The 48,359-nt window shown below is 58.0% G+C and carries 43 protein-coding genes, 1 tRNA gene and 1 pseudogene; 30 read left to right on the top strand and 15 right to left on the bottom strand.

The window, feature by feature from the left end; all coding sequences use genetic code 11:
- The first annotated feature begins 84 nt into the window (after positions 1 to 84).
- Positions 85 to 690: a hypothetical protein gene (locus tag B5E67_RS11045; RefSeq protein ID WP_087385337.1), complete on the top strand. Its 606-nt coding sequence runs from the start codon at positions 85 to 87 to the stop codon at positions 688 to 690.
- A 607-nt stretch (positions 691 to 1,297) separates the two neighbouring features.
- Complete coding sequence (locus B5E67_RS11040) at positions 1,298 to 1,945, top strand: HAD family phosphatase (RefSeq protein ID WP_087248490.1); 648 nt, start codon at positions 1,298 to 1,300, stop codon at positions 1,943 to 1,945.
- 4 nt (positions 1,946 to 1,949) lie between these two features.
- On the opposite strand, the gene B5E67_RS11035 is transcribed toward B5E67_RS11040, so the two are convergent.
- Positions 1,950 to 2,693, bottom strand: a complete 744-nt coding sequence (locus tag B5E67_RS11035; protein WP_087385336.1) for a LytTR family transcriptional regulator DNA-binding domain-containing protein — start codon at positions 2,691 to 2,693, stop codon at positions 1,950 to 1,952.
- Positions 2,694 to 2,760: 67 nt separating this feature from the next.
- Here B5E67_RS11035 and B5E67_RS11030 point away from each other — a divergent pair, with 67 nt between their 5' ends.
- Positions 2,761 to 3,783, top strand: a complete 1,023-nt coding sequence (locus tag B5E67_RS11030; protein WP_087385335.1) for a glycosyltransferase — start codon at positions 2,761 to 2,763, stop codon at positions 3,781 to 3,783.
- A 100-nt stretch (positions 3,784 to 3,883) separates the two neighbouring features.
- On the opposite strand, the gene B5E67_RS11025 is transcribed toward B5E67_RS11030, so the two are convergent.
- Positions 3,884 to 5,677, bottom strand: coding sequence for an aminopeptidase P family N-terminal domain-containing protein (locus tag B5E67_RS11025; protein ID WP_087385334.1), 1,794 nt, complete (start codon positions 5,675 to 5,677; stop codon positions 3,884 to 3,886).
- Between the two features lie 389 nt (positions 5,678 to 6,066).
- On the opposite strand from B5E67_RS11025, the gene B5E67_RS11020 reads away from it, so the two are divergent.
- The 16 genes from B5E67_RS11020 (at position 6,067) to B5E67_RS10945 (ending at position 21,245) form a co-directional block, all read left to right on the top strand.
- Positions 6,067 to 7,368 (top strand): GTP-binding protein, encoded by a 1,302-nt coding sequence (locus B5E67_RS11020; protein ID WP_087385333.1) that lies wholly within the window; start codon positions 6,067 to 6,069, stop codon positions 7,366 to 7,368.
- Positions 7,369 to 7,432: 64 nt separating this feature from the next.
- On the top strand, positions 7,433 to 8,395 hold the full coding sequence (locus B5E67_RS11015) for an outer membrane insertion C- signal (protein ID WP_087385332.1): 963 nt from the start codon (positions 7,433 to 7,435) through the stop codon (positions 8,393 to 8,395).
- A gap of 165 nt (positions 8,396 to 8,560) precedes the next feature.
- Positions 8,561 to 8,890, top strand: coding sequence for a hypothetical protein (locus tag B5E67_RS11010; RefSeq protein WP_087385331.1), 330 nt, complete (start codon positions 8,561 to 8,563; stop codon positions 8,888 to 8,890).
- A gap of 183 nt (positions 8,891 to 9,073) precedes the next feature.
- Complete coding sequence (hisG, locus tag B5E67_RS11005; protein ID WP_087385330.1) at positions 9,074 to 10,684, top strand: ATP phosphoribosyltransferase; 1,611 nt, start codon at positions 9,074 to 9,076, stop codon at positions 10,682 to 10,684.
- Positions 10,681 to 11,976, top strand: a complete 1,296-nt coding sequence (gene hisD, locus B5E67_RS11000; RefSeq protein ID WP_087385329.1) for a histidinol dehydrogenase — start codon at positions 10,681 to 10,683, stop codon at positions 11,974 to 11,976. The genes hisG and hisD overlap by 4 nt, the downstream gene beginning before the upstream one ends.
- Positions 11,973 to 13,034, top strand: a complete 1,062-nt coding sequence (hisC, locus tag B5E67_RS10995; protein WP_087385328.1) for a histidinol-phosphate transaminase — start codon at positions 11,973 to 11,975, stop codon at positions 13,032 to 13,034. Before hisD ends, hisC begins: the two co-directional genes overlap by 4 nt.
- A gap of 43 nt (positions 13,035 to 13,077) precedes the next feature.
- Positions 13,078 to 13,668 (top strand): imidazoleglycerol-phosphate dehydratase HisB, encoded by a 591-nt coding sequence (gene hisB / locus B5E67_RS10990; protein ID WP_087248469.1) that lies wholly within the window; start codon positions 13,078 to 13,080, stop codon positions 13,666 to 13,668.
- The gene (gene hisH / locus B5E67_RS10985) at positions 13,665 to 14,273 is read left to right on the top strand and encodes an imidazole glycerol phosphate synthase subunit HisH (RefSeq protein WP_087248467.1); all 609 of its coding nucleotides are present in this window, start codon (positions 13,665 to 13,667) and stop codon (positions 14,271 to 14,273) included. The genes hisB and hisH overlap by 4 nt, the downstream gene beginning before the upstream one ends.
- A 27-nt stretch (positions 14,274 to 14,300) precedes the next feature.
- Positions 14,301 to 15,026, top strand: a complete 726-nt coding sequence (gene hisA / locus B5E67_RS10980) for a 1-(5-phosphoribosyl)-5-[(5-phosphoribosylamino)methylideneamino]imidazole-4-carboxamide isomerase (protein ID WP_087385327.1) — start codon at positions 14,301 to 14,303, stop codon at positions 15,024 to 15,026.
- Positions 15,027 to 15,032: 6 nt separating this feature from the next.
- Positions 15,033 to 15,788, top strand: coding sequence for an imidazole glycerol phosphate synthase subunit HisF (gene hisF, locus B5E67_RS10975; protein WP_087385326.1), 756 nt, complete (start codon positions 15,033 to 15,035; stop codon positions 15,786 to 15,788).
- A gap of 64 nt (positions 15,789 to 15,852) precedes the next feature.
- Positions 15,853 to 16,488: a bifunctional phosphoribosyl-AMP cyclohydrolase/phosphoribosyl-ATP diphosphatase HisIE gene (gene hisIE / locus B5E67_RS10970; RefSeq protein ID WP_087248461.1), complete on the top strand. Its 636-nt coding sequence runs from the start codon at positions 15,853 to 15,855 to the stop codon at positions 16,486 to 16,488.
- An 8-nt stretch (positions 16,489 to 16,496) separates the two neighbouring features.
- A complete protein-coding gene (locus tag B5E67_RS10965; protein WP_087385340.1) occupies positions 16,497 to 17,321 on the top strand; it encodes a histidinol-phosphatase in 825 nt (274 codons plus the stop codon).
- Positions 17,322 to 17,582: 261 nt separating this feature from the next.
- Positions 17,583 to 18,962, top strand: coding sequence for an MATE family efflux transporter (locus B5E67_RS10960; protein WP_087385325.1), 1,380 nt, complete (start codon positions 17,583 to 17,585; stop codon positions 18,960 to 18,962).
- 391 nt (positions 18,963 to 19,353) lie between these two features.
- The gene (locus B5E67_RS10955; RefSeq protein WP_143405418.1) at positions 19,354 to 19,836 is read left to right on the top strand and encodes a hypothetical protein; all 483 of its coding nucleotides are present in this window, start codon (positions 19,354 to 19,356) and stop codon (positions 19,834 to 19,836) included.
- 69 nt (positions 19,837 to 19,905) lie between these two features.
- A complete protein-coding gene (locus tag B5E67_RS10950) occupies positions 19,906 to 20,535 on the top strand; it encodes a hypothetical protein (protein ID WP_087385323.1) in 630 nt (209 codons plus the stop codon).
- Between the two features lie 107 nt (positions 20,536 to 20,642).
- Positions 20,643 to 21,245, top strand: coding sequence for a hypothetical protein (locus B5E67_RS10945; RefSeq protein ID WP_087385322.1), 603 nt, complete (start codon positions 20,643 to 20,645; stop codon positions 21,243 to 21,245).
- 113 nt (positions 21,246 to 21,358) lie between these two features.
- Here the strand turns inward: B5E67_RS10945 and B5E67_RS10940 are convergent, their stop codons facing one another.
- A complete protein-coding gene (locus tag B5E67_RS10940; protein WP_087248451.1) occupies positions 21,359 to 21,994 on the bottom strand; it encodes a phosphoribosyltransferase in 636 nt (211 codons plus the stop codon).
- A gap of 575 nt (positions 21,995 to 22,569) precedes the next feature.
- Here B5E67_RS10940 and trpS point away from each other — a divergent pair.
- From trpS to B5E67_RS10925, 3 genes are all read left to right on the top strand, one after another.
- On the top strand, positions 22,570 to 23,580 hold the full coding sequence (gene trpS, locus B5E67_RS10935) for a tryptophan--tRNA ligase (protein ID WP_087366281.1): 1,011 nt from the start codon (positions 22,570 to 22,572) through the stop codon (positions 23,578 to 23,580).
- Between the two features lie 321 nt (positions 23,581 to 23,901).
- Entirely contained in the window at positions 23,902 to 24,201 is a 300-nt protein-coding gene (locus B5E67_RS10930) for an AbrB/MazE/SpoVT family DNA-binding domain-containing protein (protein WP_087248447.1), read from the top strand.
- Positions 24,198 to 25,139 carry an alpha/beta hydrolase gene (locus B5E67_RS10925; protein ID WP_087385321.1) on the top strand — a complete coding sequence of 314 codons (942 nt, stop codon included), beginning with the start codon at positions 24,198 to 24,200 and terminating at the stop codon, positions 25,137 to 25,139. Before B5E67_RS10930 ends, B5E67_RS10925 begins: the two co-directional genes overlap by 4 nt.
- A gap of 54 nt (positions 25,140 to 25,193) precedes the next feature.
- Here the strand turns inward: B5E67_RS10925 and B5E67_RS10920 are convergent, their stop codons facing one another.
- Entirely contained in the window at positions 25,194 to 25,898 is a 705-nt protein-coding gene (locus B5E67_RS10920; RefSeq protein ID WP_087385320.1) for a helix-turn-helix transcriptional regulator, read from the bottom strand.
- Positions 25,899 to 26,186: 288 nt separating this feature from the next.
- Between B5E67_RS10920 and B5E67_RS10915 the strand changes: the two genes are divergently transcribed.
- Positions 26,187 to 26,861: a histidine phosphatase family protein gene (locus B5E67_RS10915; protein WP_087248444.1), complete on the top strand. Its 675-nt coding sequence runs from the start codon at positions 26,187 to 26,189 to the stop codon at positions 26,859 to 26,861.
- A 111-nt stretch (positions 26,862 to 26,972) separates the two neighbouring features.
- Here the strand turns inward: B5E67_RS10915 and B5E67_RS10910 are convergent, their stop codons facing one another.
- Together B5E67_RS10910 and B5E67_RS10905 are read right to left on the bottom strand one after the other, a co-directional pair.
- Positions 26,973 to 28,067, bottom strand: a complete 1,095-nt coding sequence (locus tag B5E67_RS10910) for a DUF3048 domain-containing protein (RefSeq protein ID WP_158098882.1) — start codon at positions 28,065 to 28,067, stop codon at positions 26,973 to 26,975.
- A gap of 19 nt (positions 28,068 to 28,086) precedes the next feature.
- Complete coding sequence (locus tag B5E67_RS10905) at positions 28,087 to 29,268, bottom strand: DUF3048 domain-containing protein (protein ID WP_087385318.1); 1,182 nt, start codon at positions 29,266 to 29,268, stop codon at positions 28,087 to 28,089.
- Between the two features lie 242 nt (positions 29,269 to 29,510).
- Here B5E67_RS10905 and B5E67_RS10900 point away from each other — a divergent pair.
- A tRNA-Lys gene (locus tag B5E67_RS10900) sits at positions 29,511 to 29,586 on the top strand.
- Between the two features lie 161 nt (positions 29,587 to 29,747).
- On the opposite strand, the gene B5E67_RS10895 is transcribed toward B5E67_RS10900, so the two are convergent.
- The 5 genes from B5E67_RS10895 to B5E67_RS10875 all read right to left on the bottom strand — a co-directional run bounded on the left by B5E67_RS10895 (position 29,748) and on the right by B5E67_RS10875 (position 35,347).
- A complete protein-coding gene (locus B5E67_RS10895) occupies positions 29,748 to 31,133 on the bottom strand; it encodes a site-specific integrase (RefSeq protein ID WP_087385317.1) in 1,386 nt (461 codons plus the stop codon).
- 13 nt (positions 31,134 to 31,146) lie between these two features.
- Positions 31,147 to 31,458: a helix-turn-helix domain-containing protein gene (locus B5E67_RS10890; RefSeq protein WP_087231769.1), complete on the bottom strand. Its 312-nt coding sequence runs from the start codon at positions 31,456 to 31,458 to the stop codon at positions 31,147 to 31,149.
- 15 nt (positions 31,459 to 31,473) lie between these two features.
- Positions 31,474 to 32,424, bottom strand: coding sequence for a MobV family relaxase (gene mobV / locus B5E67_RS10885; protein ID WP_164474873.1), 951 nt, complete (start codon positions 32,422 to 32,424; stop codon positions 31,474 to 31,476).
- 983 nt (positions 32,425 to 33,407) lie between these two features.
- Positions 33,408 to 34,748 carry a phage/plasmid primase, P4 family gene (locus tag B5E67_RS10880; protein WP_087385316.1) on the bottom strand — a complete coding sequence of 447 codons (1,341 nt, stop codon included), beginning with the start codon at positions 34,746 to 34,748 and terminating at the stop codon, positions 33,408 to 33,410.
- Positions 34,745 to 35,347 (bottom strand): CHC2 zinc finger domain-containing protein, encoded by a 603-nt coding sequence (locus B5E67_RS10875; RefSeq protein WP_242956948.1) that lies wholly within the window; start codon positions 35,345 to 35,347, stop codon positions 34,745 to 34,747. Before B5E67_RS10875 ends, B5E67_RS10880 begins: the two co-directional genes overlap by 4 nt.
- Positions 35,348 to 35,708: 361 nt before the next feature.
- Between B5E67_RS10875 and B5E67_RS10870 the strand changes: the two genes are divergently transcribed.
- The 6 genes from B5E67_RS10870 (at position 35,709) to B5E67_RS10845 (ending at position 43,718) form a co-directional block, all read left to right on the top strand.
- Entirely contained in the window at positions 35,709 to 36,521 is an 813-nt protein-coding gene (locus tag B5E67_RS10870; RefSeq protein ID WP_087231760.1) for a helix-turn-helix domain-containing protein, read from the top strand.
- A 483-nt stretch (positions 36,522 to 37,004) separates the two neighbouring features.
- Complete coding sequence (locus B5E67_RS10865; protein ID WP_087385314.1) at positions 37,005 to 39,353, top strand: DEAD/DEAH box helicase family protein; 2,349 nt, start codon at positions 37,005 to 37,007, stop codon at positions 39,351 to 39,353.
- A gap of 3 nt (positions 39,354 to 39,356) precedes the next feature.
- Positions 39,357 to 39,869 carry a hypothetical protein gene (locus B5E67_RS10860; RefSeq protein ID WP_204246549.1) on the top strand — a complete coding sequence of 171 codons (513 nt, stop codon included), beginning with the start codon at positions 39,357 to 39,359 and terminating at the stop codon, positions 39,867 to 39,869.
- Positions 39,870 to 39,885: 16 nt separating this feature from the next.
- Positions 39,886 to 41,361: a class I SAM-dependent DNA methyltransferase gene (locus tag B5E67_RS10855; protein WP_087385312.1), complete on the top strand. Its 1,476-nt coding sequence runs from the start codon at positions 39,886 to 39,888 to the stop codon at positions 41,359 to 41,361.
- The gene (locus B5E67_RS10850) at positions 41,358 to 42,830 is read left to right on the top strand and encodes a restriction endonuclease subunit S (RefSeq protein WP_087385310.1); all 1,473 of its coding nucleotides are present in this window, start codon (positions 41,358 to 41,360) and stop codon (positions 42,828 to 42,830) included. The genes B5E67_RS10855 and B5E67_RS10850 overlap by 4 nt, the downstream gene beginning before the upstream one ends.
- Positions 42,831 to 42,842: 12 nt before the next feature.
- A complete protein-coding gene (locus tag B5E67_RS10845; RefSeq protein ID WP_087385308.1) occupies positions 42,843 to 43,718 on the top strand; it encodes an FRG domain-containing protein in 876 nt (291 codons plus the stop codon).
- A gap of 448 nt (positions 43,719 to 44,166) precedes the next feature.
- On the opposite strand, the gene B5E67_RS10840 is transcribed toward B5E67_RS10845, so the two are convergent.
- From B5E67_RS10840 to B5E67_RS10825, 4 genes and pseudogenes are all read right to left on the bottom strand, one after another.
- Positions 44,167 to 45,552, bottom strand: coding sequence for a site-specific integrase (locus B5E67_RS10840; protein ID WP_087385306.1), 1,386 nt, complete (start codon positions 45,550 to 45,552; stop codon positions 44,167 to 44,169).
- A gap of 14 nt (positions 45,553 to 45,566) precedes the next feature.
- Positions 45,567 to 45,860: a helix-turn-helix domain-containing protein gene (locus B5E67_RS10835; RefSeq protein ID WP_242956946.1), complete on the bottom strand. Its 294-nt coding sequence runs from the start codon at positions 45,858 to 45,860 to the stop codon at positions 45,567 to 45,569.
- Positions 45,861 to 46,183: 323 nt separating this feature from the next.
- Positions 46,184 to 47,521: a phage/plasmid primase, P4 family gene (locus tag B5E67_RS10830; protein ID WP_087385304.1), complete on the bottom strand. Its 1,338-nt coding sequence runs from the start codon at positions 47,519 to 47,521 to the stop codon at positions 46,184 to 46,186.
- Positions 47,502 to 48,359, bottom strand: a pseudogene (locus tag B5E67_RS10825) (relaxase/mobilization nuclease domain-containing protein); the annotation flags it as partial. The pseudogene B5E67_RS10825 and the gene B5E67_RS10830, both read right to left, overlap by 20 nt.

Raw genomic sequence — 48,359 nt, 5'->3', positions numbered from 1 at the left:
TATAGGCACACAAAGGAAAGGACCTTCCTTTGAACCTGTTTTGGGTCTCTATCTTTTTACACCATTAAGGAGGAAAAATTCATTATGAAACTCAAGAAGATTGTTTCTCTGGCACTGGCTGGCATCCTGGCAGTCAGCATGCTGACTGCTTGCGATAGCAAGGGTAGCTCTTCTTCCGAACCCACCGAGCCTGTCGATACCTCGATTGCATCTGTTCTGAACGAGGAGCAGGACAAAGATAACAAGGTAAAAGTTAATTTTGTCTATGACGCTGCTCTGGAGAAGAATGTTCAGACTGCTTTGCTGGCAAGTGGCAAGGGTGCCGACAAGACTGTTGTAGCCGATACTCTGGAAAACATTTTGGATCCGGATGCTGCTGTTAGCACTGTTCCTGAGCTGTATGGCGACAAAAATAATAACACCAATCCCAAGCAGGGCACTCAGACTCTGGTGTTCGTCGAGAAAAATGAAGACAATAAGACTGACACCCAGCTTATGAAGAACATTGCAGCCCAGCTCGGCAAGTGCGCTACCCTGATCGCTGAAGAAACTGTAAACAACATTGATTACAGCTACAGCTATACTGGTAAGGTTGCTATGGTTAAGGCTGAGAATGATAATGGCACGGTTGATCGTTATGTTGCTGTTATTATGACTTGCGAGACCACTGGTGTTCTGCACAAGGACTAATCTATTTACTTATAACAAATACAGAGCACCATACTGTATTTGATGTAAGGAATCTCGGGCAAGAGACCGCCTGAGATTCGGGTAATAACCCATCCGATGTGGCGACAAAGGGGAATAATTAACCACTATTCCTTCTGTTGTTGATCGCACCAAAACAAAAGAACTTTTGCGTCACGAAAGATAGGGTCCCTCTGCGAGGGCCGGCTCTCACGAGCTGGCCCTCGCATTGTTTGTTATACGGGAAATACCCGGTATAGAGAATGTACTCTATGTTTCAGCCCTTGGGGGGCGGCGGCGCAGCCGCGGGGGAAGAGAAAATCCCCGTTCCTGTGAAAAGGAGCGGGGAGTTATGATTTTATAGAGCTTTTCTGTGGGTCAGAAAACCAGGTTTTGAGATAGTTTGCATCGTATCGTGCCGCAGGCACAAACGTAGAGAGCGAGCCGGAGCGGAACGGCCCCGCGGAAGTGTCGGAGACCCGGAAACTGTATGGTACCCAGTAAAGTTTTTTGCTAAGCTTTTTTTCAAAAAAGCGAAGAAAGCCGGGCTGTACAAGGGGGGGATAATCGTGTATAATCGGGGCAATGTGAACATTGTGGAGGAGAAACGATGAAGTATCCTTATTGGATTTTTGATATGGACGGCACATTGACCGACAGTATGCCGATTTGGTCCGAGGTGCCCTATGAACTGGTGCGTGGATTCGGCAAGACGCCGGCTCCCGACCTGGGCCGGATTCTGCTGCCCATGAGCGCCTTTGAAACGGCACAGTATCTCATCGCCACCTATGACCTGCCGCTGACCATCGACAGCTATACCCGGGCGGCGGTGGATGCGGTGGACCGGCTGTACCGGACCGTCAGCCTCAAGCCGGGCGTGGAGGAAATGCTGGCCCGGCTGGATGAATCCGGCGCGAAACTGTGCGTCTGCTCGGCCACCTGGCAGTTTATGGTGGAACGGGTGCTGGGCCGGCTGGGTGTGCTGGACCGGTTTCAGTTTGTTCTGTCGGCCCAGGAAGGAAACACCAAGCATGAACCCCGGGTGTTCTATCAGGCGCTGGAACGGCTGGGCGGGCAGGACCCCGCCCAGTGCGTGGTCTGCGAGGATGCGCTGTACGCCGCCCGCACCGCCCACGATGCAGGGTTCCATGTGATTGGGGTGGCCGATGCGGCCAGCCAGCCCGACGAGGCCGCCATCCGGGCCCTGAGCGAGCAGTTCCTGACCGGATGGGACCAGCTGGACTGGTCCCGGCTGTAAGGGCTCAGCGGTCCGGCATTTTGCTGCGCCAGGCCAGCAGGGCCTGACGGACCCGTTCCGCCCGTCCCTGGGGCACCGGCAGCCGGGCCCCCGAGGCCACCTGTACCTCGCCGGGGGTCAGCAGCCGGACTTCGGCCAGGTTCACCAGATAAGACCGGTGGGTCTGGACAAAACGCCCGTCCGCCAGCAGCGGGGTGGCCAGCTGAAGAAAGGGCACCCGCTGGGACAGCGATGCCACCGACTCGCCGCTGGTTAGGTGAAAATGAACGACGTGCTGGGTACACTCAATGTATTCGATCTGGGCAAAGGGCAGCACCCGCAGCCCGGCCGCGGTGGGAAGGGTCAGGGCGGGGCCGTATTCCGGCTCCACCGCCCGGTTCAGCAGGGCCGAGATGGCCTCATACCGCACCGGGCACAGGAGATACTGCATGGCGTCGGCGCGATAGGCATAATAGGCCCAGGCCGGCGTCCGGGCGGCAAAGGCCAGCGGCGTGTGCCGTCCCCGGCGCCGCAGCTCCATGGCGGCGCTGAGCCCGGCGGGCAGGGTCCCGCCCGGCTGGCCGCTCAGCTCGATCAGGTACAGCTGATACCGGGCCTTCTCGGCGTCCCGGGCCAGCAGGGCCTCGGGACTGTCCAGAGGCTCCACCAGGCAGGCGTCGGCCCGCCGCGCAAAATAATCCTCACAGTGCCTTTGAAGGGCGGTCCGCAGGGACGGGTCCTCTGCGCAGACTGCGATATGAAAAATCATGAAATGACCTCCTGACACCGAAAGGTGCAGACGCAACAGATGAAAACAGAAAGGTTGGTTAACTGGGATGTCACAACAGGACAAGCCGCTGGTCAGTATCATTCTGCCGGTGTACAATGCGAAAAATCATATTGCCCGCTGCATTGAGAGCATTCGGGCCCAGACCTACCAGAATATCCAGATCATCGTCCTGAACGACGGGTCCAAGGATATCAGCCTGCCGGTCTGTGAGATGTACCGGAAGGTGGACCCCCGGATTCTGCTGGTGGACAAGGACAATTCCGGCGTGTCCGACACCCGGAATCTGGGCCTGCGGCTGGCGCAGGGCAAGTATATCCAGTTTGTGGACAGCGACGACTATATGGACCCCGACTACACCGAACATCTGGTCTGTGCCGCCGAGGAACAGGACGCCGACCTGGTCATTGCACCCTACAAAATGGTGATCCCCCGGGAAATGGCCTCAGGCCGCCTGCAGGAAAAACTGGCGGCCCTGCTGCCGGGAGAGGACCCCGCCCCGGACCAGGACGAGGAACCGGAAATCCGGGTCTACAACTTCCTGCCCAAGGGACTGCTGGACACCGAGGGCTTTGCCCTTCACCTGATGGACAAGCCCGCCTCCTACTATTACAGCGTCCTGTGGAACAAGCTGTACCGCAGCGATATCCTGGCGAACCACGAGATTTTCTTTGCCAGCCAGGTGCACTGGGCCGAAGATCTGCTGTTCAACCTGCAGTATATCCAGTATGCCCGCCGGTTTTATGCCATCGACCAGCCCGGCTACTACTACGTCCAGAACCCCCAGAGCATCATTCACACCCAGATCAGCCCGGCGGCCATCGTCAAGATGAAAACCACCGTCTTTCCCTATTACAAAGCCCTGTATGAAAAGCTGGGCCTGTACGAGGAGAACAAGGCCGCCATCCGGCGGTATCTGGTGGACATCTCGGAGAGCAGCCTGCCCAGCGGGCCGCTGGAAAATGTGGTGTCGGAGGCCATGGAAAAGTGGGATACCCTGACCACCGAGGCCGCCAACGCACTGGGCGCTGCTTCGGCCCAAAAGCGGCAGTCCGGTTCGTCGGAATCCTGACCGCAGCCCTTTGCCTTTGGACGAAAAGTGCCTCCCATCCAGCTCAGCCAGGATGGGAGGCTTTTTTGTTTGGGATGAATTCAGGAAACCGCAGGGCGGCTCAGGCGCCGATGGCGGCGCACTTGCGGGCCAGCCAATCCCGCTCCTCGTCGTTCAGGCGGGGAGCCAGCTGCTCAAAGACGCGGCGGTGATAAGCGTTCAGCCAGTCCAGCTGATCCTTGGTCAGGACGCCGGGAACAATGGGGGAGGTGGCGATGGGTACCCAGGTCAGGGGCTCAAAGCAGAGGAACCGGCCGTACTGGTTGGTCTCCTTGTGGAGGCATTCCAGCTCGTTCTCGATGCGGATGCCCAGACGGCCGCCCTCGTAGACGCCCGGCTCGTCGGTGATGACCATGCCCGGCTCAAAGACCACCTGGTTGCGGCCGTTGAGGCTGTGGGGGCCTTCGTGGACGTTGCCCACAAAGCTGACGCTGTGGCCGGTGCCGCAGCGGTAGTTGATCAGGTGCTGCCACAGGGGTTCCCGGGCGATGGTGTCCAGCATCTGGCCGGTGCAGTAGTCCAGCCAGACCGCCTTGGCGATGTCGATGTGGCTCTGGACCGTCCAGGTGTAGCACAGACGCTCCTCCTCGGTCAGGGGGCCCAGGGGATAGGTGCGGGTGATGTCGGTGGTGCCGTCCATGTAGGTGCCGCCGCAGTCCACCAGCAGGAAGCCCTTCCGCTCCAGAACGGCGTGGTCGGCCTCGGTGGCATGGTAGTGCATCATGGCGGCGTTGGCGCCGTAGGCGGCGATGGTATGGAAGCTCTCCACCAGGAACTTGTCCTGGGCGCTGCGGTACTTGTGGAGGATTTCGTCCACCGTCAGCTCGGTGAGGGTCTCACCGGCCTCCAGCCGCTCCTCCAGCTCCTTCTGGAACCGCACCATGGCCACGGCGTCCCGGATGTGGCACTCCCGGGTGTGGGCCAGCTCGGTCTCGTTCTTGATGCCCTTCATGGGCAGCAGGGGATCGGCCAGGGCCTTGACGGTCAGGGCGGGGTTGGCCTCCAGGGCGCTGTACACCGCAAAGTTCACCGAATCCGGGTCGGCCAGAACGGTCTGGGCCTCGCCGTACCCGTTCAGGAAGGGCAGAATCTCGTCGTAGCCTGCCAGCCGGACGCCGTCGGCGGCCAGGGCCTCTTTGGCCTCGGAGGCCAGACGGTCGGTGTTGATGAACAGGACGGCGTCGTTCTGGGTCACAAAGCAATAGGCCATGGCATAGGGGGTGCACTCAATGTCCATGGCGCGCAGGTTCAGCAGCCAGGCCAGATTGTCCAGCTTGCCCACCATCTGGGCGGTGCAGCCCAGCTCGGTCAGCTTGGCCCGCAGACGGGCCAGCTTTTCGGCGGGGGTGGCGCCGGCGTACTCGGCGGGCAGCAGCCAGGCCGGGGTGGCGGGCAGGGCGGGACGGCCCTCGGTCCACAGCTGGTCCTCCAGATTGTAGGTGCGGACCTCCACACCCTTGGGGTCCAGCACCTTCTGCAGGCTGCGCACCAGCCGGCAGGAGGCGGTGAGGCCGCACAGGCCCAGCACCTGGCCCTCGGTCAGGGCGTCGGCGCAGTAGGCTTCCACGGTGGGAACACCCGGCTCGCCCATCCGCATCAGCTGGATTTCGGTGCCGGCCAGCTCCTTTTCGGCCTGGACGAAGAACCGGCCGTCCGCCCACAGGGCGCTGGCGGTCAGGGTCACCACCAGGGTGGAGTTCTCCCCGGTGAAGCCGGAGAAATACTCCCGGCTGTTGTAGTGGGTGGGCAGATACTCGCTGGAATGGGGGTCGCCGGTGGGAATCAGATAAGCCTGGCAGCCCACTTCGCGCATGGCGCTGCGCAGGGCGGCCAGCCGTTCGCTGACAGTAGACATAAAGTAAGCCCTTCTTTCTAAATATGAGAATCCGGCCGGGACCATGGCCCGGCCCTGTTGGTTTGCGCTTGCCTCCCTATTGTAGCATCCTGGCGGACAGAATGCAAACCCTTTGGACGGTCTCAAAAAATTTACAAAAAATTCCTCAAATCGCCGTTTCGGCCATTGACAGGTTTGTTATAATAAAGGTGTATGAAGTTCACGGAGGCACACAGGGAGTGACAGGCCGCGGCCGCCGCCCGGCTCGGGCAAAAAGTCCGCCTGCCGCCTTTGGCTTTGGCAGAGGGACGGGCGGTCTGCGCCCGCCCTTTCCGCCCGGAAAAGGCCCTGAACCCCCTCCGATGTCCCAAACGATTTTTGTGTGAGAAGAAAACGAGGCAATAAACATCATGGCAACCAAGATTGATATTTTTTCCGGCTTCCTGGGCGCAGGCAAGACGACCCTGATCAAGAAGCTGATTCGTGAGTCCTTCCAGGGCCAGCAGGTGGTGCTGATCGAGAATGAGTTCGGCGAGATCGGCATCGACGGCGGTTTCCTGCAGGAGTCGGGCATCAAGATCAACGAGCTGAACGCCGGTTGCATCTGCTGCTCCCTGGTGGGCGACTTCCGCGAGGCCCTGTGCAAGGTGGTGGAGCAGTACCACCCCGACCGCATCGTCATCGAGCCCTCGGGCGTGGGCAAGCTGTCCGACGTGACCCGTGCCGTGGAGGCTGTGGCCGAGCATCTGGACGTGGAGCTGTCCAGCTTTGTGACGGTGGCCGACGTCAACAAGGTCAAGCTGTATATGAAGAACTTCGGTGAGTTCTACAACGACCAGGTGTCCAACGCCAGCTGCATCCTGCTGAGCCGCACCGGCACCGCCGACCCCGACAAGGTGGCCGCCGCCGTGGCCATGCTGCGGGAGAAGAACCCCACCGCCACCATCGTCACCACCCCCTGGGACGACCTGACCGGCGACCAGATCCTCAAGGCCATGTCCGAGAAGGACGACTTTGTGGCCCAGCTGCTGGCCATGGCTGCCGAGGCCAACGCCGCCCATGCCGATGAGGACGAGGACGAGCACCACCATCACCACCACTACGATGAGAACGGCGTCTGCAGCTGCGGCCATCATCACCACGACGGCGAGGACGATGACGACGAGGACGAGCACGAGCATCATCACCATCACCACGACGGCGAGGACGATGACGACGAGCACGAGCATCATCACCATCATCACGACCACGAGGATGAGGACCACGACCACTGCTGCTGCCATGACCACGATCATGAGCACGAGCATGAGGAAGATGAGGAGCACGATCACTGCTGCCATCACGACCATGACCATGACCACGAGGAGCATGAGCATCACCACCACGAGGACGGCACCTGCAGCTGCGGCCACCACCATCACCACCACGGCCATGACGCCGACGAGGTCTTTACCAGCTGGGGCGTCGAGACGGCCCGCACCTATTCCCGTGCGGCCATCGAGCAGGCTCTGGACGAGCTGGAGAGCGGCAAGTACGGCATGATCCTCCGCTCCAAGGGCATCGTCAACGGCGGCGCCGACGGCTGGCTGGAGTTCGATTACGTCCCCGGCGAGCGGGAGATCCGCAGCCGCAGCGCCGACGTGGGCGGCAAGCTGGTGGTCATCGGTTCCAAGCTGGACGAGAAGGGGATTGCAGCCCTGTTCGGCTGCTGAGCGCCTGCCGCCCGGCGGCATGACCCCTGTTTGACCCATCACCAAAAGGAGTATTGTTTCGTTTATGGCAAAGGAAATTCCCGTCTACCTGTTTGTGGGCTTCCTGGAGAGCGGCAAGACCAAATTCATTCAGGAGACGTTTGAGGACCCCAACTTTGATTCGGGGGACAAGACCCTGCTGCTGGTCTGCGAGGAAGGCGAAGAGGAGTACAAGCCCGAAAAATTCGCTTTCCCCGGCACCAGCATCCGCGTTCTGGAGGACAAGTCCGAGCTGAACGCCCAGAACCTGGCCAACCTGGCCAAAGAGACCGACGCAGGCCGGGTGGTCATCGAGTACAACGGCATGTGGCTGCTGCAGGACCTGGCCGACGCCCTGCCCAATGACTGGCTGATCTATCAGGTCATCGCCACCGCCGACGGCACCACCGCCCTGACCTACGCCCGGGACAATGCCATGCGGAGCCTGATGCTGGACAAGATCGCCCGCAGCGAGCTGATTGTCTTTAACCGGGCCGAAAAGGTCAACACCGACGAGGCCCGCCAGGAGCTGCACCGTCTGGTGCGCCAGGCTTCCCGCCGGTGCGACATCGCCTATGAGTTCGCCGACGGCAGCGTGGCCTACGACGACATCCCCGACCCGCTGCCCTTCGACATCGAGGCGCCGATCATCGAGATCGGGGACGACGACTTCGGCATCTGGTATATGGACTGCCAGGAGGACCCCCAGAAGTACGTGGGCAAGACCGTCCGCTTCCTGGCCCAGGTCTGCCAGACCAACCGGGCCGGCAAAAACAGCTTTGTGCCCGGCCGTTTCGCCATGACCTGCTGCGTGCAGGACATCCAGTTTGTGGGCTTCCCCTGCAGCTACGACGGCTACAAGGCCCTGGAACAGCGCAGCTGGGTCACCGTCACCGCCCGGGTGAGCTATAAGTTCCACAACATCTACCGGGGCAAGGGCCCCGTTCTCAGTGCCACCTCGGTGGAGCCGGCCCACAAGCCCCTCAACGACGTGGTCGCCTTCTCCTGACGGCATCTGCCCCGCAGCCGCGCTGCCGGCGTTTTGCAGATCCGCTGCGGCTTGATGCCGCAGGCTGGGGACAAGTCCTGTTTGCCGGCCGGACGGCCGGTCAACGATAAAGGTCGGGGGGCCGGGCCCCCAAGACCGCATGCCAATGCATAGGAGGGTTTGCAAATGAGAGCTTTGTTTCAACTGTTGGGCGCGGTGACCGCTGTGGCCGCTGCGGGCCTGGGCGCCGCCGTCCTGGCCAAGAAAATGGGCAAAAAGTTCCCCGTCCAGGTGACGGTGGACCTGGCGGAGGACGCCGAGACCGACAAGGAAACCGCTGACAAGACCGCCGCAGCCTATGAGGCAGGGGTGGCCGCCGGCAAGGCCCACGCCGAGGCCATCCGCAAGGCCGCCGAGGCAGAGATCGAAACCGCCGCCCAAGAACCGGCCGCGGAGGCCGAAGCGGAGCCGGCTGAGCCCGCTGCAGACGAGGCCGAGGAGAAAGACGCACAATGAGCCATGGGGCGCACCGGGAAACCGGTGCGCCCCTTTTTGGTTTGACAGCTGTGCAAATCGCCCGGAAACCGCCCCGGAAACCCGGCGGAAAGCTGGTACATTGCTACTTTACAATGATAGTGTAGTAAAGTATAATAGACCCATATCCACCCAAGGTTATCCGGAAGAAAGGGAACTGCTGCCATGGAATTTGAACTTTCCCTCCTGCAGCCCAAGGAGCGGGCCTCCTTTGGACTGCGCGCCCTGTACGAAGCGGCGGGCTGCCGCAAGTACCATATGGGCCAGTTTGAAGAATACGCCCTGTACCAGGAGAACCAGACCTTTCTGGCCTCGCGGCAGGTCATCACCTTTACCGATTTGGACGGCCGCCTGCTGGCTCTGAAGCCGGACGTCACCCTCTCGATTGCCAAGAGCGCCCAGCCGGCGCCGGGGGAGACCAAACGGTTCTATTACAGTGAGAACGTCTACCGCCCCTCGGCGGAGAGCCATACCTTCAAGGAAATTGCCCAGATGGGCCTGGAATATATTGGTCAGGTGGGGCAGGCCGAGACCGGCGAGGCCGTGAGCCTGGCGGTCCGGTCCCTGGCCCTGCTGTCCGACGCCATGGGTTCGGCCTGGCAGCTGGAAGTGGGCCACATGGGCTATCTGTCGGGGCTGCTGGACGCCTTCAAGGTGCCCGAGAGCGCCCGGCAGGGGATTCTGGCCCGGCTGCGGGCCCGAAACAGCCATGAGCTGGCTGCCACCGCCCGGGCCGCCGGCCTGGAGGAAGAAGGGGCCAGGGCCCTGCAGGAATTGCTGACCCTCTGCGGCCCGGCCTCCCAGGTGCTGGAACGGGCCGCGGCCGCCTGCCGGAACCCGGCCATGGAGGAGGCGGTGGCCCAGCTGCGGGCCCTGGAAAGCCAGCTGGCCGCCGAGGGCCAGAGCCTCCAGATTGACCTGAGCCTCTCGGGGGAGATGGAGTATTACAACGGCCTGATTGTGCAGGGCTACCTGCGGGGAGCGCCCCGCCCGGTGCTGAAGGGCGGCCGGTACGACCTGCTGGCCCGGAAGTTCACCCCCGGGGTGGGGGCCATCGGCTTTGCGGTGTATCTGGATGAGCTGGATCGCCTCGCCGCCCCGCCGCCCCCGGTGCAGGAAACCGGCGAGGGCCTGCTGAATGTGGCCCTGCCCAAGGGCCGCCTGGGCGACAAGGTCTATAACCTGCTGGCCGCCGGCGGCTGCATCACCCCCGAGGACTACAACGCCTCCCGCAAGCTGGTGGTGGAGGACCGGGCCGCCGGGGTGCGGTGCTTCCTGGTGAAACCCAGCGACGTGGCCATCTATGTGGAACACGGCACCGCCGACATCGGCATTGTGGGCAAGGATATCCTGTCGGAGGCCGAGGCCGACGTCTATGAGCTGCTGGACACCGGGCTGGGAAAGTGCCGGATGTGCGTGGCCGCCCCGGCGGGCTATCGGGACGACCCCGGCCGTCCCATTCGGGTGGCCACCAAGTTCCCCCGGATCGCCAAGGAGTATTACGCCTCCCTGGGCCGGGATATCGAGATCATTAAGCTCAACGGCTCCATCGAGCTGGCCCCCATTCTGGGGCTGTCCGACGTGATTGTGGACATCGTGGAGACCGGCACCACCCTGCGGGAGAACGGGCTGGCGGTGGTGACCGAGTTCATGCCCATTTCGGCCCGGGTGATTGCCAATAAATCCAGCTATCAGTTCAAGCGCCGGTCGGCCGACCGGATGCTGGAACAGCTGCGCGGGGCCCTGGCCCGCCGCCAGAAGGAGGAAACAAGATGATTCAGCTGTACCGTCTGGAAGATTTGACCCCCGATCAGATCCTCAACCGGGACCTGCGGGCGGAAAAAGACGTGGAGGCGGTGGTGGAGGCCATCATCGCCGATGTGCGGGCCCGGGGGGACGATGCCCTGCGGGATTACGCCAAGAAGTTCGACGGGGCCGACCTGGACGCCCTGGAAGTGACCCCTGCCGAGATGGAGGAGGCCCTGGCCGCCGCCGACCCGGATTTTCTCCAGACGCTGCGGATGGCGGCGGCCAACATCGAGGCCTTTCACCGCCGCCAGCTCCACGATAACTTTGTGATGACCGAGCAGGATGGGGTCATTCTGGGCCAGAAGTACACCCCGGTGGAGCGGGCCGGCGTCTATGTGCCGGGGGGCACCGCCGCCTATCCCTCCACCGTCCTGATGGATGTGATTCCCGCCAAGGTGGCGGGAGTGCCCGAAATCGTCATGACCACCCCCGCCGGGAAGGACGGCAAGGTGAATCCGGCCATTCTGGCCGCCGCCAGCGTGGCGGGGGTCACCCGGATTTTCAAGACCGGCGGCGCCCAGGCGGTGGCGGCCCTGGCTTACGGTACCCAGAGCGTGCCGGCGGTGGATAAGATTGTGGGCCCCGGCAACGTCTATGTGGCCACCGCCAAGCGGATGGTCTACGGCAAGGTGGGCATCGACATGATCGCCGGCCCCAGTGAAATCCTGGTGCTGGCCGACGGCGGCTGCAATCCCGCCTGGGTGGCGGCCGACCTGCTGAGCCAGGCCGAACACGACAAGCTGGCCAGCCCGGTGCTGGTCACCGACAGCGAGGCCCTGGCCAAAGCGGTTCAGGCCGAGCTGGAAGTCCAGATCCCCCAGCTGCCCCGGGCGGCCATTGCCCGGGCCAGCGTGGACGACAACGGCAAGATCATCGTCTGCCAGGACCTGGGCAAGGCCATTGAGGTCTGCAACATCATCGCCCCCGAGCACCTGGAAGTCTGCGTGGAGGACCCCTTTGCGGTGCTGGGCAAGATCAAGAACGCCGGCAGCATCTTCCTGGGCCGGAACGTCCCCGAGGCGCTGGGCGACTACTTCGCCGGGCCCAACCACACCCTGCCCACCAGCGGCACCGCACGGTTTTCCAGCCCGCTGGGGGTGGACGACTTCGTCAAGCGGTCCAGCTTCATCTATTACACCCGGGAGGCCCTGGGGGCCGTCAAGGACCGGATCGCCGCCTTTGCGGAAAAAGAGGGCCTCCACGCCCACGCCCGCAGCGTGACCATCCGCTATGACCAAGAAGGGGGCGCGTCCCAGTGAGCCGTTATCTCAGCCCGACCCTGACCAGCCTGAAGCCGTACACCCCCGGGGAACAGCCGCAGGACCGGTCCTACATCAAACTGAACACCAACGAGAGCCCTTATCCCCCCGCCACGGCGGTGGTGGAGGCCATTCAGGCCGAGACCGGCCGGCTGCAGCTGTATCCCGACCCGGCCTGCACCGCCCTGCGCCAGGCCGCCGCCCGGTATTACGGCATCGACCCCGACGAGGTGATGGCGGGGAACGGCAGCGATGAAAACCTGTTCTTTGCCCTGCGGGCCTTCTGCGACGAGACCCACCCGCTGGCCCACGCCGATGTGACCTATGGCTGTTACGCCGTCTGGTGCGGGCTGCTCCACATCCCGGAGGACGTGATCCCGCTGGAAGAGGACTTCCGGCTGGACCCGGCCAAATATTATGGCCGGGGGGAGACCATCGTCATCGCCAACCCCAACGCCCCCACCGGCCTGGCCCTGCCGCCGGAGGAGATTGCCAAAATCGCCGCCGCCAACCCCGACAACGTGGTGATTGTGGACGAGGCCTATGTGGACTTTGGGGCCGAGAGCTGCGTGCCCCTCATCCACAGCTATGACAACCTGCTGGTGGTCCAGACCTTTTCCAAGTCCCGCCAGATGGCGGGGGCCCGGCTGGGTTTTGCCATGGGCTGCAAAGAGCTGATCGCCGACCTGGAACGGGTCCGCTCCAGCCTCAACCCCTACAACATCAACCGGATGACCCTGGCCGCCGGCATCGCGGCCCTGGAGAGCACCTGCTATTTCAATGAGACCCGCCAGCAGATCTGCGAGACCCGGGCCTGGGCCGCGGAACAGCTGGCCCGGCGGGGCTTTGAACGCACCGACAGCCGCACCAACTTCCTTTTCGCCCGCACCGACCGGATGGAGGGCGGTGCCCTGTATCAGGCGCTGAGGGACAAGGGAGTGCTGGTCCGCCACTTCAGCGGGCCCCGCACGTCGGACTGGCTGCGGATTACGGTGGGCACCCTGGAACAAATGGAAATCCTGATGGCCCGGCTGGACGAGATTCTGGGCGGGCCGTGAGAGGGCCTGCCGGCCCGTCAACACAACGAGGGAGGACGACACCATGCGGGAAGTACGAGTGGAACGCAACACCGCCGAGACCCAGATCGAGCTGACCCTGGATCTGGACGGGGCGGGGATTTATCAGGTGGACACCGGCTGCGGGTTTCTGAACCATATGCTGGAACTGTTCGCCCGGCACGGCCGGTTTGACCTGGTCCTCACCTGCCACGGGGACGTGGAGGTGGACTATCACCACACCGCCGAGGACATCGGCATCGCCCTGGGCCAGGCCTTCCGCAAGGGTCTGGGGGATATGCGGGGGATTCAGCGGTACGGCAGCTTCTATCTGCCCATGGACGAGGCTCTGGTCCTCTGCGCGGTGGACCTGTCGGGCCGGTGCACCCTGAACTGGTCGGTGACCTGCCCCACCGAGAAGGTGGGGGATTTTGACGTGGAGTGCGTCAAGGAGTTCTGGCTGGGCTTTGCCCGCAGCGTCCCCGCCACCCTCCACTTCGTCCAGTTCGCGGGCGAGAACAGCCACCACATTCTGGAGGCCTGCTACAAGGGAGCCGCCCGGGCTCTGGCGGCCGCCGTCCGGGTGGACCAGGCCCACCGGGATGAAATCCCCTCAACGAAAGGACTGCTGGTATGATTGCCGTGATTGATTACGGGGTGGGGAACCTGTTCAGCCTCCGTTCCAGCCTGAAAAGTCTGGGGCTGGAGGCGGTGGTCACCGCCGACCCCGCCGTGATTCGGGCCGCCGACCGGGTGATTCTGCCCGGGGTGGGGGCCTTTGGGGACGCCATGGAAAAGCTGACCGCCGCCGGCCTGGTGCCGGTGGTGAAGGCCGAGGCAGCCCGCAAACCCCTGCTGGGCATCTGTCTGGGAATGCAGCTTTTGTTTGACAAGAGCTATGAATATGGAGAGCATCCCGGCCTGGGCCTGGTGCCGGGGACGGTCTGCCCCCTGGAACCCGACCTGGCCGACCCGGCCCTCAAGGTGCCCCAGATCGGCTGGAACGCCCTCCACATCCTGCGGGACGACCCCCTGTTCCGGTATGTGAAGGAAGGGGAGTACGTCTACTACGTCCACAGCTACTACGCCAAGGACTGCGCCGCCAGCACCCTGGCGGTCAGCGATTATTCCATCCCGGTCACCGGGGTGGTGCGGTCGGGGCTGGTGTACGGCACCCAGTTCCACCCCGAAAAAAGCGGGGACACCGGCCTGCGGCTGCTGAAAGCCTTTGCCGGGCTGTGAGCCGGCAACCACAAAGGAGGGGACACCATGAAGATTTTTCCGGCCATTGACCTGCGGGGCGGCCAGGTGGTCCGCCTGACCCAGGGGGACTACGACCGCATGACGGTTTACGGGGCCGACCCCTGCGCCCAGGCCGAGGCATTCCGTCAGGCGGGGGCCAGCTGCCTCCACCTGGTGGATCTGGACGGCGCCAAGGACGGCGCCCCGGTGAATTTCGAGGCCATCCGGGCCATTGCGCAGCAGGGCGGCCTCTACATCGAGGTGGGGGGCGGCATCCGCACCCAGGAGCGGATCCAACAGTATCTGGAACTGGGTGTGGGCCGCTGCATTCTGGGCAGCGTGGCCGTCACCGACTTCGATTTCACCGCCCGGATGCTCCAAACCTATGGGGACCGGCTGGCGGTGGGGGTGGATATGAAGGACGGCCGGGTGGCCATCCACGGCTGGAAGGAAGTCAGCGACGTGGACGGCCTGGACTTCTGCCGCCGGCTGTATGAGGCGGGCTGCACCGCCGTCATCTGCACCGACATCGCCCGGGACGGCGCCATGCAGGGGACCAACCTGGACCTGTACCGGCGTCTGCGCCAGACTCTGCCCGGCCTGGCGGTGACCGCCAGCGGCGGCATCAGCCGGATGGAAGAGCTGGAAGCTTTGGACCAGATGGGAACGGCGGCGGCCATTCTGGGCAAAAGCCTTTATGCCGGAGCGCTGGACCTGGCCGCCTGTGTCCGCCGGTGCGAAAAGAAAGGATAAACGCCTATGATTACCAAGCGGATCATTCCCTGCCTGGACGTGCGCAACGGACGGGTGGTGAAGGGGGTCAACTTTGAGGGGATACGGGATGTGGCCGACCCGGTGGAGATGGCCCGGATGTACAACGCCGCCGGAGCCGACGAACTGGTGTTTTACGACATCACCGCCAGCTTTGAGGGCCGGGCCCTCTTTACCGACATTCTGACCCGGGTGGCCAGCGAGATTTTCATTCCCCTGACGGTGGGGGGCGGCATCAACACCCTGGAGGACTTTGACCGGGTGCTGAAATGCGGCGCCGACAAGGTGTCGGTGAACTCGGGAGCCCTGAAGGACCCCGGCCTTATCCCGGCGGCGGCGCAGCGGTACGGCAGCCAGTGCGTGGTGCTGTCCGCCGACGTCAAGCGGGTGGACGGACAGTTCCGGGTCTTTGCCAAGGGCGGCCGGGAGGATACCGGCCGGGATGCTCTGGAATGGATCGCCGAGTGCGCCGCCAACGGCGCGGGGGAGATCTGCCTCAACAGCATCGACACCGACGGGGTGCGGGGCGGCTTTGACCTGGAAATGCTGGATGCCGTCAGCGACCGGGTGAACGTGCCCATCATCGCCTCGGGGGGCGCCGGAAAAAAGGAAGATTTTTTGAAACTGTTCCGCCACAAGGGGATCGACGCCGGCCTGGCGGCCGGAATTTTCCACCAGAAACTGCTCACCATCCGGGAGCTGAAAGAATATCTTGCAAAAAATGGTGTGGAAATGCGCCTCTGACCCCTTGCATATCGGGCCGGAATACGATAAACTGTTAATGGCCCATTTACGGGCAGGAGAGAGTATGGAACTGAAATTTGACAGCCAGGGCCTGATCCCGGCCATCGTGCAGGATCACTACACCAAAGAGGTGCTGACCCTGGCATACATGAATGCAGAAACCCTCGCGCTGACCATTGCGGAGGGGCGGACGGTGTTCTGGAGCCGCAGCCGCCAGGAGATCTGGCGGAAGGGGGAAACCAGCGGCAATGTGCAGCGGGTGGTGTCCATCACCGCCGACTGCGACGCCGACGCTCTGGTGGTGGAAGTGGTCAAGAGCGGCCCGGCCTGTCATACTGGCGCCGAGAGCTGCTTTTTCAACCCGGTCTATGTCAGCGATGAGCTCAAGCAGTTCAGCTGGCAGGGGCTGTATCAGTTGATCAAGGGCCGCAAGACCCACCCCCAGGAGGGCAGTTATACCACCTACCTGTTTGAAAAGGGCAAAGAAAAAATCCTCAAAAAGGTGGGCGAAGAGTGCACCGAGGTCATCATCGCCGGAGAAAAGGAAGACAAGGCTGAGACGGTCTATGAGATCAGCGACCTTGCCTATCATGTTCTGGTGCTGATGGTACAGGCCGGCATCACGGTGGAGGACATCACCCGTGAGCTGGAAAAACGACACGTCATTGACCATAAGGTCAAACAGGAAAGGATGCAGTGAGCAAGGCTATGGCAAACTTCATGAAATCCAGCGTCCACTGCCACTCGACGCTGTGCGACGGAAAAAATACCCTGCAGGAGATGGCCTCCGCCGCCTGCGCGCAGGGCCTGACAACGCTGGGCTTCACGGGGCACAGCCATACCCCCTGCGACCGGGAATATTGCATGAGCCCCCGCCGCACGGCCCAGTACAAGGCCACTATCGCAAAGCTGAAGGCAGAGTACAAGGGCAAGGTGGATATCCTCTGCGGTCTGGAGTGGGACCAGTTCTCGGACGACAAGCGCATCGGGTACGACTACTGGATCGGCAGCGTGCATTATCTCCACGGGGCCAACACCGACCGCTACTATGAGATCGATTTCCGCAAGCAGGACCTGCAGGCCTGCATTGATGCGGACTTCGGCGGGGACGGCCTGGCCGCCGCCGAGGCCTATTTCCGCTCGGTGGCCGAAGTGGCCGCCCAGAAGCCCGACATTCTGGGTCACATCGACCTGATCAAGAAGCTGAACCGGGACGGCGAATTCTTCGACGAGAACTGCGACCGCTACCGCGCCGCTGCTCTGGGCGCCCTGGAGGCAGCCCGTTCGGCCGGCTGTGTACTGGAAGTGAACACCGGCGGCGTCTTCCGCGGCTACCGGGATGATTTCTACCCCAGCGAGTGGATGCTCAAGGAGTGGAACCGGATGGGCGGCAAGGTCATCATCACCGCCGACGCCCACTCGGTGGACGGCCTGACCTACGGCTATGAGGAGGCCGCCCGCCAGATCAAGGCGGCAGGTTTCACCAGCGTGCAGGTTCTGACCGGCGCCGGCTTTGAGACCGAGGAAATCTGATCCAATTCAACAGACAACAAAACGCGGCTTCCGCCTATGTGGGAGCCGCCAAATGGTAGAAAATGTCCGGACTGGACGACATGCGCGTACAGTCCGGACACCTACAGGGAAATTTTATGGCAAATTGTGTGCGAGGCCAAGGGCTGAGTGCGCGGTTTGCCGTAAAATTTTGTCCCCTAGAGCGTGCCGCAGGGCACGCCCACGGCTTCCGCCTATGCGGGAGCCGTGTCTTGATGTCTGCACAAACAAACAGGAGGCGCAATGGATAAAACACAAACCCTGGGGCGATCCAGAGGCCGGCGGGTGGACCTGATTCACGGGCCCATCTTCCGCAATCTGCTGGTGTTCGCCATTCCCATTTTTATTTCCAACCTGTTCCAGCAGCTGTACAACGCCGCCGACACCATGATCGTGGGCAACATCCTGGGAGATACCTCCCTGGCGGCGGTGGGCGCCTGCGGGTCGATTTATGAGCTTCTGGTGGGCTTCGGCCTGGGCATCGGCAACGGCCTGGCCATCGTCACCGCCCGGGCCTACGGCGCAGAGGACTACAACAAGGTGAAAAAGACGGTGGCCGGCTCGCTGGTCATTGGTCTGGTGTTCTCGGCCCTCATCACCCTGGTGGGCCTGCTGTTCCTGCACCCCCTGCTGGTGGCGCTGGACACCCCGGCCGAGATCATCGAGGAGGCCTACAGTTACATCCGCCCCATCGCCCAGTATGTGGTGGTCATGTTCATGTACAACCTGTGCGCCGCCCTGCTGCGGGCGGTGGGCAACAGCGTGATGCCTCTGGTGTTCCTGATTTTCTCCTCCTGCCTCAACGTGGCTCTGGACTACTGGTTTGTGGCCGGGCTGGGAATGGGGGTCCGGGGCGCGGCCCTGGCCACCGTTCTGGCACAGGCCGTGTCGGTGGTGCTCTGCTTCGTCTACATCTACAAGTGGGCCAAACACCTGGTCCCCGGCCGGGAACACTTCTCCATTGAGAAGGGCCTCTACCGGGAACTGGTGACCCAGGGCCTGTCCATGGGCCTGATGAGCAGCATTGTGTCGGCGGGCTCGGTGATCCTTCAGTACGGCATCAATGGCCTGGGAACCCTGGTGATTGCCGGCCATACCGCCGCCCGCAAGCTGTTTACCATCACCGATATGCCGGTCATCGCCATGGCCACCGCCGGTTCCACCTTCGTCTCCCAGAACCGGGGCGCCGACAAGGCCGACCGCATCCGCAAGGGAATGCGGCAGATCTGGCTGTTTGGCCTGGGCACCGCCGTGGTCATGACCGTCCTGATGTGGCTGTGGGCCGGCGACCTGGTGGGTCTGATTTCGGGCTCCAGCGAGTCGGTGGTCCTGGAAAACGGCGCCCGCTACCTGCAGTGGACCGCGCCCTTCTATTCGGTGCTGGGTGTCCTGCTGGCCACCCGCTATGCCCTGCAGAGCCTGGGCCAGAAGATCCTGCCTCTGATTTCCAGCGGCATCGAGCTGGTGGGCAAGATTCTGTTCATGCTCTACTTCATCCCCCGGTTCGGCTACAATGCCGTGATCCTCTGCGAGCCGGTGATCTGGTGCTTTATGTGCGCGCAGCTGGTTTGGAGCTATTGGCATGACCCCTACATCCGGGGCAGCAGGGCAGACCGCGGCTGATCGCCGGTCACAAAAAGCAGTGCGCACCGGACGGACAAAATGGTCTGAAATCGTTGACAATCTGTGAAAAATGTGATATGATGTCCGCATAACTGGAGCGAACCGAGGCAAGATGCACAGTCTGCGCAGAATGGTTCCGCTCCGGGCCCGTCCGCCTGCGGCGTTCCGCACCGGCGGCCTCTGAAATGCTTATTACGGACCCTTGCTATATACCCCCGGCGGCTTGTCCGCCGGGGGCTTTGTTTTTTAAAATCGGTTGTATTTTTGTTGGTAGTGAAGTAAAGTTGTTGACAATATAACTTGAATATGGTACGTTTAAACTAATGGAGGAAATTTTTTCCAATCGTTCGGAAGGTGATTTTCCCTCCTGTCAACAGAAAGGAACGCTGCTATGAGACACAGACGATGGCTTTCGCTGCTTTTGACGGCGGTTCTGGCGGTTTGCCTGCTGAGCGGGTGCGGACTGGGAGCCCAAAGTGGACTCATCCATCTGAACAAGGATGTGATTCAGGATATTCTGCAGAAGGATGGGCTGAACATCACCGTGACCGAACAGGACGCCCTGAATCAGGCGGTGGAACAGGCGGCCCAGAACCTGGAGGGCGCCCAGCGCCCTGACCCGGAGCCTGCTGCCGTCCGCAGCCAGATTGCGCGGGAAATCGGAACGCCTCCCCTGATCTGCAGCGTGTATGACAGCTCCTATTGGCCCAACAGCCCCTGGGGAAACCCCAACCGCCACGAACAGACGGCGGCGTCTTTTGCCCAGCAGCTGTATCAAGAGGGCCACGGCAATGCCTACGCGGCGGCTGTAGCCTCGTTTACCACCCGGGACGGGGAAGAAATGCTGTTGTTTGTGATGACCAAGGGTTCGTGACAGGCTGCCCTGCCTGTTTGAAAGACTGTTTTACAAGATCCCGACAGAATGAAACGAGGTGTAACAAGTATGAAGATGAAAAAGTTTGTAGCGCTGGCTCTGGCCGCAGTGATGGCCGTCAGTGTGCTGACCGGCTGCGGAGGCAGCGGCGGTGTCAGCGGCTCGGTGAGCACCAGCCAGGTAAACAATCTGCTGGAAGATGTGGGCAGTGATATCACCGTGAGCAGCGACAGCACCCTGAATAATGCGGTGCGCAATGCGGCGCGTGAAATTGTTTCCACCGGTTCGATTAGTTCGTTTGACCGTAGTGTCCGCAATTCCATGGGCTGGACAGCACAGAGCATTGCCAGCAGCATTTTGAATCAGATCCTGGGCGGATTGGGCATTGTTGGTCCCAGTGTGACCTTTGGTCTGACCTCGGTGGTTGAGGAAAATCAGCTGAAAACCAATACAGGCGCTGGCGGCTTGGCTTCTTACATTGGGGCAAATAGCAGCAAAGTGACGGCTATGGCACCCATCAACACCCCTGAAAAATATGCAGCGACTCTGGTTCTGGCAGTGGATGGCACCCTGGGCCTGTTGTCGGATATCACTGATAACCACATTCGTATGACTTACAATGTGAGCGGCACAAAAGCAACTGCACCGGACGGCACGGTATATTGGGTTTTTGCCGCACAGATCAAGATGGCTTCCTAAAGTCTGATGCAACGATGCAGTCGCCCCCGGCCCAGCCGGGGGTTTTTCGCCTGAAAATCCGCAAATGAAACCGGGAGCGCGGGATGCTCCGGAAATGAGGTGTAAGGATGATGAAAGCAAAGAAATGGATGGCCCTGGCGCTGTCGGCTGTGATGGCAGTTGGTATGCTGACTGGATGCGGCGGCACAGGCAGCGCAGGACGCAGCTCGCTGAATACATCCAGCGTAAATAGTCTGATAAAAGAAGCAGACAGTAAAGTCCGTGTTTCCAGTGATGCAGAATTGAATGCTGCTATGGATGAAACCATTGCACTGATGGAACAGGGCGGTATGGGAAAAAATGGCGAGAGCCTCCACTCCTATCTGATTGGTGTCAGAAACTATAAGAGCGGCTCCAATCGAAAAGGGGCTTCCTTTGTGCTGACAGAGAGCGAGCTGGAAGCAGGAATCAGTGCAGACTGGATTGCTTCGGTTGTCAACACGCAGACAAATTATTCGGTCAGTACAACACAGGCAGGAGCGATTGCGCCCATCGATACCGCTGAAAAAGTTGCAGCGGTTGCGGTTTTGAGTGTGAGCGAACAGCTTGACCCGATTGTCGAACAAATCGGCGGCAAGTGCACCTACAACGTAAGCGGAAAGACCTTAAAAACAAAGGATGAAACGGTGTATTGGCTGATTTCCATTGAAATCGTGGTGGATAAACTCTGAGCTGAATCTGTGATCCAAAGCCCCGGCAAAATATGCCGGGGCTTTTTGATGGACACAAAAAGACCGCGGCTGCTGAGAGGGGAAAGCAGTCCGCGGTCCAGGTAAGGGCAATGTTACAGGGACGAATAGCCGAAGCTGTTCACCAGCGCGTCAATGGGCTGGCCCGCCTTGCACATGGGGCAGTCGCGGGACTCATAGCTGGTGTAGTCGGGCAGGTTGTTGGGGTCAAAGATGGAGTTGACCTGCATGCCCATGAACTCATGGGTGGTGGCAAAGATGGCCGACAGGCCCGCCACCTGGCCGCCGTAATACTCCACCGCTTCCATGGCGGCCTTGGCGGTGTAGCCGGTGGTGAGGGAGGCGGCCAGAATCAGCACGTGCTTGCCGCGCACCATGGGGATGATGTTGTCCCGCAGGATGATCTGGCTGCCGGTGGTGTACTCGGGGGTGATGATGTAGACGGTCTGATGGGCGTTCATGTTGCGGAAACCGTCTTTGGTCAGCTCGTTGGCCAGACAGGTGCCGATGACCTGGGTGCCGTCCAGACACAGAACCGTGTCCACGATGGTGGTGGTCTTGTACATATGGACCAGCTCCCGGGCGGCCTCGGCGGCCTCGGACAGGCGGGTCTTTTGCATGGTCACATCGATGTAATAGTTGATGTGGCTGTGGCTGGTGGCGAAGTGCCCTTTGGCGACGCGCAGGAACATCCGCTTGTTCTTGGTGGGCAGCTTGACCAGATTCATCATGTTTGAAATCCCTCCTGTCTGTTTTTTGCGCAGGGCCGGCCCCTGGGGCAGCCTGCAGACCTGTCTTACATATCCCTATTTTAGCGGGAAAAACTTTTGCACACAATACACAAAATTCACAAATTTTAGGAAAAAATTCAGGTTAATATACTGTCGGCGGCGGGCCCTTGACAGGGCATGGCAAACGTGCTATAGTCTAATGTACAAACCGATGAAGCGGAAGATGCGGCGACAGCATTCCCATCAGAGAGCCTGCGGCAGCTGAAAAGCAGGCGGGCCGATGCGCGCCGCTATGGGCCGCCGAGGGCGCGGGGGAAGGGCACAGGACCTGGGTATCCCGCGACGGCAGGGCGCACGTCAGCGCCGGGGATGTGTTGGCATCCCGTCAGAGGGTGCGGCCAGTGGGCCGCAAAGCAAGGTGGCACCGCGGATCCAATGTTGATTCGTCCTTGACAAGACCGGCAGGCCGGGCTTTGTCAGGGACTTTTTTGTTGGCCGGAATACCCCGGCCCCGGGTCCCCGGGACGGTCCGCCGGGCAGATTTCCCTTACAGTTGATTTGCAGGAGGCTTTCTTATGAGCGAGCAGAGCGAGCGCAAACGCGTTATTTTGTCGGGCATCCAGCCCACCGGCACCTTTACCCTGGGCAATTATATCGGGGCAGTCCGCAACTGGGCCAAGCTTCAGGATCAGTTCAACTGCCTGTATATGGTGGCTGACCTCCACGCCCTGACCGTCCGCCAGGACCCCGCGGCCCTCCGCCGCAACACCCGCGAGGCGGCCGCCATGCTGCTGGCCGCCGGCATCGACCCGGCCCAGAGCATCCTCTTTGTCCAGAGCCATGTTCCGGCCCACACCCAGCTGAACTGGATTCTCTGCTGCAATGCCCAGTTCGGCGAGCTGAGCCGCATGACCCAGTTCAAGGACAAGAGCGCCAAGCACCCCGACAACGTCAACGGCGGCCTGTTCACCTATCCGGCCCTGATGGCCGCCGATATCCTGATTTACAACGCCGACCTGGTGCCGGTGGGACAGGACCAGACCCAGCATCTGGAGCTGGCCCGCAACGTGGCCCAGCGGTTCAACAACGCCTACAGCCCCACCTTCACCCTGCCCGAGGGCTATGTGACCAAGGAGGGCGCCAAGATCATGTCCCTGGCCGATCCCACCCACAAGATGAGCAAGAGCGACACCAACGTCAACGCCTTCATCCTGCTGACCGACGACCGGGACACCATCACCCGCAAGTTCAAGCGTGCGGTGACCGACTCGGACGGCGTGGTGCGGTACGACCCCGCCAACAAGCCCGGTGTCTCCAACCTGATCGCCATTTACCACATCTTCACCGGCAAGAGCATCGAGGAAGTGGAGCGGGAGTTTGACGGCCAGGGCTACGGCGTCTTTAAGGAGGCCGTGGGCGCGGCAGTGGCCGACGGCCTGGCCCCCATCCAGGGCGAATACGCCCGCATCCTGGCCGACAAGGCCTATGTGGACGGCGTCCTGAAGGAGGGCGCAGCGGCAGCTTCCCGCATTGCCGACCGCATGATCCAGAAGGTCTACCGCAAGGTTGGCCTGCTCCAGCTGTGAGCCAATCCGACAGAAAGAAACCCATTTCGGCCCGCGTTTGCGCCCTGTTTTGGCGCGGCGCGGGCCGTTTTGCGCTTTTGCGGCAGGGGATGCGGTTTTGTGCGGTGAAAAACGCTTTGGTTCGCTCTTTTTCTCCATAAGGGGCGGCAAAGCGCCCCGCCCGAAAGTATTTCTTGTCGAACAAAGACGGAATTCTTGACGAATGCTGTTCCTTCCTGTATACTGGAAAAAACAGGAAAGAACCGGTGTTTGCGCCGCGTCGGCGCCCGGTCCCTTTCTGAAGGGATAGGTCGCGAATGATCGCGCAAAAAGGAGAACGACATGAAGAAAAAAAAGAGCACCGGGATCGTCCGCGGGATCGATAATCTGGGCCGTGTGGTCTTGCCCAAGGAGCTGCGCACCGCCATGGGTCTGACCGGCGACAGCAAAGTGGAGATCTTTGCGGAAAACGGTGCTATTGTCATGCGCAAATACATCCCGCCCAAGGCCTGCGCCTTCTGCGGTGCGGTGGACGATCACGCAGTGGTGTTTGAAGGCTGCTGCATCTGCCCGGCCTGCTGCGCAAAGATTGCCTCCCTGCAGCCCGGGCAAATGGTCGGGGAAGGGAGTGTGGAGCCGTGAGCGGCGTGCAGTATTATAAGATTCCCTCGGTCCGCCCCGGCGCCCGCCTCAACGTCATGGTCTGCCTGCCTGAGGGCAGGCCCCGGGCGGTGCTGCAGATGACCCACGGCATGGTGGAGTACATCGGCCGGTATGAGGAACTGGCCCGCTGGCTGGCCCAGCGGGGGATTGCGTCGGTGGGCCACGACCACCTGGGCCACGGGGGCTCGGCGGCGTCGCCGGAGGAATACGGCTATTTCGGCGAGCCAGACGGCAACCGTCTGCTGCTGGACGATATCTATGGAGTCACCCGGTGGGCCAAAGCTCTGCCCCAGCTGGAGGGACTGCCATGGTTTTTGATGGGCCACAGCATGGGCTCCTTTTACGCCCGTCAGTACCTCTGCGAACACGGGGAGGAACTGACCGGCGCCATCCTGATGGGCACCGGCTGGCAGCCCCGGATGGTGGTCCTGGCGGGCCGGGCCCTGTGCCGCCTGATGGCGGCCTTCAAGGGCTGGCATTACCGCAGCAAACTGGTGGACGGCATGGCCTTTGGCAGCTACAACCGCAGCTTTGAGCCGGCCCGCACCTCCAAAGACTGGCTCAACCGGGACCAGGCCGAGGTGGACCGCTACCTGGCCGAGGAGCGGTGCAGCTTCCGCTTCACCCTCAACGGCTATCACAGCCTGTTCACCGGCCTGGCCCGCCTGTGCGACAAAAAGCTGCTGGCCCAGGTGCCCAAAGACCTGCCCCTGCTGTTTGTGGCGGGAGACGATGACCCGGTGGGAGACAAGGGCCGCGGCGTCCGCAAGGCGGCCCAGAGCCTCCGGGATGCGGGGGTCCGGTCGGTGGAGGTCAAACTCTATCCCGGGGCCCGGCATGAGCTGCTGGTGGAGCTGAACCGCCAGGAAGTCTTTGAGGACATCGGCGCCTTTATCGAGAACAATCTGCCGGCTTGACGCAAAAAGCGCCCCCGCGTTTTAACTGACGCGGGGGCGCTGGTGTTTTTAGGATTACTTGTTCTCGTCCGGCGGGGTGAGGCCGCGGATGCGGGTCTCGCTGGTCTTGACCAGGTTCAGCAGGCTGGAAGCATAGAGGGGGAACTCCCGGGTCAGGCTCTCGGTGGTCATGGCCAGGGGCTCGGTGTCGTCCAGGCCCTCGCCATTCTTGATGCTGCCGCCCGACAGCAGGACGTTGACGTTGGCCTCGGCCATCCGCATCACGGCGTCCGAATAGCCGTTCCACTGGCCCTCGCTGATGCTGAACATGCTGGCCGAGTTGTGGGGGCCGCTGGTGTACAGCAGACGGAACATCTTGTACACCGACATCATCAGGTAGGTGCTGATCTCGGTGACCAGGGCCTTGTTGTGGCACTGGCCCACCTTGGCGTAGAGGACGTTCAGGCTGTTGGAAATCAGCTTTTTGTTCATGGTGGGCAGAACGCTGCCGTGGTAGACGCTGTCCTTCATCTTGTCGGGATTGGGGATGTCGTCGGCCGTCAGGACGGCGCCGGTGCGGTCTGCGCTGCGGCCCAGCAGATAGTCGCAGGACACCCCATAGTAGTCCGCAACCCGGACCACAAAGTCCAAGCCGCATTCCCGGATGCCTTTTTCATAGTGGGACAAAAGGGCCTGGGAAATATGCAGATCCTCCGCGGCCTGTTTCTGGGTGATGCCCCGCTCGGTGCGCAGCAGCTTGATGATACGGTTGAATTCCATGAATGATCCTCCCGGGCTTTGATGGTTTCCGCATAGCCGACGAAAAAAGCCCTTTTTACCTTTCTTTCAACAACATGTTGATTATACACAAGGGAAAACGACTTGTAAAGGAAAAAATCGCCGATGTTTTGCGTGATTTTTCGTCGTTTTTGTCAAAAGACTTGCCCTGCCACCAGATATATGATACACTTAACCATATTCCCCGCCTATCTTGTGTCTGCGGCGCGCCGCGGGCGCAAAATTTTTTTGGAGCGCGGGGCTCTGGTACGAAAGAGGTGCGTTGTTTGCATGAAGACCTTTAAGCTGCATCTGATCCGCCACGGCCTGACCGCCGGCAATCTGGAGGGTCGGTACATCGGCGGCGGGACCGACCTGCCCCTGTGCGACGAGGGCCGGGCCCAGCTGGCCGAGCTGCAGGCGCGGTTTACTTACCCGGAGGTGGATACCGTCTTTTCCTCCCCGATGCTGCGGGCGGTCGAGACGGCGAACATCCTTTTCCCGGGGGCGGCCCATCAGTTTACCGTCCACGACCTGCGGGAGGCTCATTTCGGCGTGTTTGAGAACCGCCCGGTGAAAGAGCTGGTGAAGGACCCGGATTTCTCCCGCTGGATCACCCCCGGCTCCGGCTTCACCCCTGAGGGGGCTGAGCCCACGGCGGATTTCCACCGGCGGTGCGGCGAGTCCCTCCTGAAACTGTTTGAGTATATGATCCGGATGGACGTCACCGAGGCCGCCTGCGTCACCCATGGCGGCGTCATCGTCAGCATGCTGTCCCAGCACGCCCTGCCCAGCCGCCGCCCCGAACAGTGGATGGCCGACCCCGGCTGCGGCTATACCGTCCAGACCGACGTCCAGCTGTGGATGCGGGACCGGATGGTGGAGGCCATCGACATCGTGCCCTACGGCTATGCCGACACCCTGCGGGGCCAGGCCGAGACCGAGGAAAACGAATCCTACCGGTAAAACCGGGCCAAAGGGAGCGCCCTGCGCTCCTGTATCGTCAAAAAAGAAAGCGCCGCTCCCTGCCTGTCCGGCAGAGGGCGGCGTTTTTGATTTGCTGGTGCAGAAGGGGGATCAGTTGGCGGTCATCTCGGTGCCCTGGCTGTCCCGCAGGATGACTTCCTGGCCGGCTACGCTGCCCATGAGGGCGATGTAGCTGGTGCCGGGATGGATGTTCAGGGCGGTGCCGTCCGAATTGTAGATGGCGAGGGTGGAGTCCACCCCGGGCATCCAGAGGATGCTCCATACCGATCCGCCGTTCAGGTATACCCCGGCGCCCATGGTCAGATCGTATCCCCAGCAATAGCCGTCGTCCCGCAGGGAGGGGGCGCTGTAGAGAATCAGCAGGTTGTCAAAACCCGCCTGGGTGCTGGTGTTGGCGTCGGTCTGAGGGGACCCGTCCGACCGGGCCATCAGGTACTGGCCGGTGCCCTCGTCGTAGGTGAAGTGGGTGGAGCTGGAGGGAGAAAAGATCAGTTCCACCGAGGAAGCGCCCTCCTTGCCGTTGGCGGTCTCGCCGAAGGGAAGGAGCGGGGGCAGCTTGGCGGTGGATTCTCCGACGGAAGCGTCGCTGTCGGCGGACGCCGGGTCGGTCTTGGGCTGTACATGGAGGGAAACCCCGGCGCTGTCTGCCAGAGGCAGCAGGTCGGCGCCGCTGGTGGTCCAGCTGATCTGGTCGGGCTGGCCCCAGACCCCCTCATAGGTGAAGCCCTTGATCCCCAGGGAAAGAGCGTCCAGAGGGAGAACCTCGTAATAATCCTCGAAATTGGCCGCGTAGACGGTGGCGCCGCGCTGAATGGGGATTACCTGCTGGCAGGCCAGAAGCTGGAGATAGAGGTCCCGCCCCTGGGCCACCGGCCCCGTCTTGGGAACCGCCTCCAGGGAAGGGTAGACCAGACAGAGGCTGGTGGCGTTTTCCCCCTCGGTGAGGGCCTCAAAGACCACCGATGCCTCCCCGATGCCCCATTGACGGCTGGCCTCCGGGCCGTTGTCAATAAAGACGGCGGCCGGCCGCTGGCCGGGCCAGCGGGCAGCCTCGCCGGTGAGAGGATCTAGGGCAAGGGTATCCTCTTCCGCGGCAGAGCGGCTCTGCTGGGCAAACAGGGCGCAGCCGGTCAGCATCAGCACTGAAAAACAGAGGGCCGCCCATGCCAGAGTGTGTTTCTTCATGGCGAAAATCCTTCCAAAATCAGGCATTGAAGGTGAAGTAACCCTGCTCGTCCTCGTCCACGATGGCCAGATAGGTGCGGCCGCGGTTCAGGGACACCGGCTGGCCGTTGTCGGTCAGTTCCAGAGGCAGGTCGGGGGCCAGCTTGGACCACTGGCAGACCCGCACCCGGCCGCGGGTAAAGAGGTAGGCTTCGCCGCCGGCGATATACTGGACCTGCTGGACATCGCCCGAGTCGCCGGGATAGGCAGCGATGGGGGCAAAGCAGACCACCAGGTTCTCAAAGGCCAGCTGCTGGCCGTTCAATTCGTCCACAGCGGCCTCAAACTGGCCGGTGCGGGCGCTGTACATCTGCATCCGGTAGACCTTGTCGGGGCTGCTGTAGCTGAAGGCAGACTGATAGTTGGCCGAATGGCGGACGGTGACCGACCGGGCGGCCTCATAACCCTCCAGCAGCTCGATCTCGCCGGTGCGGTAGTCGGTGAAGGGGAAGAAGGTGGTGTCGTAGTTGTAGGTCAGGCCGATGGATGCGTTTTGGGCGGCCTGACGGATCTCGGGCCCCGAGGTGAACTCGGTGTGCTCATAGGCCACCACGCCGCCCCGGCTGTCCCGATGGGCCACATGGGGATGGGTGGGGGTGTTGAAGTAGCTCTTGCCGCCGATGTTCAGGCCGGAATAATTCCACTGGCTGATGTGCTGGGTGCAGAACACACTCTCGCCGTCGTGGTAATACAGACCCTGCCAGGGCATAATCAGCTGGAGGAACTGGTCCCGGCCCGAGCGCAGGGGACCCACCTCGGGGATGGCGTCTACATTGTTATAAAGGGCGCACAGGCGGCTGATGTTGCCCTCCACCTTGGACTCGATGAGGATGGAGGCCGACGACAGGCCACGGTGGGGCCGGGCGTTCTGGCGGGCGCTGTTGCAGATGTTGTTGACCATGACGCCGATGATCCGGCCGTTGCCGGTCTTGGCTTCACCGGTGAGGGGGTCGGCATCGTAGGGGGGCAACGCCGGGGCGCTGCTGGCAGCAGGCTGGGAGGAGGCAGCAGAGGAGGCGGCGCTGGAGGAAGCGGCTTCCTCCTTGCCGAACACCTTTTGCAGCCAATCCATGAAGCTGCCCTTGGTGCTGGCGCCGGTAAAAACCAGGCAGCCGGCAAAAACTGCCGAGCAGCGCAGCAGCAGACGGCGAGTGATCTTCATAAATCTATCGCTCCTTTACAGTGGTGTGGGGGACGGGGCTCCGCCCGGTGTCCTGGCGCACAGGAACGTGCAAAGCCGGGCACGCTGTATATCTCCCATTGTAACTATTTTGTTTTCCTTTGTAAAGAGGAACTTCCTGCCGCGCCGGCGGACTTTTTTGCGTCAGGTCTTGCAATTTGGCTTCAGCTGTGGTAGAATAGTCGGGCAGTATAGCACTGTGCAGTTTTTCTGCCCCCAAATATGCGCTCGTAGCTCAGTCGGTAGAGCATCTGACTTTTAATCAGAGGGCCCGGGATTCGAGTTCCCGCGAGCGCACCAAAGAAAAGCGTTGAATCGTAAGATTTGACGCTTTTTCTTTTTATGTACCCGCCCAAAGGCGGGGAGTGCACGGTCGGTGCACGGTTTCTGCACGGTCAGGCTTTTCGCAGGAGGATTTTATATCCTGTGGAATTCCTTTGCAGTTTGTGCCTGAATTTGCATCAGGTCATGAGGGCCAAGCGGAGCTGTGCCTTCACCGCAGGGTCGGCGTTATTCAACAGATCGAGCAAGGCGGACATGGAGATGGCGGTCTCACCGGCTATCTCAGACGGTTGAGCGGGCTTACCGGCTTCCTTGTAAAAGCTCTCCTCGAACTTTTGTCCCAGCTCTTTGCGGGAAGTCTGCTGGATATGGGCATAGGTATTGACCAGCATATCCGCGCTGGCATGGCCTGTCGTGCCTTGTACGGCTTTCACATCGCCGCCCGAGATCATCAGCTGGTAGGTGGCACTGGAATGCCGCAGCCCATGAAAAACGATGCGGGGAAATTCCGGGTGCGCGTCCTGCCACTTGAGGAACTTTTTGCGGATGAGGACCGGCTCCACGGCCTGACCGTTGGGCAGGCGGAGAAGCATTCCGCTGTCGTGGTAGCGTTCTGGTGCACGGGACTCGTCGGCTTTTAACTGTTCCAGCCAGCATTTCAGTTCCTCCCGGAGAGCGGCGGTCAGGAAGATGATCCGGCGAGATGCATCTGTTTTGGTGCTTTTTAGAATCAGAAGGGTCTTGCTGCCCTCCCGCTTGTCCTCAAAGGCTTTTAACACACAACTGTCGCCTACTTGGCTTAGAGATTCTTTCTGTACCCGCTGCATCGACTTGTTGACTGAAAAGGTGCCGACCCCGCCGGCGGCGTCAAAGTCGATGTCTTCCGGGGTAAGCCCTGCCACTTCGCCTTCCCGCAGTGCGCCAACCAGAGTCAGGTGGACCGCCAGATGAAGGATAGGGTCCTCCATGCTGGCGAGGGCCGCCCGCATTTCCTCAACGCTCCAGATGCTCCGCTCCTGGGTAGTCTTTTTGGGGCCTTCCAGAGGGACGGGGCTTTTCAGTAGAATGCCCCACTCCACCGCATAGAGGAATGCGGTGTGCAGCAATCGGTGGACCTCATGGATGGTGGTACCGGAAAGCAGCCGCTGCTTTTGTTTGGGGGTCAGCTTCTGCTTTTTGCCTTCGATATACTGGCCGCAAGGCGTCTTGCTCAGAGTGCTGTACAGGTTCTCCAAGTGATAAGGCTTGAGCTTCTGCATCTCCATGTTTCCGATATAGGGAACAATAAGGTTTTGGATGGTGGACAGATTGGACTGATAAGTCTTGGGTGCCCACTTATGCTTGCTGCACTGTTTGGGCAGCCAGTCCATCAGGAACTCACCGACCGTTACCGTTGAAGGGATCAGGAAGGTGCCGCTGGCCAGCTCGTGCTCGACCTGCTTTTTGCGGTTCATCGCCTCCTCTTTGGTGGAGAAACTTTCCCATTTGTCGCAGCTTTTGCCGTGCTCGTCCTGGTAGGTGTAGCGGACGCCATAAGAGCCGCCGCGTTTGGTGATATATGCCATAACTGCCTCCTTGTCAGGCTGCCCGGAACAGCCAGGCGTGAAAACTGTCCTTGGGGACGCGGATGCTTCCGCCTACCCGTAAGACACGGAACTCGGTGGTGCTGTTGCACAGGTTATAGGCAGAGCGCAGGCTGATGGCCAGCATCTGCGCCACCTCCTCCACCGTGTAGACACAGGCTTTCCGTTCGGGCTGTTTCAGGTCAGAGTTCGGAGACTTGACGGCATTGTTTTGGGTGACTGATTCCATTGTACCGGTTTCGGGGGTGTTTTGCAAGGTTTCTGAGGTGAAATTTGTGGGTGTGTTGTTATTTTTCTTCATTGGCATTCTCCTTTTCATGGTTCAAAGTTCGGCAGTACGCTGGGCGGCTTTGGGCCTCCTGAATTCGTCCAAAACCTCTTTCGGTATCCGTTCCAGCAATGCCAGAGCATCCTCATAATCGCGCCGGAGCTGTGCGTCCCGCAGCTCCTTGAGGACGCTGGTTTTGGTGGCGGCTTCCAGAGATTGCTCCAACTCGGCGGCCTTCTTTTTCAGTTGCTTGTTCTCTGTGGCCGTCTCGGTGAAGGCTACGTTGTACTTCTTGAGCTGAGTGTGCATCTTCTCCACAGCCGGGATATAACCGTCCAGCAGTTTGGAGATTTCGGCGGCCCGCTTTTTGCTATTAAGAGGCCCGATGCCGGTAAGCAGTTCCTCCAACTTCTGGCGCTGCTTGTTGAGGCGGGTCATCTCCTTGAAAATGCGGGGTGGGATGTGGTCGCGTCCCGTCTGGCTTGCGCTCTCGCCGCGCTCCAGGTCGGGGTATTTTTGGACCACGTGTTCCCAGAACTTGTCCTGCCACCAGGTCAGCTTCTTTTTGTTGCCCACGATCTCCTTGGCACTCAGGCGGCCGTCTGCGGTCAGCGGAACAAAAGAAAGGTGCATATGGGGCGTTTTCTCGTCCATATGCACCACGGCGGAGATGATCGTTTCTCTGGATTGGTATTGCTCGAAGAAGCAGAGCACTTCTTCAAAGTAGCGCCGGACTTCGGGCAGCTTCTTGCCTTTGAAAAACTCCGGCGTAGCGGTGAACAGAACCTCCACCACCCGGACGCTGTCTGTTCGGGTACGGCATCCGGCAGCCTGGATTTGATTCTCGGCCTCTGCCCTATACCTGCCGGTTGGCTCGATCAGGTGGAAGTTGTACTTGCTGCGGGAGCGGTCAATATCAGGGTTGCTGGCGTACTTTTCTTTAGTACGCTCGTTGTGGGCTTCGATGTTGGATATCTCCGGCCCCTTGTACTTGGCGAAGCGCATGATGGCATATTGTGGTTGGCTCAAGGACGGCCCTCCTTTTTGGCAATTCAATCATATTGGTGACGGGCATAGTACAAACTCCTTTCTTTTGGATGGATGAGCTTCGATTACAAAAGTGGTGCTGGACAAAATGTCCAGCACCAACCAAACTAAAATCAAGTGTTCATTTTGACCACTTGATTATTGATACATCCTCTTTTATCAGTTGGTCAAAATGACCAACTGATTTATATAAGGGGATAGAAGGTGTTCCATCTCAAATCAAGTTCTCAAAATGGGAACTTGATCGGAGAGGAGTGGCCTGGGTCATTTTGACCCAGGCCACTTCAGTGTCATAAAGGATTGCGTATATAGCACGTTTTGGGCTTTTCGCTATGTACGTGCGTACGGGGGGGTTAGTGCGTACATAGCGGTGAAAGGTGAACATCTCGGCATTCCAGAAAATCAACGGACAAAATCTGTCCGTTGATTCTTTTACATCAACTCGAACTTCTATTGTGCAAGATCAAGTGGTCAAATTGACCACTTGATTACAAGGATTGGACCAAAGCAGATGCACTTCCGAAAAGATCCACTGCCACTAAAGCCGAGTTGCCACCGTGAAAATTTGATCAACTCAGTGTGGTAGTGGACAAAATGCCCACTACCACTTTAGCCTTATAAAGGATTTGCGTATGTGGCGTGTTTTAGGATTTTCGCTATGTACGTGCGTGTACAGACTTCGTACATACGTACATAGCAAAAAGGCGAAGTGCTCCCATATACATGATTTTGGCTGTTCCCAAAATGGGAACAGCCACTTCAATTTCGTGAATCAGAACTCGAGCGTCAAATCAAGAGATTCTGGTAGTGACCAATTTGGTCACAGCCACTTCAAGGGAGTAACAAACGGTTACACTCTCTGGAGCCTTATGCCGGATGCGTCTGTACTGGCCTCGTACATACGTACATAGCAAAAAGGCCAAGTTCTCCCATATACAGTTTTATCCCCAGGAAGAGGTAGGCATCTCCGGCCGGACCAGGGCTTCAATTCCCAGGTAGCCCCATACACGGCGGCCTGCCGAGTTGACAATATTGTTGGTGTGCTCCAGGTTGTACTTTTTCAGATTGGCGATCAGGTTATCGCTGAAGCTCCGGGCTTTCAGGGGTACCAGGTTGTTCTCCTCACACCACATCTTATAAATGGCGTAAAGGTCTTTGGAGCTGATACAGGCATCCGCCTTGAGCCAGATATAATCTTCTGCCTCCATGAAGTCGAAGAAGTTGTTGCTGTCCCGCTTGACAAGCTCCCGGTTGCGCCGGGCGCGGTCGCTCTCGGTGAACTTGAAGTCGTTTCGAACGAGACGCCGCAACCCTTCAAAGGCCCACAGGAAAATTCCTTCGGCCTCAGCAGCCATCTTCTCGGCGATATTCGGGTCATCTGCCCGGTCGGCGGGCTTGTCCCTGGTGGTCAAGACCAACTGTCGCCGGTAGAAGCCGTCCGAGCGATCATACAAGGCTTGTAAGTCTCCGTTGCTGAAGGCCAGCAGCCTGGCATACATCCAGCCCTGGTAGCTCTGTTTGCCCTTCCGTTCCAGGTCCATCTGGCCCTGGGCCGTGACAATGGACTTGACGTAATTGGTTTGCCGCAGAGCCTCCATCCGCATATCGTCATCCACGCAGAGCAGGATGTGCTCGAGATCGGCCCGGGCAAAGCGGTTTTCTGATATTTTGCCGATGCTGCCGTCTTTCATATTGGTGCCGAACAGACTGGACAACACCACGCCGATCTGGCTTTTGCCCTCACCGCCGCGGCCCTTGAGGACCATCATCCTCTGGCCCTTATTGCTGGGGATAAGGCAGTACCCGATAAATTCTTGAACCGTGGGAATATCTTCGGGGTAGAGCAGGGCGGACAGGAACCGCAGCCAGTGGACAGGCTGGGCCACTGCGGGGTTATACCGAACGGGAAGCCGGTTGCGGACCACTTCCGGCTTGCCCTCCTGAAAACTTCCATCCAAGTGCAGGGTTCCATTGGCCAGGTGGATGCAGTTGGTGACTGGACGGAAGTTATCCACCTGGGCAGAAAGCTTGAGCAAGTCCAGGATATTGCCCACCTTGCGGGCTACGTTGCTGCTGGCATAGTCCCGCAGCTCCTCATAAATCATGCTGCGCAGAGGCATTTCGTCGGTGACACGGCCATCTTCGGTAAAGAAAGAGCCGTTGCAGAAAATGATTTTGTGTGTGGACATGAAGGTCTCACAGAAAACCGCTTCGTTGATTCGATGCCCTTCTTCCAGCCAAACTGGGTCGTTGGAGCTGGGCCGGTAGGTTTTGCTTTTCATGCGACCTCCTTTGCTTTGAGGGTGTCCAAGCGGGCTTCCATTCTGGGCAGAAGTTGACCATCCAGCAGGCGCTTGGCAGCGGCCGCCTTCTGGGAGGGCGGCCCAAAAGCCAGACAATCCATAAGGTCATCTACGACATCCAACATGTGCAAAGCTTCCACGAAGCGCTCGTTCAGCGGTTCCTCCGGGGAGAGGGGAGCAAACTCTGTCTGCCACTGGGTCAGCAGGTCGCGGTAGTCATGGAGGACCCGTAGACAGTAGGCAATATCCTCTTGCTGGGTATCGAAAATGGCGGTGAGCGGCTTGGGCAGTGTAACCGCGCCGGATGGGGGCTTGTCCGGGCTGAGGTCAAAATCCTGAACCAGTTTCCGGGCAGCCTGTAGGCTGCTAAGGTCGAATATGTGGGCGGTGAGGTCGATCACGTCGCCGGTGGCTCCGCAGCCGAAACAGTAATAATAGGCGTCGTTCAGCTTCATGCTGGGGGTGTGGTCCTCATGGAAGGGGCACCGGGTCATCCCGGTGGTCGTGATGGGCAGGCCGTACAGGGCCGCGGCCTGCTTGACAGTGATAGATTCTTTTACTGTCTTAAAAAGAATCATTTACACCTCGCAATCTTAACAGGGTGAGGGCACACGGTGCCTTGCCGTGTGCCCGGTCGGATAAAGTTTGCCGGTCCTCCCTCATCGCTTCTGGCAGGCAACCACTCATCTCTGAGGGCGCTGTGCCATCCCTTTCGGGCGCTCGCTCCGGGTGGAGGTCGTGGCGGTTTGGGCGGTGAGGACGGTCATTCAATTTTACATTGGAGACAGTATAACAGAAAATCCAGAGCTTTCCCGTATGTCCAAGAGGTTGGAAATTTGCCTCAAAACCCCTCGATTTCCACGCTCTTGGACAAAACAGCATTAATATGGTATACTAAAATGATAAATCGCCAACCCACCCATCGGATGGAGGTAAGAAATGCATACAAAGCTGACGTTAGGCGAACGCCTCAAGGACCTGCGCATTGAACGGGGCTGCACTCTGGAGGAACTGGCAGCTCAAACGGGCCTGTCAAAAGCGGCCCTTGGCAAGTATGAGACAAATGAATCAGGGGACATAAGCCTGTTTGCCATCACTAAGCTGGCGGGTTTCTATGATGTGATGACAGATTACCTTTTGGGTCTGGTGGAAAACAAAAATCGCTCAGACGCAGTCCTTGCGGACTTGCATCTGAGCGATGAAGCAATAGAAATGCTAAAAAGTGGAAGGATAAACAACCGGCTTTTCTGTGAGCTTATTACCCACCCGGAGTTCCCGCGCCTGATGGCGGATATGGAGATTTATGTGGACGGTATGGTGTCTATGCAGATTCGGAACCTGAACGCCTTGCTGGAATCGGTACGAACCTCAATCGTGGAGAAGTACGACCCGAAAGAGGACAATACTCTGCGGGCATTGAAGGCAGCGCAGATCGACGAAGATGAATACTTTGCCCGTGTTGTGAGTAATGATGTGGAGCGAATTTTGACTGACCTCAAACAGCAGCATTCCAAAGATACGTCCAGTGCGTCGGTGGAGTCTCCTTTAGCCGAATTCAAGGAATCTTTAGAGGAAATCTCACAGGTCAAGGGCAGCAAGGTTGAAAAGCTGATGATGCTGTTTTGCAAGCAGAACCAAATCAATTACAGCAAACTGACCGACAACGAGAAACATTGGCTGGTAGAGATTTGCAAGAAATCCAATCTGCTCAAAGGTGGGGCCAGCCAGAGAGGAAAACGCTCAAAGAAATAGGACGGCCACTGCGGCGGGGCTTGTATACCTTTGCTCCGCAGAGGGCGAAAGGCTGGCAGACGGGTGCAATTTGCACCATCTGCCAGCCTTTCATTTTGGTGGGTTTCATCGCCTGAACAGGAAATGCAGAGTATGCTTCTGCTGCCCTCTCCTTCGCAAAGGTATAACACACTAGACTTTGCAAGCAAAGTCGTGTGCCACGAAACCCCGGCGCGGTTTCTTTGGATTCTTCCGGCTGCAACGGGCGGCAAGCGGTTCTTTGCGCATTGCCGGGCAGCTACTCCATAAATGAGTAGCCGTCGCAAGGATGGAGAGGACCGTGGGGCAAAAGAAAACACAAAGCGGTCCAATTTATGACCCGGCATCTTTGCTAAAATGGCATCTGTCACCTTGAGCCGCCCTGTCCATTATGCTATACTGAATAAAACAGTTTGTCGAAGCGCGATGGTTTGTTCCTGTCATGTAGGGAAAAGGGGGACGTTTATGGAGCCGATCATTCTGAAGCAGAACATGACAGAAGAGGATATTAAGCTGCAATACATTACCCCTGCGTTGACTTCCAAATGGGAACGCCAAAAGATCACCATGGAGCCCCAAATTACCGATGGCAAGATCAGCCTGAAGGGTAACCTTGCGGTGCGGCAGCCTGGCAAACGGGTGGATTACCTGCTCTACCTCAGCGCAAACAATCCCATCGCAGTGGTGGAAGCAAAAGATAACAATCACCAGGTATCGGCGGGGCTGCAGCAGGCGATGGACTATGCCAAAATGCTGGATTTGCCCTTTGCTTTCAGTTCCAATGGGGACGGCTTTGCCGAGCACGATTTCCTCACCGGGGCCGAGCGGCAATTTGGAATGGATGAATTCCCCACGGAGGCCGAACTGTCCGACCGCTATAAGCGGGAATCCGGCCTGACGCCCGCTCAGGAGGCGGCCATGGCACAGCCCTATTTTTCCAGCCAGGCTACCTACCCGCCACGTTACTACCAGAGGATCGCCATCAACCGGACTGTTGACACCATCGCCCGGGGACAAAAACGGCTGCTGCTGGTGATGGCCACCGGAACCGGCAAAACCTACACCGCGTTCCAGATCGTCTACCGGCTTTTGAAGAGCGAAACGGTACACAAGGTCCTTTACCTAGCTGACCGCAATATGCTGGTGGATCAATCCATCGAGCAGGACTTTGCCCCGCTGCAAAAGACCATCCACAAGGTCAATGTGAAAAAGGACCAGAAAAACACCGTCACATCCTATGAGGTGTATTTTTCCCTGTACCAGCAGCTGGTGGGCGATGACGACCAGGAACACTTCAGCGAGCTGTTCGCACCGGATTTCTTCGACCTGATCATCGTAGACGAGTGTCACCGAGGATCGGCCAAGGAGGAAAGCCGCTGGCGGCGGGTGCTGGAATATTTTTCGGATGCTGTGCAGATCGGCATGACCGCCACCCCCAAGGAAACCAAGTACATCTCCAACCTCAGCTATTTTGGCGAGCCGGTCTATACCTACAGCCTGAAAGAAGGCATCGAGGACGGCTTTCTTGCGCCGTTCAAGGTCATCAATGTCATGACCAACATTGGGGAGGGCTGGCGGCCCCGAAGGGGGCAGTTGGACATTTATGGCAATGAGATTCCCGACCGCATCTATACCAACAGCGACTACGACTACAACATCATTATAGAGGACCGCATCCGCGAAGTGGCCCAGGAGATCACCCGATACCTCAAGAGCACCGACCGGATGGCCCGCACCATTGTGTTCTGTGCCACCGAGGATGCAGCCCTGCGCATGCGGGATATGCTGGCACAGCTGAATCAGGACATGATGAAACAGAACCCGGACTATGTGGTGCGGATCACCGGCAGTGATGATGTGGGAAAGAGTAAGTTGGACTATTTCCGCTCTACAACGGAGAAATATCCGGTGATTGCGACAACCTCCAAACTGCTGTCCACCGGGGCCGATATCAAAATGACCAAGCTGATCGTGCTGGATGAGATGATTGGCTCAATGACCGAGTTCAAGCAGATCCTTGGGCGGGGCACCCGCCTGCGGGAAAAAGAGGGCAAGACTCATTTCGCCATGATGGATTTCCGCAACGTCACCCGGCTGTTTGCTGACCCCGACTGGGACGGCCCTCTGGAGATCGACGAGGAATTCGGAACAGCCAAAGGACAAGGGAAGGACCTGCCCCCGCAGGAAAAAGCGCCGGGCAAGGATGATCACGACGGCAGCGCAAAGCTGCCTACCCCCATCGTGGACGAAAACGGCTGTAAGGTCCGTATCATTCAGAAAACTGTTTCCATCTACGACACCGACGGCAAACTGCTGCGTCAGGAAAGCATCATAGACTATACCAAAGAAAACATCCTTGGCCGGTATGCCTCTCTGGACAACTTCATCCACCAATGGAGCACGCAAGACAAGAAGGAAGCCATCCGCGATCTGTTGCGCCAGCGGGGCATTGACTTGGAACAGGTGAAAGCAGAGCAGGGGATGACCGATGTGGATGACTTCGACTTCATCTGCCATGTGGCCTTTGACAGGAAGCCCCTGACCCGCAGGGAGCGGGCCAACAATGTGAAAAAGCGGGACTTCCTGAGCAAGTACAGCGGCGCGGCCCGCCAGGTGCTGGAAGCGCTGCTGGACAAATACTGCAACATCGGCATCTATGAGATTGAGAAAACGGAGGTCCTCAAGCTGGACCCCTTCCTCAAGATGGGCAAGCCCGCCAAGATCGCAAGCTATTTTGGCGGACGGGACGGCTACCGCCGGGCAGTCAAAGAATTGGAAAAAGAAATTTATGCTGAGCCAAAGGAGGTAGGATAAAAGATGAAGAAAATGACGCATTGGCACGTTGGTGTTTCGGCCGAAGCATTTGCGGCAGCGCAATTTGCAAGACTTTCCTATGATGTATCGGTCCAATATGGTGCGAACCAGCCCGAATACGACCTGATTGTAGTTTCGGGGGAGAAAATGCTGAAAATATCAGTCAAAGGCAGTCAGGATGGAGCTTGGAGTTTGACACAGACCTTCAAGAAGGGACGCAGTTATCACGAGGCAGCACAGGAATGGCTAAACAGACATCATAAAAAGACTATCTTCTGCTTTGTGCAATTCCAAAACACCGATGCATTCGAGATGCCAAGAATGTATTTGGCCTCTCCAGAAGAAGTGGCAGAGATACTCTGTAAAGAAGCCGGAGGCCGCGGTGAAAGCATCCTCTACGAAAATCATACATGGGGGCCAAAAGCATCGGCCTACGGAACGGTGGACAAGTTGCCGGACGAATGGCGCTTTACTGAAGTGCGCGTAGAAGAAATGTTTGAACGATATGGACAATGATGAGGTTATTTGACGCATGAGCAATTTAACAGGATTTGTCAAGCGGCTGCGGGATATTATGCGCAACGATGCCGGCATCAACGGCGACGCCCAGCGTATCGAGCAGATTGCCTGGCTGCTGTTTTTGAAGGTGTACGCCACCAAAGAGGCGGACTGGGAATGGGAGGACGAGAACTACCAGTCCATCATTCCCGAGCCCTGCCGCTGGGAAAACTGGGCCGCCCAGAAAAACGGAAAAGAAATGACCGGGGACAAGCTGCTGGATTTTGTCAACAATACCCTGTTCCCGACGTTGAAAAACCTGCCGGTGGATGCCGATACCCCCATCCGCAAGGCCATTGTCCAGACCACCTTTGCCGACGCCAACAACTACATGAAGGACGGCGTCCTGCTGCGGCAGGTCATCAATACCATTGACGAGCTGCACTTGGACGACTACGAGGAAAGCCACGCTTTCGGCGAGATTTACGAGACCATTCTGAAGGAGCTGCAAAGCGCTGGGACGGCTGGCGAATTCTATACGCCCCGTGCCGTCACCGACTTTATGGCCCGGATGATCCGCCCCAAAATCGGGGAGCGGATGGCGGACTTTGCCTGCGGCACCGGCGGTTTTCTGACCAGCTGGCTGAAGGAGCTGCACAAGCAGGTCAGGACCACTGAGGACGAGGCGGCTTTCAGTAATTCCGTCTATGGCATCGAGAAAAAGCAGTTCCCCTATATGCTCTGCATCACCAACCTGCTGCTGCACAACCTGGACAACCCCCAGGTCTACCACGACAACACCCTGCTGCACGACGTGCTGGACTACACCCCGGAGGACTGCTTCGACGTGGTTCTGATGAACCCGCCCTACGGCGGCAGTGAAAAGGCCGACGTGAAAAGCCACTTTCCCGCCGACCTGGCCAGCAGCGAGACCGCCGACCTGTTCATGTCGGTGATCATGTACCGGCTCAAGCCCGGCGGCCGGGCGGCCGTCATCCTGCCCGACGGCTTTTTGTTCGGCACTGACAACGCCAAGCTGAACATCAAAAAGAAACTGCTGCATGAATTCAACCTGCATACCATCATCCGTCTGCCGGGCAGCGTCTTTTCCCCCTATACCTCCATCACCACCAATATTTTGTTCTTTGATCGCACCGGCCCCACCCGCTCCACCTGGTTCTACCGGCTGGATATGCCCGAAGGGTACAAGCACTTCAGCAAGACCAAGCCCATGAAGCTGGAACACTTCGCCCCGGCGGAAGCGTGGTGGAACGACCGTCAGGAGCTGACGGTGGACGGCTTCGACAAGGCCCGGCAGTTCACCGTCCGGCAGCTGGAGGAAGAGCTGGGCTACAACCTGGACCAGTGCGGCTATCCCCACGAGGAAGAAGAGATCCTGGCCCCGCTGGACCTGATCCACCGCTACGAGGAGCAGCGAGCCTCGCTGAACGCCGAGATCGACCGCGTCCTGGCCGAGATCACCGCTGCCCTGGGAGGTGCCGCCGAATGACCCCGCAGGAACTCAAAAACAGCATTTTGCAGCTTGCCATTCAAGGCAAACTGGTGGAGCAGCGCCCCGAAGAAGGCACCGCCCAGGAGCTGTACGCCCAAATCCAGGCCGAAAAGCAGCGGCTGATCAAAGAGGGTAAAATCAAAAAAGAAAAGCCCCTGCCTGAAATCACCGAGAATGAAAAACCATTTGACATCCCCGATGGGTGGATGTGGGTGAGGCTGGGGGATATTTCAAGCTATGGGCAACGAAAAGAAAAAATATCGGCATCTGAAATCACAGATAACATGTGGTCATTGGACTTGGAAGATATTGAAAAAGAATCTGGTAAAATCGTTTCTTTTTGCAAAGCATCTGAACGAAAAATTACTGGTGACAAAGTAAGATTTCATAAAGAACAGATTCTTTATAGTAAGTTGCGGCCTTATTTGAAAAAAGTTCTTGTAGCGCCAGCTGACGGAATATGTTCATCTGAAATAGTGCCGTTTTATCTATATGGCAAACAAAACTTATACTACTGGGTATGTGTACTAAAGTCTCCCTATGTGGATTCCCTTATAAACTCTGTTACATATGGGGTAAAAATGCCCCGTGTGGGAACTGAAACAATGTTAAATCTCGTTGTCCCGCTCCCACCCCTCGCCGAACAAAAGAGCATCGTCGCCAAAATCGAAGAACTCCTGCCCCTGGTGGACCGCTACGAGCAGGCATGGACTAAACTGGAGGACTTCAACCGCCGTTTCCCCGAGGATATGAAAAAATCCATCCTCCAGCAGGCCATCCAGGGCAAACTGGTGGAACAGCGTCCCGAAGAAGGCACCGCCCAGGAGCTGTATGAACAGATACAGATCGAGAAACAGCGGCTTATTAAGGAAGGCAAACTCAAAAAAGAAAAACCCCTGCCGGAGATCACAGAGGAGGAGAAGCCCTTTGAGATACCCGAGGGGTGGATGTGGGTGAGAATAGGAGATGTTGTTTCCAAAATTACAGATGGAACACATCATTCTCCACCCAATTCCGAAGATGGCGAATATAAATATATAACTGCAAAAAATATAAAGGATTCTGGGATTGACCTGAAAAACATCACATATGTTTCAAAAGCTATTCACGATGAAATTTATTCCAGGTGTAATCCGGATAAGGGTGATGTTTTACTAATTAAAGATGGCGCGACAACCGGAGTGGTAACTGTAAATAATATTGAAGAACCATTTAGTATGCTCTCTAGTGTGGCTTTACTTAAACTTACACATGGAATATTTGCTTGGTATTTGGTATATGTGCTAAGATCAAATCTGTTCTATAAAAATATACGATCTCAAATGAAAGGAACAGGTATTACACGTATTACATTAAAACAAATTGTACCATTAGCGATACCTCTGCCGCCATTTGATGAACAAAAACGTATTGTAGAGAGGCTGGAGGAGCTACTGGCGGTGTGCGAGAGGTTGAAGCAAAAATAGGTGGGGGAGACAATGTCATTTGAAGAAATAACGTCAATAGAAATACACAGCGCAAATGATATTATTGATTTTGTGAAAAGCAATTCATTGAAAAAATATCATGCCAATACAAATGATATGACATGGTATCGAGGACAGGGTAACTATAATTGGAAATTAGAACCTGCTGTATATAGAGATGGTAAATTTCAAAATGAATCGGTCTATATTAAAGAATTAGAAAGGAGGAGACCAGCGGATTTTGCATTTGATAACAATTTTGACAAGCTGGTAAAAATGCAACATTACGGGTTGCCTACACGATTGTTGGATATAACAACGAATCCACTTGTTGCATTATACTTTGCGTGCCAAAATGAAAGGGATGCAGATGGCGCGTTTTATTATTTTTCAACTCCAACATTTTGGGAAGATAACTGGGCCGTAAAAATTGTTGTAGATTTTGTTTTCGAGCCAGAAACGTGTATTGAGAGTTTGGTAAGGAGAGAAAAAAAGCGAATGCCATTTTTATGCGATTTAAGTGATAAGGATGCTGAGAGTTCAATATGGCATTCGCTTTTTGTTCCTGCGCACGCAATATTGCCTAGAATGACAAATCAAAGAATTATCCAACAGAGCGGCGGATTTTTGCTGTTTGGTATGTCTTTGGAGAAGGTGGAAGTGAGTGATAACATAGGAAATTATGGAAAAAGATTTATGAGCTTGCTTCCCTTGAATGAAAACCAGCAAAAAATGATATGCCCGGTAATAAAAAAACTGAAAATTCCTAAAGAGTATAAAACAAATATTATAAAAGAACTGGATCTCTTAAATATAAATGAAGGTTTCCTTTTCCCTGAATTAGAATATCAAGTTAAAAGTGTGATAACCTCGATTGAAAGTACATAATTTAATAAAAGGATTATCACCCAAAACAATGCCGTCAAGTCATTTGTGTGTGAATTGCTTCGGAGTTTCTAAAAACACCTTGCACGGTTTTTGCACGGAATCTGCACGGTTTCAGAGCTGTACACTGGTTGCAACAGGTGCAAAATCTGCCTTTTGATGCAAAACAAAAAGTTGAATATCGTGCGTTGATACGTCATTAAATTGCGATAAATCGAGAAATCCAAGGTGGATGATTGACGCACGGGTTGCGCTTTTAATCAGAGGGCCTGGGATTCGAGTTCCCACGAGCGCACCAAAATCCCACGATAAATCGCAAGATTTATCGTGGGATTTTTCTTTTTTCAGGCCGCTGCACATTTCTGCACATTTTCTGCACATCGGCGGGGAAGAGCCTGCACCCTCTGCATAGGCTGCATGGGGTACACCCGGGCGATTCGTCCATGAGATTTTAAGCGAACAGGAGACGGGCAAATTCCCGTTTTTGTTCGGGTTTCATCTGCCGGACCAGCTCCAAAAGGCTCTCTGCGGTCATTCCGGCGGCCTCAGCCGGGGCAGTTGGGGCGGCGGGAGAAGAAGCCTCCTTATAAAAATTGGCCTCGATCTTTTCCGCCAGCTCAATCCGGGGCTTGTCCTGGGTGTGGGCGTAGGTGTCCATCAGGATACCCGCGGTGGCGTGCCCAGTGTTTCCCTGAACCGACTTGAAGTCGCCCCCGGACTGCATCAGCTGATAGGTGGCGCTGGAGTGGCGCAGCCCATGAAAAACGATCTTCTCGAATTCAGGGTGCTTGTCCCGCCACTCCCGGTACCACTTGGATAGAGCTTCCGGGGCAACCGGCAGGCCGTTGGGAAGCCGGAACAGCTGCCCGCAGTTGCGGTAGCGGCCGTCAGAGTTAGCCTCGTCCTCCTTGAGTTTTTCAAGCCAGGCCAAAAGTTCATCCTTTAAAGGTTTGGTCATGTACAAAATACGTTGAGACTTTTTGGTCTTTGGCTTTTTCAGAATCAAAGAGGAAGTGCTGCCCTCCCGCTGGTCAGGGAACACATAGAGGATTTGGCTGGGGTCGGTCTTTTCCATGGCCACCTTGTCGGTGCGCTGCATGGAACGCCGCACCGTAACCGTTCCGCGTCCGTCGGCGGCCTCAAAGTCCAGATCTCCCGGCTGCAAACCGAGGATTTCACCGACTCGCAGCGAAAGGATCATACTCAGGTGAACCGCCAGATGCAGAGCGGGGTCCTCCATGGTCTGAAGGGCTGCCAGCATGGTGTGCTCGTCCCAGATGGTGCGTTCTTCCGAGGTGAACTTGGGTGCCTCGCGGGGAACAGGGGATTTGTGGATCAGCTCCCATTCGACCGCATAAGAAAACGCCGTCTTGAGCAGCGCGTGAACCTCGTGGATTGAGGCGGCGGTAAGGTGACGTTTCTTCTGCTCCGCACTCAACTTTTGCTTTTTGCCCTGCTTGTACAGGCCTTTGGGGGTCTGGCTCAGGGTGGTGTAGAATTGTTCCAGATCAAAGGTGCGTACATTCTGCACCTGTAATCCCCCAATGTAGGGGACGATCAGATTCTGCACCATTGCAACCGTATGCGTGTAGGTCTTGGGTGCCCACTTGTGCTTGCTGGACTGAATCGGAATCCATTTTTCCAGCAGTTCCTGAACCGTCATGGAATCGGGGATCAGGAAGGTGCCATCCTGCAATTCCTTTTCAATCGTGATTTTTCGTTCGGAGGCTTCCTTCTTGGTCTTGAAGGACTCCCAGCCTTCATGTTTTTTGCCTCGGTGGTCAATATAGGTGTATCGGACGGAATAAGCGCTTCCGCGCTTCATAATGGATGCCATGGCTGAACCCTTTCTCAGAGGGCGGCAAACCAGGCGTCGAAGCTCTGCCGGTTTACACGGATGCTGGTGCCGATGCGAACCACCCGGAAATCCCTGGTGGTGTTGCACAGGTTATAGGCAGCGCGGGGAGAGATGGCCAACAGCTGGGCGATCTCCTCCACCTTGTAAACGAGAGGATCGAGTCTAGCTGCACGCGGTCTGCTTTGAGGTTCCACGGCAGGGTTTAGAGACATCTCCATTGTACTGGATGCAGGAGTGGATTGCAAGGTTTCACAGGCAAAATTCACGGTGTTCTGAGTTGTTTTCAAATGCACGCTCCTTTTTTCTATCTTGACCGGCAAACCATCCCAGGTGGATGATTTTCAATCCGGCCAGATTGATGTAACAGCCGAAGCTGACAGTTCAGCTCCGGCCCTTTTTGCCTGTGAAATTTTTTGTGCAGGAATTCAAAAATACCCGCCCGATCCGCCCTCCCGCCCGGATGCGCCCGGAAACGCCCTCTCGGGCAGATTCTAGGGCGGCAAAGCGGGCGGACGAGAATTTGAAAAACAGACGATAATGCAATAAAAATTAGATCTGTTGCCAGAGACCGGGCGCGTAGGGCGGGAAATTTTCACTTCCCGGAGATTTTTTAATTCAGGGCGCAATCCGGGCGGACTGACACGCCCTTATAGCCCCGGTACTCGCCCCCGATGTGCTTGGAGAAGGTAAGGCCATATTTGCCCGCGCTCTTGAAAAGGAACTGGCTGAACCGTTTCTGAGAGACAGGCGTCTCCAGGTTCTCCACGCACCATCTGGAATAGGCGCAGAACAGATGGGTGGACCGAGCCGCCCCATCTTCGGAAAACCGGAGATACTTGGCCGAGGCCATGAACTGGTCCAGGTTGTTCCCGTCTGCCATGACGGCCTCCAGATTCTTCCGGGTTCGTTCGCTGAGAGTGAAGCGGTACTGGTTGGCCAATAATCGTTTGAGTCCTTCCAGCGCCCATAGGAAAATCCCCGGCAGTTCGGCAGCCATCTTGTCAATCAGAAAAGGATCGTCCACCCGGTTAGGGTCACGATCCTTCACCGAAATCAAAATTTGCCGCCGCCAGAAGCCGTCGCTGCTGTCATTGACTGCGATTAGATTGCCGTTGCCGAAGCAGAGCAGCCGAACATAGAGCCGGCCCTGAGTGGCCTGTTTTCCTTTTCGTTCGATGCAGGTCTTGTCCTCGGCGGTGACGATGGACTTGACGTTCCGTGTGTCGGGCAGAGCCGTCATCTGCAAATCGTCATCCACCATCACCAGCTTGTGTTCCAAGTTGGCGCTGGCGAAGCGGTTGGTTTCCAGCCGGTGGATGGACTCCATCTGCACGGAATCACCCATCAGCTTTTTGATTACCAGTCCGATTCGGGACTTGCCCTCCCCGCCCCGGCCAGTAAGAATCATCATCTTCTGGGCCTTGGTGGAAGGGATAAGAAGATATCCCAGATACTCCTGTAAGGTTGGGATATCTTCCGGCATCAGCAGCCCATTCAGAAAATCCAGCCAGGTTTCCGGCGCTGGGGCGTCCGGCAGGTATTCCACCGGAAAGCGGTTGAGGCAGAGTTCCTTTTCGGGAACAAAGCCCCGCTCGTCCAGGTAATAGGTGCCGTTTTTTAGGTGAATCCGGTCCAGCTGAACGTCCCATTCCTCATGGTAGGTTTCCATCTTGATGGCCTCCACAATCCGTTTGGTCTTTTTGGCGGTGTCGTTGCGGGCAACTGACCGGATCTCCTGGTGGATCTCGTGGCGCAGCCGGTCCTCGTTGACTTCGCCGTCCAGATCAAATAATTTTTGGTCCAGACACATCAGGGGATGTTTTTGGAGAAACCAGGCGCAGAACGCGCCCTCCACGATTTTCCCTTTTTTGTCGATCCAGAGGATTTCTTCCTCCTCATCTTCCTGCTCATCCATTTCGTCGCGGACATCATCCTTTGTCCAGCTCATTCAACCCTCCTTGTTCCTTTTCCTGGCAGCGCTCCTCTTTACGGACGATTGCCTCCAGGTTTTGCTGTGCGGTGCTTAGTTCCATCCACGCCTTTTTCGCTTCGCGGTACGCCTCATAGAACCGGGCCTTTTCCGAGATCAACTGTTCGCGCTCGGCTTCGAGCTGTTTCAGGCTGGGCAGTTTGGTAATGTTCTGGGCCTTGAAATAAGCGGCTGCCGCCTGATACGCTGTCAGTTCAGCGCGGTGCTGTTCCCGAAACGCCTCCGGGTTCTTTGCCGTCTTGACCTGCTGAGGTAGCTTCTTGTTCTGGACATAAGCCAAAACATGGCGGCTCAGTTCCTGGTTGGCCTTGATGCGGTCCTCCAGGTCTTTCACCACCTTGCGAGCCTCGCCATACTTTTCTGCTAGTTCCTTGACATGGGCGTCCAGTTCCTCCTCGCTGTTCAAATTGTACCGGTTGAACAGCGCCAGGGATTTTGCCATTTGCTTGAGGTTGAACACCTTGGCCCAGTGCTCGTAGCCTACACCCTTGCCCGCGGCCAGCTTGGCCTGAATGTCAATCAGACGACTGATGCGGTCGGGGGTTGGATCGGAGCGGCGAAGACTGGCGGTTTTCTTCCGTTCGGCATTTTCAGCGAGAACGGCCAGAACCTTCTCTTTGGAAAAATCATCGCCCAGCTTGCGGGAGGAGATGGGCTTGGTCCGGTCGGCGGTTCGGTAGCTGAACCGCCCCCGGCTCTCACTGACGGTGACGCCATGCTCCTGCAAAAGCTGAGCGGAAAATTCCTCAAGACTCGTAGCCTTAGCCAGAACAGAACGGATTTGCCTCCGAAGGGC

The sequence above is a fragment of the Faecalibacterium sp. An122 genome (genome assembly GCF_002160895.1).
Lineage (GTDB): Bacteria > Bacillota > Clostridia > Oscillospirales > Ruminococcaceae > Faecalibacterium.
This window is presented reverse-complemented; position numbering and strand designations above follow the sequence as displayed.

Coding starts and splice junctions, on each gene's coding strand:
- B5E67_RS11045 (WP_087385337.1), top strand. CDS start 85: ATGAAACTCAAGAAGATTGTTTCTCTGGCACTGGCTGGCATCCTGGCA.
- B5E67_RS11040 (WP_087248490.1), top strand. CDS start 1,298: ATGAAGTATCCTTATTGGATTTTTGATATGGACGGCACATTGACCGAC.
- B5E67_RS11035 (WP_087385336.1), bottom strand. CDS start 2,693: ATGATTTTTCATATCGCAGTCTGCGCAGAGGACCCGTCCCTGCGGACC.
- B5E67_RS11030 (WP_087385335.1), top strand. CDS start 2,761: ATGTCACAACAGGACAAGCCGCTGGTCAGTATCATTCTGCCGGTGTAC.
- B5E67_RS11025 (WP_087385334.1), bottom strand. CDS start 5,677: ATGTCTACTGTCAGCGAACGGCTGGCCGCCCTGCGCAGCGCCATGCGC.
- B5E67_RS11020 (WP_087385333.1), top strand. CDS start 6,067: ATGGCAACCAAGATTGATATTTTTTCCGGCTTCCTGGGCGCAGGCAAG.
- B5E67_RS11015 (WP_087385332.1), top strand. CDS start 7,433: ATGGCAAAGGAAATTCCCGTCTACCTGTTTGTGGGCTTCCTGGAGAGC.
- B5E67_RS11010 (WP_087385331.1), top strand. CDS start 8,561: ATGAGAGCTTTGTTTCAACTGTTGGGCGCGGTGACCGCTGTGGCCGCT.
- hisG (WP_087385330.1), top strand. CDS start 9,074: ATGGAATTTGAACTTTCCCTCCTGCAGCCCAAGGAGCGGGCCTCCTTT.
- hisD (WP_087385329.1), top strand. CDS start 10,681: ATGATTCAGCTGTACCGTCTGGAAGATTTGACCCCCGATCAGATCCTC.
- hisB (WP_087248469.1), top strand. CDS start 13,078: ATGCGGGAAGTACGAGTGGAACGCAACACCGCCGAGACCCAGATCGAG.
- hisH (WP_087248467.1), top strand. CDS start 13,665: ATGATTGCCGTGATTGATTACGGGGTGGGGAACCTGTTCAGCCTCCGT.
- hisA (WP_087385327.1), top strand. CDS start 14,301: ATGAAGATTTTTCCGGCCATTGACCTGCGGGGCGGCCAGGTGGTCCGC.
- hisF (WP_087385326.1), top strand. CDS start 15,033: ATGATTACCAAGCGGATCATTCCCTGCCTGGACGTGCGCAACGGACGG.
- hisIE (WP_087248461.1), top strand. CDS start 15,853: ATGGAACTGAAATTTGACAGCCAGGGCCTGATCCCGGCCATCGTGCAG.
- B5E67_RS10965 (WP_087385340.1), top strand. CDS start 16,497: ATGGCAAACTTCATGAAATCCAGCGTCCACTGCCACTCGACGCTGTGC.
- B5E67_RS10960 (WP_087385325.1), top strand. CDS start 17,583: ATGGATAAAACACAAACCCTGGGGCGATCCAGAGGCCGGCGGGTGGAC.
- B5E67_RS10955 (WP_143405418.1), top strand. CDS start 19,354: ATGAGACACAGACGATGGCTTTCGCTGCTTTTGACGGCGGTTCTGGCG.
- B5E67_RS10950 (WP_087385323.1), top strand. CDS start 19,906: ATGAAGATGAAAAAGTTTGTAGCGCTGGCTCTGGCCGCAGTGATGGCC.
- B5E67_RS10945 (WP_087385322.1), top strand. CDS start 20,643: ATGATGAAAGCAAAGAAATGGATGGCCCTGGCGCTGTCGGCTGTGATG.
- B5E67_RS10940 (WP_087248451.1), bottom strand. CDS start 21,994: ATGATGAATCTGGTCAAGCTGCCCACCAAGAACAAGCGGATGTTCCTG.
- trpS (WP_087366281.1), top strand. CDS start 22,570: ATGAGCGAGCAGAGCGAGCGCAAACGCGTTATTTTGTCGGGCATCCAG.
- B5E67_RS10930 (WP_087248447.1), top strand. CDS start 23,902: ATGAAGAAAAAAAAGAGCACCGGGATCGTCCGCGGGATCGATAATCTG.
- B5E67_RS10920 (WP_087385320.1), bottom strand. CDS start 25,898: ATGGAATTCAACCGTATCATCAAGCTGCTGCGCACCGAGCGGGGCATC.
- B5E67_RS10915 (WP_087248444.1), top strand. CDS start 26,187: ATGAAGACCTTTAAGCTGCATCTGATCCGCCACGGCCTGACCGCCGGC.
- B5E67_RS10910 (WP_158098882.1), bottom strand. CDS start 28,067: ATGAAGAAACACACTCTGGCATGGGCGGCCCTCTGTTTTTCAGTGCTG.
- B5E67_RS10905 (WP_087385318.1), bottom strand. CDS start 29,268: ATGAAGATCACTCGCCGTCTGCTGCTGCGCTGCTCGGCAGTTTTTGCC.
- B5E67_RS10895 (WP_087385317.1), bottom strand. CDS start 31,133: ATGGCATATATCACCAAACGCGGCGGCTCTTATGGCGTCCGCTACACC.
- B5E67_RS10890 (WP_087231769.1), bottom strand. CDS start 31,458: ATGCCAATGAAGAAAAATAACAACACACCCACAAATTTCACCTCAGAA.
- mobV (WP_164474873.1), bottom strand. CDS start 32,424: ATGCGCTTCGCCAAGTACAAGGGGCCGGAGATATCCAACATCGAAGCC.
- B5E67_RS10880 (WP_087385316.1), bottom strand. CDS start 34,748: ATGAAAAGCAAAACCTACCGGCCCAGCTCCAACGACCCAGTTTGGCTG.
- B5E67_RS10875 (WP_242956948.1), bottom strand. CDS start 35,347: ATGATTCTTTTTAAGACAGTAAAAGAATCTATCACTGTCAAGCAGGCC.
- B5E67_RS10870 (WP_087231760.1), top strand. CDS start 35,709: ATGCATACAAAGCTGACGTTAGGCGAACGCCTCAAGGACCTGCGCATT.
- B5E67_RS10865 (WP_087385314.1), top strand. CDS start 37,005: ATGGAGCCGATCATTCTGAAGCAGAACATGACAGAAGAGGATATTAAG.
- B5E67_RS10860 (WP_204246549.1), top strand. CDS start 39,357: ATGAAGAAAATGACGCATTGGCACGTTGGTGTTTCGGCCGAAGCATTT.
- B5E67_RS10855 (WP_087385312.1), top strand. CDS start 39,886: ATGAGCAATTTAACAGGATTTGTCAAGCGGCTGCGGGATATTATGCGC.
- B5E67_RS10850 (WP_087385310.1), top strand. CDS start 41,358: ATGACCCCGCAGGAACTCAAAAACAGCATTTTGCAGCTTGCCATTCAA.
- B5E67_RS10845 (WP_087385308.1), top strand. CDS start 42,843: ATGTCATTTGAAGAAATAACGTCAATAGAAATACACAGCGCAAATGAT.
- B5E67_RS10840 (WP_087385306.1), bottom strand. CDS start 45,552: ATGGCATCCATTATGAAGCGCGGAAGCGCTTATTCCGTCCGATACACC.
- B5E67_RS10830 (WP_087385304.1), bottom strand. CDS start 47,521: ATGAGCTGGACAAAGGATGATGTCCGCGACGAAATGGATGAGCAGGAA.